Source organism: Sphingomonas faeni (genome assembly GCF_023195535.1).
GTDB classification, from domain to species: domain Bacteria; phylum Pseudomonadota; class Alphaproteobacteria; order Sphingomonadales; family Sphingomonadaceae; genus Sphingomonas; species Sphingomonas faeni_B.
In genome coordinates, this window is the sequence record NZ_JALPNF010000006.1 from 1 (window position 1) to 56748 (window position 56748).

51 protein-coding genes and 2 tRNA genes (1 of these 53 only partly in view) are annotated in these 56748 nt (G+C 66.5%); 39 read left to right on the top strand and 14 right to left on the bottom strand.

Features of this window, described 5'->3' with window-relative positions; all coding sequences use genetic code 11:
• Nucleotides 1-147 precede the first annotated feature (147 nt).
• Nucleotides 148-234, bottom strand: a tRNA-Leu gene (locus SPHN_RS12180).
• 112 nt (nucleotides 235-346) lie between these two features.
• Between SPHN_RS12180 and SPHN_RS12185 the strand changes: the two genes are divergently transcribed.
• From SPHN_RS12185 to SPHN_RS12210, 6 genes are all read left to right on the top strand, one after another.
• Complete coding sequence (locus tag SPHN_RS12185) at nucleotides 347-1300, top strand: complex I NDUFA9 subunit family protein (protein WP_248523694.1); 954 nt, start codon at nucleotides 347-349, stop codon at nucleotides 1298-1300.
• Between the two features lie 50 nt (nucleotides 1301-1350).
• Nucleotides 1351-2160, top strand: coding sequence for an undecaprenyl-diphosphate phosphatase (locus tag SPHN_RS12190; RefSeq protein WP_248523696.1), 810 nt, complete (start codon nucleotides 1351-1353; stop codon nucleotides 2158-2160).
• A 151-nt stretch (nucleotides 2161-2311) separates the two neighbouring features.
• Nucleotides 2312-3754, top strand: a complete 1443-nt coding sequence (locus SPHN_RS12195) for an NAD(P)-dependent oxidoreductase (protein WP_248523698.1) — start codon at nucleotides 2312-2314, stop codon at nucleotides 3752-3754.
• A 20-nt stretch (nucleotides 3755-3774) separates the two neighbouring features.
• Nucleotides 3775-8277, top strand: coding sequence for a glutamate synthase large subunit (gene gltB, locus SPHN_RS12200; protein WP_248524024.1), 4503 nt, complete (start codon nucleotides 3775-3777; stop codon nucleotides 8275-8277).
• A 346-nt stretch (nucleotides 8278-8623) separates the two neighbouring features.
• The gene (locus tag SPHN_RS12205) at nucleotides 8624-9298 is read left to right on the top strand and encodes a glutathione S-transferase family protein (RefSeq protein ID WP_187504475.1); all 675 of its coding nucleotides are present in this window, start codon (nucleotides 8624-8626) and stop codon (nucleotides 9296-9298) included.
• Entirely contained in the window at nucleotides 9285-9632 is a 348-nt protein-coding gene (locus SPHN_RS12210) for a tRNA-binding protein (RefSeq protein ID WP_248523700.1), read from the top strand. Before SPHN_RS12205 ends, SPHN_RS12210 begins: the two co-directional genes overlap by 14 nt.
• 143 nt (nucleotides 9633-9775) lie before the next feature.
• Here SPHN_RS12210 and SPHN_RS12215 read toward each other — a convergent pair whose 3' ends face one another.
• A complete protein-coding gene (locus tag SPHN_RS12215; protein WP_187504477.1) occupies nucleotides 9776-10447 on the bottom strand; it encodes an OmpA family protein in 672 nt (223 codons plus the stop codon).
• 183 nt (nucleotides 10448-10630) lie between these two features.
• On the opposite strand from SPHN_RS12215, the gene SPHN_RS12225 reads away from it, so the two are divergent.
• Nucleotides 10631-11932 carry a hemolysin family protein gene (locus SPHN_RS12225; RefSeq protein ID WP_248523702.1) on the top strand — a complete coding sequence of 434 codons (1302 nt, stop codon included), beginning with the start codon at nucleotides 10631-10633 and terminating at the stop codon, nucleotides 11930-11932.
• Between the two features lie 331 nt (nucleotides 11933-12263).
• On the opposite strand, the gene SPHN_RS12230 is transcribed toward SPHN_RS12225, so the two are convergent.
• From SPHN_RS12230 to purD, 3 genes are all read right to left on the bottom strand, one after another.
• Nucleotides 12264-13499 carry an MlaA family lipoprotein gene (locus tag SPHN_RS12230; protein WP_248523704.1) on the bottom strand — a complete coding sequence of 412 codons (1236 nt, stop codon included), beginning with the start codon at nucleotides 13497-13499 and terminating at the stop codon, nucleotides 12264-12266.
• Nucleotides 13500-13644: 145 nt separating this feature from the next.
• Nucleotides 13645-14436: a hypothetical protein gene (locus SPHN_RS18440; protein ID WP_282580561.1), complete on the bottom strand. Its 792-nt coding sequence runs from the start codon at nucleotides 14434-14436 to the stop codon at nucleotides 13645-13647.
• A gap of 199 nt (nucleotides 14437-14635) precedes the next feature.
• Nucleotides 14636-15901 carry a phosphoribosylamine--glycine ligase gene (gene purD / locus SPHN_RS12240; protein ID WP_248523706.1) on the bottom strand — a complete coding sequence of 422 codons (1266 nt, stop codon included), beginning with the start codon at nucleotides 15899-15901 and terminating at the stop codon, nucleotides 14636-14638.
• On the opposite strand from purD, the gene xseA reads away from it, so the two are divergent.
• The 3 genes from xseA to SPHN_RS12255 are packed head-to-tail and all read left to right on the top strand — an operon-like array spanning nucleotide 15900 to nucleotide 18415.
• Complete coding sequence (xseA, locus tag SPHN_RS12245) at nucleotides 15900-17324, top strand: exodeoxyribonuclease VII large subunit (RefSeq protein ID WP_248523708.1); 1425 nt, start codon at nucleotides 15900-15902, stop codon at nucleotides 17322-17324. The genes purD and xseA overlap by 2 nt on opposite strands.
• Before the next feature lie 12 nt (nucleotides 17325-17336).
• Complete coding sequence (locus SPHN_RS12250; RefSeq protein ID WP_132897415.1) at nucleotides 17337-17537, top strand: DUF2093 domain-containing protein; 201 nt, start codon at nucleotides 17337-17339, stop codon at nucleotides 17535-17537.
• Nucleotides 17538-17551: 14 nt separating this feature from the next.
• Nucleotides 17552-18415 carry a M23 family metallopeptidase gene (locus SPHN_RS12255; protein WP_282580565.1) on the top strand — a complete coding sequence of 288 codons (864 nt, stop codon included), beginning with the start codon at nucleotides 17552-17554 and terminating at the stop codon, nucleotides 18413-18415.
• On the opposite strand, the gene SPHN_RS12260 is transcribed toward SPHN_RS12255, so the two are convergent.
• On the bottom strand, nucleotides 18389-18907 hold the full coding sequence (locus SPHN_RS12260; RefSeq protein ID WP_248523710.1) for a hypothetical protein: 519 nt from the start codon (nucleotides 18905-18907) through the stop codon (nucleotides 18389-18391). The genes SPHN_RS12255 and SPHN_RS12260 overlap by 27 nt on opposite strands.
• 268 nt (nucleotides 18908-19175) lie before the next feature.
• On the opposite strand from SPHN_RS12260, the gene SPHN_RS12265 reads away from it, so the two are divergent.
• On the top strand, nucleotides 19176-22115 hold the full coding sequence (locus SPHN_RS12265) for a TonB-dependent receptor domain-containing protein (protein ID WP_248523712.1): 2940 nt from the start codon (nucleotides 19176-19178) through the stop codon (nucleotides 22113-22115).
• A 126-nt stretch (nucleotides 22116-22241) separates the two neighbouring features.
• Entirely contained in the window at nucleotides 22242-22505 is a 264-nt protein-coding gene (locus SPHN_RS12270; RefSeq protein WP_248523714.1) for a hypothetical protein, read from the top strand.
• 226 nt (nucleotides 22506-22731) lie between these two features.
• Here SPHN_RS12270 and clpB read toward each other — a convergent pair whose 3' ends face one another.
• Together clpB and SPHN_RS12280 are read right to left on the bottom strand one after the other, a co-directional pair.
• On the bottom strand, nucleotides 22732-25308 hold the full coding sequence (gene clpB / locus SPHN_RS12275; protein ID WP_248523716.1) for an ATP-dependent chaperone ClpB: 2577 nt from the start codon (nucleotides 25306-25308) through the stop codon (nucleotides 22732-22734).
• Between the two features lie 279 nt (nucleotides 25309-25587).
• Nucleotides 25588-25662, bottom strand: a tRNA-Thr gene (locus tag SPHN_RS12280).
• Between the two features lie 89 nt (nucleotides 25663-25751).
• Between SPHN_RS12280 and SPHN_RS12285 the strand changes: the two genes are divergently transcribed.
• Nucleotides 25752-25889, top strand: a complete 138-nt coding sequence (locus SPHN_RS12285; RefSeq protein ID WP_248523718.1) for a hypothetical protein — start codon at nucleotides 25752-25754, stop codon at nucleotides 25887-25889.
• Here SPHN_RS12285 and SPHN_RS12290 read toward each other — a convergent pair.
• Nucleotides 25882-27681, bottom strand: coding sequence for an aminopeptidase P family protein (locus tag SPHN_RS12290; RefSeq protein ID WP_248523720.1), 1800 nt, complete (start codon nucleotides 27679-27681; stop codon nucleotides 25882-25884). The two genes, SPHN_RS12285 and SPHN_RS12290, sit on opposite strands and share 8 nt — an antisense overlap.
• 413 nt (nucleotides 27682-28094) lie before the next feature.
• Here SPHN_RS12290 and SPHN_RS12295 point away from each other — a divergent pair, with 413 nt between their 5' ends.
• Nucleotides 28095-30149, top strand: a complete 2055-nt coding sequence (locus SPHN_RS12295; protein WP_248523722.1) for a S9 family peptidase — start codon at nucleotides 28095-28097, stop codon at nucleotides 30147-30149.
• On the top strand, nucleotides 30146-30568 hold the full coding sequence (locus SPHN_RS12300) for an acyl-CoA thioesterase (RefSeq protein ID WP_248523724.1): 423 nt from the start codon (nucleotides 30146-30148) through the stop codon (nucleotides 30566-30568). The genes SPHN_RS12295 and SPHN_RS12300 overlap by 4 nt, the downstream gene beginning before the upstream one ends.
• Nucleotides 30569-30720: 152 nt before the next feature.
• On the opposite strand, the gene ppc is transcribed toward SPHN_RS12300, so the two are convergent.
• From ppc to SPHN_RS12315, 3 genes are all read right to left on the bottom strand, one after another.
• Entirely contained in the window at nucleotides 30721-33396 is a 2676-nt protein-coding gene (gene ppc / locus SPHN_RS12305) for a phosphoenolpyruvate carboxylase (RefSeq protein WP_248523726.1), read from the bottom strand.
• A gap of 259 nt (nucleotides 33397-33655) precedes the next feature.
• Nucleotides 33656-34030, bottom strand: coding sequence for a hypothetical protein (locus SPHN_RS12310; RefSeq protein WP_248523728.1), 375 nt, complete (start codon nucleotides 34028-34030; stop codon nucleotides 33656-33658).
• 26 nt (nucleotides 34031-34056) lie between these two features.
• Nucleotides 34057-34623, bottom strand: coding sequence for an HNH endonuclease (locus SPHN_RS12315; protein ID WP_187502579.1), 567 nt, complete (start codon nucleotides 34621-34623; stop codon nucleotides 34057-34059).
• 92 nt (nucleotides 34624-34715) lie between these two features.
• Here SPHN_RS12315 and gluQRS point away from each other — a divergent pair, with 92 nt between their 5' ends.
• Nucleotides 34716-35564 carry a tRNA glutamyl-Q(34) synthetase GluQRS gene (gluQRS, locus tag SPHN_RS12320; RefSeq protein WP_248523730.1) on the top strand — a complete coding sequence of 283 codons (849 nt, stop codon included), beginning with the start codon at nucleotides 34716-34718 and terminating at the stop codon, nucleotides 35562-35564.
• 268 nt (nucleotides 35565-35832) lie between these two features.
• Here gluQRS and SPHN_RS12325 read toward each other — a convergent pair whose 3' ends face one another.
• Nucleotides 35833-36183, bottom strand: a complete 351-nt coding sequence (locus tag SPHN_RS12325) for a DUF3147 family protein (RefSeq protein WP_248523732.1) — start codon at nucleotides 36181-36183, stop codon at nucleotides 35833-35835.
• A 116-nt stretch (nucleotides 36184-36299) separates the two neighbouring features.
• Between SPHN_RS12325 and SPHN_RS12330 the strand changes: the two genes are divergently transcribed.
• The 4 genes from SPHN_RS12330 to egtD all read left to right on the top strand — a co-directional run bounded on the left by SPHN_RS12330 (nucleotide 36300) and on the right by egtD (nucleotide 39660).
• Complete coding sequence (locus SPHN_RS12330) at nucleotides 36300-36530, top strand: twin transmembrane helix small protein (protein WP_248523734.1); 231 nt, start codon at nucleotides 36300-36302, stop codon at nucleotides 36528-36530.
• A 214-nt stretch (nucleotides 36531-36744) separates the two neighbouring features.
• Nucleotides 36745-37338, top strand: a complete 594-nt coding sequence (locus SPHN_RS12335) for a cob(I)yrinic acid a,c-diamide adenosyltransferase (protein ID WP_248523736.1) — start codon at nucleotides 36745-36747, stop codon at nucleotides 37336-37338.
• A gap of 61 nt (nucleotides 37339-37399) precedes the next feature.
• Nucleotides 37400-38683, top strand: a complete 1284-nt coding sequence (gene egtB, locus SPHN_RS12340; RefSeq protein WP_248523738.1) for an ergothioneine biosynthesis protein EgtB — start codon at nucleotides 37400-37402, stop codon at nucleotides 38681-38683.
• Nucleotides 38683-39660, top strand: a complete 978-nt coding sequence (gene egtD, locus SPHN_RS12345) for an L-histidine N(alpha)-methyltransferase (protein WP_248523740.1) — start codon at nucleotides 38683-38685, stop codon at nucleotides 39658-39660. The genes egtB and egtD overlap by 1 nt, the downstream gene beginning before the upstream one ends.
• A gap of 28 nt (nucleotides 39661-39688) precedes the next feature.
• Here the strand turns inward: egtD and SPHN_RS12350 are convergent, their stop codons facing one another.
• Nucleotides 39689-40777, bottom strand: coding sequence for a DUF1176 domain-containing protein (locus tag SPHN_RS12350; RefSeq protein WP_248523742.1), 1089 nt, complete (start codon nucleotides 40775-40777; stop codon nucleotides 39689-39691).
• 125 nt (nucleotides 40778-40902) lie between these two features.
• On the opposite strand from SPHN_RS12350, the gene SPHN_RS12355 reads away from it, so the two are divergent.
• From SPHN_RS12355 to SPHN_RS12445, 19 genes are all read left to right on the top strand, one after another.
• Nucleotides 40903-41772, top strand: coding sequence for a 3-hydroxyacyl-CoA dehydrogenase NAD-binding domain-containing protein (locus tag SPHN_RS12355; protein WP_248523744.1), 870 nt, complete (start codon nucleotides 40903-40905; stop codon nucleotides 41770-41772).
• 134 nt (nucleotides 41773-41906) lie between these two features.
• Nucleotides 41907-43037: an ImmA/IrrE family metallo-endopeptidase gene (locus SPHN_RS12360; RefSeq protein ID WP_248523747.1), complete on the top strand. Its 1131-nt coding sequence runs from the start codon at nucleotides 41907-41909 to the stop codon at nucleotides 43035-43037.
• On the top strand, nucleotides 43034-43528 hold the full coding sequence (locus tag SPHN_RS12365) for a DUF4411 family protein (RefSeq protein ID WP_248523749.1): 495 nt from the start codon (nucleotides 43034-43036) through the stop codon (nucleotides 43526-43528). The genes SPHN_RS12360 and SPHN_RS12365 overlap by 4 nt, the downstream gene beginning before the upstream one ends.
• A 263-nt stretch (nucleotides 43529-43791) precedes the next feature.
• Nucleotides 43792-44595, top strand: a complete 804-nt coding sequence (locus SPHN_RS12370; RefSeq protein WP_248523751.1) for a hypothetical protein — start codon at nucleotides 43792-43794, stop codon at nucleotides 44593-44595.
• Nucleotides 44592-45977 (top strand): DNA-packaging protein, encoded by a 1386-nt coding sequence (locus tag SPHN_RS12375; protein ID WP_248523752.1) that lies wholly within the window; start codon nucleotides 44592-44594, stop codon nucleotides 45975-45977. Before SPHN_RS12370 ends, SPHN_RS12375 begins: the two co-directional genes overlap by 4 nt.
• Nucleotides 45978-46126: 149 nt before the next feature.
• Nucleotides 46127-47248 (top strand): phage portal protein, encoded by a 1122-nt coding sequence (locus SPHN_RS12380; protein WP_248523754.1) that lies wholly within the window; start codon nucleotides 46127-46129, stop codon nucleotides 47246-47248.
• The gene (locus tag SPHN_RS12385; protein ID WP_183129183.1) at nucleotides 47248-47553 is read left to right on the top strand and encodes a DUF6127 family protein; all 306 of its coding nucleotides are present in this window, start codon (nucleotides 47248-47250) and stop codon (nucleotides 47551-47553) included. The genes SPHN_RS12380 and SPHN_RS12385 overlap by 1 nt, the downstream gene beginning before the upstream one ends.
• On the top strand, nucleotides 47541-47921 hold the full coding sequence (locus tag SPHN_RS12390; RefSeq protein ID WP_349238505.1) for an HK97 family phage prohead protease: 381 nt from the start codon (nucleotides 47541-47543) through the stop codon (nucleotides 47919-47921). Before SPHN_RS12385 ends, SPHN_RS12390 begins: the two co-directional genes overlap by 13 nt.
• A gap of 127 nt (nucleotides 47922-48048) precedes the next feature.
• Nucleotides 48049-49050 (top strand): phage major capsid protein, encoded by a 1002-nt coding sequence (locus SPHN_RS12395; protein WP_248523756.1) that lies wholly within the window; start codon nucleotides 48049-48051, stop codon nucleotides 49048-49050.
• A gap of 123 nt (nucleotides 49051-49173) precedes the next feature.
• Nucleotides 49174-49722: a head-tail connector protein gene (locus SPHN_RS12400; protein WP_248523758.1), complete on the top strand. Its 549-nt coding sequence runs from the start codon at nucleotides 49174-49176 to the stop codon at nucleotides 49720-49722.
• Nucleotides 49719-50102 carry a DUF3168 domain-containing protein gene (locus SPHN_RS12405; protein ID WP_248523760.1) on the top strand — a complete coding sequence of 128 codons (384 nt, stop codon included), beginning with the start codon at nucleotides 49719-49721 and terminating at the stop codon, nucleotides 50100-50102. The genes SPHN_RS12400 and SPHN_RS12405 overlap by 4 nt, the downstream gene beginning before the upstream one ends.
• A gap of 95 nt (nucleotides 50103-50197) precedes the next feature.
• Nucleotides 50198-50605: a phage major tail protein, TP901-1 family gene (locus SPHN_RS12410; protein ID WP_131587279.1), complete on the top strand. Its 408-nt coding sequence runs from the start codon at nucleotides 50198-50200 to the stop codon at nucleotides 50603-50605.
• Between the two features lie 174 nt (nucleotides 50606-50779).
• Complete coding sequence (locus tag SPHN_RS12415) at nucleotides 50780-51094, top strand: gene transfer agent family protein (protein ID WP_248523762.1); 315 nt, start codon at nucleotides 50780-50782, stop codon at nucleotides 51092-51094.
• Between the two features lie 65 nt (nucleotides 51095-51159).
• Nucleotides 51160-51282: a hypothetical protein gene (locus SPHN_RS18600; RefSeq protein WP_432715092.1), complete on the top strand. Its 123-nt coding sequence runs from the start codon at nucleotides 51160-51162 to the stop codon at nucleotides 51280-51282.
• Nucleotides 51272-51820 (top strand): tail tape measure protein, encoded by a 549-nt coding sequence (locus SPHN_RS12425; protein ID WP_248524029.1) that lies wholly within the window; start codon nucleotides 51272-51274, stop codon nucleotides 51818-51820. Before SPHN_RS18600 ends, SPHN_RS12425 begins: the two co-directional genes overlap by 11 nt.
• 236 nt (nucleotides 51821-52056) lie before the next feature.
• Complete coding sequence (locus SPHN_RS12430) at nucleotides 52057-54330, top strand: DUF2460 domain-containing protein (RefSeq protein WP_248523766.1); 2274 nt, start codon at nucleotides 52057-52059, stop codon at nucleotides 54328-54330.
• 154 nt (nucleotides 54331-54484) lie between these two features.
• Complete coding sequence (locus SPHN_RS12435; RefSeq protein ID WP_432715093.1) at nucleotides 54485-55303, top strand: DUF2163 domain-containing protein; 819 nt, start codon at nucleotides 54485-54487, stop codon at nucleotides 55301-55303.
• Complete coding sequence (locus SPHN_RS12440) at nucleotides 55300-55671, top strand: C40 family peptidase (protein ID WP_248523769.1); 372 nt, start codon at nucleotides 55300-55302, stop codon at nucleotides 55669-55671. Before SPHN_RS12435 ends, SPHN_RS12440 begins: the two co-directional genes overlap by 4 nt.
• Nucleotide 55672: 1 nt before the next feature.
• Nucleotides 55673-56748, top strand: the 5' portion of a protein-coding gene (locus tag SPHN_RS12445; protein WP_248523771.1) for a phage tail protein. Its footprint extends 1066 nt past the window's final position; the window shows 1076 of its 2142 coding nt (coding positions 1-1076); the start codon lies at nucleotides 55673-55675; its stop codon lies off the right edge, out of view.

Below are 56748 nucleotides of genomic sequence, written 5' to 3' on the forward strand. Positions count from 1 at the left end.
AGCAAGAATGGCCCTCCACACGGACGGTTTTGCGGGATTTTTGACCTGACGATGGGTCATTTTCCCGTAGCAATTTGGGGTAGCAGATGCTCTCTGGGGACCGTTTTGTGGACGATCCCCGAGAGATTTCAAGCACTTGAGGAGTGCTGGTGCCCGGAAGAGGACTCGAACCTCCACGACCTTGCGATCGCCAGCACCTGAAGCTGGTGCGTCTACCAATTCCGCCATCCGGGCACGGGGTAGGAGGGCGCCTCTAGTGGAGGGTCGCGATGCTTGTCAACACGCCTCTTGCTGGGGCAAGGGGTTATTCGCGAATGGGCAGGCAAAACAAAGTGGACGGACGGCGATGAACGACAAACTGGTGACGCTGATCGGGGGCGGCGGTTTCGTCGGCCGCTATGTCGCGCAGGCGCTGCTGGCGTCGGGCGCACGTGTCCGCATCGCGCAGCGCGATCCGCGGCAGGCGTTCTTCCTGAAACCGCTCGGCGGGCTCGGCCAGACGCAGTTCGTCGGCGCCGACGTCACCAAGCCCGAGACGATCGCGCATGCGATCCACGGCTCGGATGTAGTGGTGAATTTGGTCGGCGTGCTCGCGGGCGATTTCCAGCGGATCCAGGCGCTCGGCGCGCAGACGGTCGCAAAGGCTGCGGCCGAGGCCGGTGTCGGTGCGCTGGTGCATGTCTCGGCGATCGGTGCGGATCCGGAGTCCGCCTCGGCCTACGGCAAGTCGAAGGGGCAGGGCGAGGCGGCCGTGCTCGCGGCGTTCCCGACCGCGACGATCCTGCGGCCGTCGATCGTGTTCGGCCAGGAAGACCAGTTCGTGAATCGCTTTGCCGGCATGATCGCCAAGGCGCCGGTGGTGCCTGTGCTGCGCGCCGGGGCGAAGTTCCAGCCGGTTTTCGTTGGCAATGTCGCCGATGCGATCGTCGCGGCGGCGTCGACGCCCGAGACGTTCGGCGGGCAGACGCTGGAACTCGGCGGGCCCGACATCATCACGATGGGGAATCTGATCCGCTGGATCGCAAAGACGATCGGCCGTAATCCGTCGATTGTGGAGCTTCCGGACTTTGCCGGTGCGCTGATCGCGAGAGCCGGTTTCCTGCCGGGGGCGCCGATCACCAAGGACCAGTGGACGATGCTGCAGAGCGACAATGTCGTCACCGGCGCCGACGGACTGGCGGCGTTCGGGATCGAAGCGACGCCGTTGTCGACGGTCGCGCCGGGCTGGCTGGTGCGTTTTCGCAAGGCCGGACGGTTCGGTCGGCGCGCCGAAACGCGCGCGGAAGTCCACCCAAGCTGAACCCGCCCGTGCTACGTCTTTCCTAACACCCGCGACGCCGGAGCGCCTGCTTGACCGAACTTCTTACCGTCATCCTCCTCGGCATCGTCGAGGGGATCACCGAATTCCTGCCTGTCTCGTCGACCGGGCATCTGATCCTGGCGACGCGGCTGCTGGGTTATGATGCGGGGCGCTGGGAGGTGTTCAACGTCGTCATTCAGCTCGGCGCGATCCTCGCGATCGTCGTGCTGTACTGGCGGACGTTCTGGGCGGTCGGCATGGGGCTGATGAAGCGCGAGCCCAAGTCGTGGCTGTTCCTGCGCAACCTGGTCGTGGCCTTTATTCCGGCGGCGGTGATCGGGTTGGCGTTGCATAAGTATATCGAGGCGCTGCTCGGCAATGCCGAGGTCGTCGCGATTGCGCTGATCGTGGGCGGCTTCGCGATCCTCGCGGTCGAGCGGTTCGCGCCGCGCAGCGACATTAGCGGCGTCGCGGACATCCCGCTGAAGACCGTGATCGGGATCGGCTTCCTCCAGTGTCTTGCGATGATCCCGGGCGTCAGCCGGTCGGGCGCGACCATCCTCGGCGCGCTGGCGCTGGGCGTCGAGCGGCGCACTGCGGCGGAGTTCAGCTTCTTTCTCGCGATCCCGACGATGCTGGGCGCGAGTGCGCTCGAACTGCTGAAGAACCGCGAGGCGATCGCGAGCGGTGGCGGCGTCGGGCTGGGCGCGATCGCGATCGGTGCCGCGGTGTCGTTCGTCGTTGCGCTGCTGGTGGTAAAGTGGTTCGTCGGGATCGTCACGAAGCACGGGTTCGTGCCGTTCGCCTTGTACCGGGTGGTGGCGGGTTCGGCAGCGCTAATCTGGCTGCTCAGCAAGTAGGTCCGCTTCGGTATCAATAAGACTTGTTGAGACCGTCTATCAGAAAAACCTGGTAATTATTAAGTTTTATCAGGCAGTATAACTTACCTAAATGCTGTTTTAGCCGTGACAAGCATCCGATCGCGCAATAACGCGGCTGTCGGAGGCTATCATGGCGAACGATTCGATGCTCAAATTTGTCGGCCGGGAGCAATCCTATCCCGCCAAGCGCACTGCGGAAGAGCGGACCGACGATTTCCGTGAAATCGCGCAACGCTATGCGGCCGAACCCGCTGAAGAGCAGGCCGGGCGCTGTTCGCAGTGCGGCGTACCGTATTGCTCGGTCCATTGCCCGCTGCACAACCACATTCCCGATTGGCTCCGGTTGACCGCGGAAGGGCGCCTCCGCGAGGCGTACGAACTCAGCAACGCGACCTCAACGATGCCCGAGATCTGCGGCCGGATCTGCCCGCAGGACCGGTTGTGCGAAGGCAATTGCGTCATCGAGTTCACCGGACACGGCGCCGTTACGATCGGCTCGGTCGAGAAGTTCATCACCGACACCGCCTGGGAAAATGGCTGGGTCGAGCCGCTGGTCCCCGGCAAATCGCGCGGCCAGTCGGTCGGCGTGATCGGCGCGGGGCCGGCTGGCCTGACCGCAGCGGAATATCTGCGTGGGCACGGCTATGACGTTCATGTCTACGATCGCTACGATCGCGCCGGCGGATTGCTCACCTACGGCATCCCAGGCTTCAAGCTCGAAAAGCCGATCGTCATGCGCCGCGTCGAGCGGCTCAAGGCGGCGGGCATCGTCTTCCACGAGGACTTCGCGGTCGGTCACGATGCGAGCCTCGACGATCTCCGCCAGCGCCACGACGCGATCCTGATCGCGACCGGCGTGTACAAGGCGCGTGCGATGGACCTGCCGGGTGGCGGGTCGAACGGCGTGGTCCCAGCGCTCGACTTCCTCGTCGCCTCGAACCGCAAGGGCTTTGGCGACGCGGTCCCTGCATTTGACGACGGCAGCCTCAATGCCGAGGGCAAGGACGTCGTCGTGATCGGCGGCGGCGACACCGCGATGGACTGCGTCCGCACGGCGATCCGCCAGGGCGCCAAGTCGGTGAAATGCCTTTACCGCCGCGACCGCGCGAACATGCCCGGCTCGCAGCGGGAGGTGGCCAACGCCGAGGAGGAGGGCGTCGAGTTCGTCTGGCTGTCGGGGCCGCAGAGCTTCGATGGCGGTGACGTGGTGTCGAGCGTGAAGGTACGGAAAATGCGTCTCGGTGCGCCTGACGCGAGCGGCCGCCGCGCGCCCGAACCCGATCCCGCGGGCGATTATTCGGTGAACGCCGATCTCGTCATCAAGGCGCTCGGCTTCGACGCCGAGGACCTGCCAAGCTTGTTTGCGACCCCTGAGCTGGGCGTTAGCCGCTGGGGTACCGTCCTTGTCGACGGCAAGACGCTGATGACCTCGCTCGACGGCGTGTTCGCGGCGGGGGACATCGTCCGCGGCGCGAGCCTGGTGGTGTGGGCGATCCGCGACGGCCGCGATGTGGCGGCGACGATGCACAAATGGCTGAAGACCAAGGCGGCGAACGCGAAGGTGGCGGCATGAGCAACGAACAGGGTTCCCCGATGATCGATCAACGCGCCCGCTTGGCTGCTGAAGGCATGTACCGTCCCGAGTTCGAAGGCGATGCGTGCGGCGTGGGCCTCGTCGCCGCCACCGACGGGCGCGCGTCGCGCCGCGTCGTGCAGTCGGCGGTCGATGCGCTGAAGGCGGTGTGGCACCGCGGCGCTGTCGATGCGGACGGCAAGACGGGCGATGGTGCCGGGCTGCATATCGACCTGCCGCTGCGGTTCTTCGACGATGCGGTCGCGGCGTCGGGGCACAAGGTGCGTCCGAACCGGCTCGCGGTGGGGATGATCTTCCTCCCGCGTACCGATCTCGGCGCGCAGGAGGATTGCCGGACGATCGTCGAGAGCGCGATCATCGAGGCGGGCTATACCATCTATGGCTGGCGGCAGGTGCCGGTCGACGTGTCGGTAATCGGCCAGAAGGCGCAGGCGACGCGCCCCGAGATCGAGCAGATCATGATCGCCGGACCGCTGCCCGAAGAGCAGGACGCCGCCGAGTTCGAAAAGACGTTGTATCTGGTCCGCCGGCGGATCGAGAAGCGCGTGATCGCGGCGCAGATCCAGGGCTTCTACATCTGCTCGCTGTCGTGCCGGTCGATCATCTACAAGGGGCTGTTCCTCGCGGAATCGCTGTCGGTGTTCTACCCGGACCTGTGCGACCAGCGCTTCGAGAGCCGTGTCGCGATCTTCCATCAGCGCTATTCGACCAACACCTTTCCGCAATGGTGGCTGGCGCAACCGTTCCGCTGCCTCGCGCATAACGGCGAGATCAACACGATCCGCGGCAACAAGAACTGGATGCTCAGCCACGAGATTCGCATGGCTAGCCTCGCGTTCGGCGACAATTCGGAGGACATCAAGCCGGTGATCCCCGCCGGCGCGTCCGACACCGCCGCATTGGATGCCGTGTTCGAGGCGATCTGTCGCTCGGGCCGCGATGCGCCGACCGCCAAGCTGATGCTCGTCCCCGAAGCCGCTAGCCCGGATATGCCGCCCGAGCATACCGCGATGTACCAGTATCTCGCGTCCGTGATGGAGCCGTGGGACGGCCCCGCCGCGCTGGCAATGACCGATGGCCGCTGGGCGGTCGCGGGCATGGATCGCAACGCGCTGCGTCCGCTCCGCTATACGCTGACCTCCGACGGCCTGCTGATCGTCGGCTCCGAGAGCGGCATGGTCGTCGTTCCCGAATCAACGATCGTCGCGAAAGGCCGGCTTGGACCGGGCGAGATGATCGCGGTCGACCTCGACGAAGGTCGCCTGCTCCAGGACCGCGAAGTGAAGGATCGCATCTCGGGCGAGGCGGACTACGCCGCGATGATCGGCGAATTCCACACGCTCGCCGACTTGCCGTCGGTCGAGGATGCGGTCGTGCGCTATGAGCGCGCAGAACTCGCGCGGCGTCAGGTCGCCGCGGGGCAGACGATGGAGGACATGGAGCTGATCCTGTCGCCGATGGTCGAATCCGCCAAGGAAGCGATCGGCTCGATGGGCGACGACACGCCGCTCGCGGTCATCTCGGACAAGCCGCGCCTCATCAGCCAGTTCTTCCGCCAGAATTTCAGCCAGGTGACCAACCCGCCGATCGATCCGTTGCGCGAGCGCCACGTGATGTCGCTGAAGACGCGGTTCGGCAATCTTGCCAACATCCTCGACGTGCGCGACCAGCGCGAGCGCGTGCTGGTGCTCGATTCGCCGGTGCTGACGGGCGAGCATTGGGCGCGGCTGAAGGCGCATTTCGGGAGCGCGGTCGCCGAGATCGACTGCACGTTCGAGGTCGGCGGCGGGCCGGAGAAGCTGCGCGCGGCGATCCAGCGGATCCGCAACGAGGCCGAACAGGCGGTGCGGCAGGGCAAGAGCGAGATATTCCTCACCGACGAGGCGATTTCCGAGGACCGTGTCGGTATCGCCGGGGTGCTCGCGGTGGCGGCCGTCCATACGCATCTCGTGCGGCGGGGCCTGCGCTCCTACGCGTCGATCAACGTCCGTTCGGCTGAGTGCCTCGACACGCATTATTACGCCGTGCTGATCGGCGTCGGCGCGACCACCGTGAACGCGTATCTGGTCGAAGCCGCGATCGTTGATCGGCAGTCGCGCGGGCTGTTCGGCGATCTGGAGCTGGCCGAATGCCTCCGCCGCCACCGCGTCGCGGTTGAGGAGGGGTTGCTCAAGATCATGTCGAAGATGGGCATCGCGGTCATCTCGTCCTACCGCGGCGGGTATAATTTCGAAGCCGTCGGGCTGTCGCGCAGCCTGGTCAACGACCTGTTCCCCGGCATGCCCGCGAAGATCAGCGGCGAGGGCTATGCGTCGCTGCACGTCAACGCGACCGACCGTCACGAGGCAGCGTTCGATCCGGCGGTGGCGACGTTGCCGATCGGCGGCTTCTATCGCCAGCGTCACACCGGCGAGACGCACGCCTATTCCGCGCAACTGATGCATCTGCTCCAGACCGCGGTCGCGACCGACAGCTATACGAGCTATCTGCAATTCTCGCGCGGCGTGTCCGACCTGCCGCCGGTGTATTTGCGCGATCTGCTCCAGTTCAACTTCCCCGCGGAAGGGGTGCCGGTCGACCAGGTCGAGGCGATCACCGAGATCCGCAAGCGTTTCGTGACGCCGGGCATGTCGCTGGGGGCGCTGTCGCCCGAGGCACACGAGACGCTGGCGATCGCGATGAACCGGATCGGCGCCAAGGCCGTGTCGGGCGAGGGCGGCGAGGACAAGTCGCGCTTTGTGCCGTATGCGAACGGCGACAATGCGAACTCGACGATCAAGCAGATCGCGAGCGGGCGGTTCGGCGTGACCGCGGAATATCTGAACGCGTGCGAGGAGATCGAGGTCAAGGTCGCACAGGGCGCCAAACCCGGCGAGGGCGGGCAGCTGCCCGGCTTCAAGGTGACCGAGTTCATCGCCAAACTGCGTCATGCGACGCCCGGCGTGACGCTGATCTCGCCGCCGCCGCATCACGACATCTACTCGATCGAGGATCTCGCCCAGCTCATCTACGACCTGAAGCAGATCAATCCGCGCGCTCGCGTCTGCGTGAAGCTAGTCTCGTCGGCGGGCATCGGCACCGTGGCTGCGGGCGTCGCCAAGGCACATGCCGACGTGATCCTGATCGCCGGCCATGTCGGTGGGACAGGCGCTTCCCCACAGACGTCGATCAAATATGCCGGCACGCCGTGGGAAATGGGGCTGTCGGAGGTCAACCAGGTGCTGACGCTCAACGGCCTGCGCGGTCGCGTGCGGTTGCGCACTGATGGCGGGCTGAAGACCGGGCGCGACATCGTGATCGCCGCTATCCTGGGGGCGGAGGAGTACGGGATCGGGACGCTCTCGTTGGTGGCGATGGGCTGCATCATGGTGCGGCAGTGCCATTCGAACACGTGTCCGGTCGGGATCTGCACGCAGAACGACGCGCTGCGGCAGAAGTTCGTGGGGACGCCGGAGAAGGTGATCAACTTGATGACCTTCATCGCCGAGGAGGTGCGCGACATCCTCGCGCGGCTCGGCGTGAAGAGCCTCGACGATGTGATCGGCCGCACGGAACTCCTGCGGCAGGTCAGCCGCGGGGCTGAGCATCTCGACGATCTCGATCTCAACCCGATCCTGGCGAAGGTCGATGCCGACGATTCGCAGCGGCGGTTCTCGCTGTCGACGTTCCGCAACGAGGTGCCCGACAGCCTCGACGCGCAGATCATCAAGGATGCGGCGGCGGTGTTCTCGCGCGGGGAGAAGATGCAGCTGACCTATTCGGTGCGCAACACGCACCGCGCGGTGGGGACGCGATTGTCGAGCGAGATAACGCGCAAGTTCGGGATGTCGACGCTGGCGGACGATCACGTCACGATCCGGTTGCGGGGGTCGGCGGGGCAGTCGCTCGGTGCGTTCCTGTGCAAGGGGATCACGCTCGAGGTGTTCGGCGATTCGAACGACTATGTCGGCAAGGGGCTGTCGGGCGGCACGATCATCGTGCGGCCGGCGGTGAGTTCGCCGCTCGCGAGCCAGGACAACACGATCATCGGCAACACCGTGCTGTACGGCGCGACGTCGGGCCGGCTGTTCGCGGCGGGGCAGGCGGGTGAGCGCTTCGCGGTGCGCAATTCGGGCGCGAGCGTGGTCGTGGAGGGCTGTGGCGCGAACGGCTGCGAATACATGACCAACGGTATCGCTGTGGTGCTGGGCAAGGTCGGCGCGAACTTCGGCGCGGGCATGACCGGGGGGATGGCGTTCGTCTACGATCCCGACGGCACGTTCGAAAAGCGCGCCAACCCCGAGAACATCACCTGGGACCGCGTGAAATCGCTGCACTGGGCCGACGTCCTGCTCGACCTGGTCCGCGACCATGCCGACACCACTGACAGCAAATGGTCCAAGGGCCTGCTCGAGGACTGGGATCGCGTCGCGCCGCATTTCTGGCAGATCGTCCCGAAGGAAATGCTCACCCGCCTGAGCCATCCGCTCGACGACAGCGCGGAGTTGGTTGCGGCGGAGTAAGCGACGCCACACAAGCACCACCCCGACGAAGGCCGGGGCCCAGTTGGGGCACGTCGCAAACGAAGGACAGCGCTTCGTTACGGCGACCTTTCCAACTGGGCCCCGCCCTTCGCTGAAAGGGTGTAGTAAGCTGGTTTCGCGCAGAGGCGCAGAGGACGCCGAGGGGTTTCGCCCGGAACGGGCTGCTTGCATGCCGACGGACCTTGTTCACATGCGCGCTTCGCGACAAGCGCAACAACTCTGCGCTCTCTGCGCCTCTGCGCGAACAAAATCTTCTTGCCACAAACACAACGCCGACCAACCCGCGCTAGTGACACGGCCGCCCCCAACCGCCTAAACGAAGAGTATGTGGCAGCTTTATCAATTTCCCCTGTGTCCCTTTTCGCGAAAGGTGCGCCTGCTGCTGGGCGAGAAGGGAGTCGGCTACGAACTCGTCCGCGAATCGCCTTGGGATCGCCGCGACGAGTTCATGGACATGAACCCCGCCGGCCAGACCCCGGTGATGGTCGACGCGTCGCGCGGCGTGGCCCCGCTGATCGATTCGATGGCGATCTGCGAATTCTTCGAGGAAACCGTCGAGAAGGCGGCGATGATCAACGGCACCGCGACCAACCGCGCCGAGATTCGCCGTTTGGTCACGTGGTTCGATACGCATTTCTACCGCGACGTCACCGGCCCACTGCTCCACGAGCGCATGGTCAAACGCCTCGCGCACCGCGCCGCGCCCGACGCCAAGGGCCTGCGCGAGGCGATGAAGGCCGCGGTCGGGCATCTCGATTACATGGACTACCTGCTCGATCACCGGAACTGGCTCGGCGGCGCGACGATGAGTCTCGCCGATCTGGCCGCCGCCGCGCAGATTTCGGTCACCGATTATCTCGGCGGGATCGACTGGAAGGGCCATGACCAGACCGCCCGCTGGTACCGCGGCTTCAAGAGCCGCCCGAGCTTCCGCCCGCTGCTGTCCGAACGGATGGAGCTGATCTCACCCCCGGCGCACTACGACAATGTCGATTTCTGACCCGGTCGCGTTCGCAGACTTCGAGAAGGTCGACATCCGCGTCGGCACGATCGTCGAGGCCGAACCGTTCCCCGAAGCGCGCAAGCCCGCGTTCAAGCTCCGGATCGATTTCGGCGCCGAGATCGGCGTGAAGCGCTCGTCCGCGCAGATCACCGAACATTATACGCCGGAAACACTGGTCGGCCGCCAGGTTGCGGCGGTGGTCAACTTCCCGCCGCGCCAGATCGGCCCGATGATGTCGGAGGTTCTGACGCTTGGCTTCCCCGACGCGGATGGGAAGGTCGTGCTGATATCGCCGAGCCAAGACGTACCGAACGGCGGACGACTCTTCTGAAAAAGATCCTCCCCCGCCAGGGGGGAGGTGGCTGGCCTTTGCCAGACGGAGGGGAGGAAAGGGAAACCGCTGTTCCGTGTCCTCCCCCTCCGTCACCTTCGGCGACACCTCCCCCTGGCGGGGGAGGATCGCAAGGGCGCTTATTACCGCATGTCACTCTGCGTGATCGGGACGATCTTCACCTCGACGCGGCGGTTCGCAGCGCGACCCGCATCGGTATCGTTCGACGCGATCGGCTGCGTCTCGCCGTAACCGCGCGTGCCGATGCGGGCCGTCTGGACACCGTGCCCCGCCAGATAATCCGCGACCGAGCGCGCCCGGCGTTCCGACAGCGTCTGGTTGTACGCGTCGCTGCCGGTCGAATCGGTGTGGCCGTACACGTCGATATAGGTCTGGTTATACTGCGACAGCGTGTCCGCGACCTGATCGAGCGTACGCTGGAACTGCGGCTGCACCGTCGCGCTGTCATAGGCAAAGGTGATGCCCGACGGGATGTTGAGCACCAGGTCGTCGCCCTGGCGGATCACCTGCACGTCGGTTCCTGCGGTCCGCGCGCGCAGGTCGCGCTCCTGCTTGTCCATGTACGCGCCGATACCCGCACCCGCCAGGCCGCCGATGCCCGCGCCGAGCAGCTTCTCGGTACGGTCGCGACGACCGCCGACCACGTCGCCGAGCAAATAGCCGCCGAGTGCGCCGCCGATGCCGCCCAGGGCAGTCTTTGAAATCGTCTGGCGACCGGTCTCCGGATCGGTGGTGCAGCCGCTGGTGGCGATCAATGCGGCGATTGCGGCACCTGCGAACATCTTGGTTTTCATAGATAAACTCCCTGAGACATGATCGATGACGGCGTTATGCCCGATACGGCCGATAACCCGGTGTAGCGACGATTGTTCCGCCTGCGCACTGAACCGAGCCTGACCATCTTGGTGGCGTAATGTCGAGCATGTGCAAGGACGGTTGTGCGACGGGCCGTTGTCCTGCAAAGAGACGGCGAGCCAATGGCACCGCTTCCCCCCTTCCCCTGGATCGACGTCGCGATCATCCTCGCGCTGGTCGCGTTGAACGGTGTGTTCGCGATGAGCGAGCTCGCGATCGTCTCCGCGCGGAAAGCGCGGCTCGAGGCGATGGCGCGCCAAGGCAAGAAGGGCGCGCGCGCCGCGCTGGTGCTCGCGGCCGACCCGGGCAAGTTCCTGTCGACGGTCCAGATCGGGATCACGCTGATCGGCATCCTGGCCGGTGCCTATTCGGGCTCCAGCCTCGGCATGCCGACCGCCGCGCGGCTGCAGGCCTGGGGGCTGTCCGCCTCGACCGCCGAGACCGTCGGGTTCGCGATCGTCATCGGCCTGACCACCTATGCGTCGCTGATCATCGGCGAGCTGGTCCCCAAGCAGTTCGCGCTCCGGGCGCCAGAGGCGATCGCCTCGTTCATGGCGCCGGTGATGCGCTGGCTCGCGATCGGCACCGCGCCGATCGTGCTGGTGCTCGATTCGACCAGCGCGCTGATCTTCAAGCTGCTTCGGCTCAACCGCGAATCGGAAGAACACGTTACCGCCGAAGAGCTCCACATGATCGTCGCCGAGGCGTCGAAGTCGGGGATCATCGAGGAGCATGAGCGTTCGATCATCTCGGGCGTCGTCCGCCTCGCCGACCGCCCGGTCCGCGAAGTGATGACGCCGCGCACCGAGATCGACTGGCTCGACTGCGACTGGGGCCCCGACGAGATCCGCGAAACTTTGCTCGCGTCGCAGCACACCCGCCTGCCGGTCGGCGAAGGCTCGATCGACGCGGTCAAGGGCGTGGTCCAGGCGCGCGACATCGCCGCGGCGCTGTTCCGCGGCGAACCGATCGACCTGCGCGCGCTGATGCGCAAGGCGCCGGTCGTGATCGACCAGATCGACGCGATGGACGCGCTGCTGGCGCTGCGTGAGGCCGAGGTGCCGATGGCGCTGATCCACGACGAATACGGCCATTTCGAAGGCATCGTCACGCCGGCCGACCTGCTCGCGGCGATCGCCGGCGAGTTCAAGTCGGACTCGGATCCGGACGACGCGCCCTCGGTGGTGGTCCGCGACGACGGCTCGCTGCTGGTGGCGGGGACGATGGCGGCGGATTCGCTGGCCGATCGCCTCGGTATAGACCTGCCCGAGGACCGCGACTACGCGACGGTTGCCGGGCTGGCGCTGTCGGTGTTCCGCCATCTGCCGGGGGAGGGCGAGAGCTTCGTCGAGCAGGGGTGGAAGTTCGAGATCGTCGATCTGGATGGGCGGCGCATCGACAAGCTGCTGGTGAGTGAAGTCTGAGGGGAAGGTTCTCCTGCGTTGCCAGGAGAACTCACGGTGCATGGGCGAGCCTGCCGCCTCCAAATCCCGTCATCCCAGCGGAAGCTGGGATATCCCCGTTTGATGCGCGATCTATCCTAATCAGGAGACCCCAGCGTACGCTGGGGTGACGAGCGTTGGGGCGCCCCTCCGTTCGTCTTGAGTGGCTGCTGAGCTTGTCGAAGCGGCGTATCGAAGGACAGGTTGGCGCGCGGAACCTGTGCTTCGATACGAGCCCTCGATACGCTCCTGACGGAGCTACTCGGTCTCTACTCAGCACGAACGGAGAGGGGGGGTAAGGCACCTCCTTCGTTCAGGGACGAGCTTCGGATCCGCTAGTCGCGTCGCCACCGGGAGCAGCAGTCGCGGGCGCCGCCGCAGGTACACCAACGCCGGGAGCCGCCACCGCGGGCGCCGCCGCCGGCACATCGACGGCAGGCGCACCGCTGGAACTCTCGCCCGGCACCGCCGAGACCGTCCCCGAATCGGCCGCGGCGCCCGGCTCCAGATACTTCGGCACGAACGGCACCACGCTCGGCGGCGGCCCCGACATGCCCGCCGGATCGCCCTCGACGCGCCCGTGGAGATGGTCGATCTCCGCCTGGCGCCGGTTGAGATAAAAGGCCCGCGTCGCCGCGTACGGATCGGGCGAATTGTTGTGCAGGTCCTTGAGCGTCTGATCGAACTCCGACCGGTGATCGAGCGCACCGAGGATACCCGCGGGAATCGTGTAGGTCGCGCTGGTGAACGGCTTGCCGACGCCGACCGGCAGGATCAGGCGATCGACCGCGCCGCCGAGAAGGTCGCGCACCGTCGTCGGTCCGACCAGCGGCAGGAACAGGAACGGGCCGTTCTTCACGCCGTAATAGCCGAGCGTGTTGGCGAACCCGTTCGAGCGCCTGGGCAGGCGGAACGGCTTGCGCTTGGCCATGTCGATCACGCCGACCGCGCCGATCGTCGAGTTTATCGCGAACCGCCCGACCGTCTCCGCCGCCTTGCCCGGCTTGAGCTGCAGCAGGAAATTCAGGAAGACGATCGGCTCGCGCAGATTGTAGAGGAAATTGTGGATGCCGCGCCGGATCGGGCTCGGCACGGTCTTCTTGTAGGTCCGCGCGACCGGGCCGATCACCGCGTCGTCGACTTTCTGCGTCACCGCGAACGACTCGGCGTTGGCCGCGCGCAGCGGATCGCTCGCGCTCTCCTTGCGGCCGGTGACGATGATGTCGGTCTGCGTGCCACGCTCGGTCGCCGGCGTGCGCAAGGGTGGCGCGCGCAACGGTGGCGGGCCGACCGGAGGAATCGCCTGCGTGGGAAGCCCCTGCGGCGAAAACTCGACGGCTGGAAGCGAGCCGATCAGGGCCAAAGGGGACGTTGCCATCGATATCGGCAACGATACGGGAATTGTTACGGGGATCGACGCCGGTACGGGGAAATCGCCGGCGAACGGCGATGGCGTCGCGCCGGGCACAGCGACCGGTCCGGCGACCGGTCCGGTCGTCGGAAGCACCGGCGCGGTGGTCAGCAGCATCGCACTCATCATTGCCAGCATGTGCACTCATCGCCCTGTCTAATACCGCCCTCATACTTCGAGGTACGACACCGCGTGACATGCCCGTCGCCGCCCGCGCGGCATAGAGCCAATCGACATCCGCCGCGTGCGCGTGTCGTGCTGCCGGTCGATCGACCGACGCGGGTTACAGCTTGCCGAACACCGCCTCGAAGCCTGCCTTGTCGCCGGCCGCCAGCAACCGCGCCTGTTCGATCCAGCGATCGCGCCCCATCCGTCCGGTGAAATTGCCGAGCTGTGCGTCGATCGACTGCGCCTCGCTCTCCGACAGCGCGGCCATCTGGCCGACCGTCGTGACGCCGAGCGCGCCGAGCTGCGTCGCGACCTTGGGCCCGAGTCCCTTCAACTGCGTCACCGGACCATCGGCATAGGATTGCGCCGACACGGGAGGGGCGATCGGGGCGGATTCGGCTGGGGCCGGCACCGCTGGCTCGGGAGCCGGGCTGGGCGCCAACTGCGTGGGGGCGGGGGCCGGTTCGTCGATGATCGGCGGCTGCGGCGCGGCGGGCGCGGCCGTGCGCTCGATCGTGGGCGATGGCGATGGCGATGGCGCGGGCGAGGGCGATGGCGATGGTGCCGGGGTAGGAGCGACCGTCCGCGTTTGCGTCTGGGACTGCTCGGCCCTGCGCGGCTCGGCCCCGTGCGGCGGGGCTGGAGCCAGCGCGACGGGTGCCGGCTCGGGAGCTGGCGCGCGCGGCGACTCGACCGGTACCGGAGCAACGCCGGCTTCCTTGGCATTCGCGATCACGTCGCGCGACGCCTTCACGCGGCTGCGTTTCGCCTTGATGCCCCAGATCAGGCCGATCACGACGAGCATCGCCACCACGGCGATGATCGTGAAGTGGATCGCGGTCAGCGTGGCGATGCCGTCGGGCAGCAGGCTCATGCCCGAGGCGGAGGTCGCGGAAGTTTCGTTCATGCTCATACTCGTAGCGCCACGCGAGGGAGGCGGCGAGAGGTAATTGGGTTAGGTAGCCATGTCTGATCCTCCCCCGCCAGGGGGAGGTGTCGCCGAAGGTGACGGAGGGGGAGGACGCGGAACAGGGGTTACCCTTTCCTCCCCCTCCGTCTGGCAAGCGCCAGCCACCTCCCCCTGGCGGGGGAGGATCAGACGTGCATCAAGCCTCGCGCGCGATCTCGCGCCAGCCGATGTCGCGGCGGTAGAAGCCTTCCGCGAAATCGATCGCCTCGACCGCGCGATAGGCGTTCGCCTGCGCCGTCGCGACGTCGTCGCCGGTCGCCGTCACCGCGAGGACTCGCCCGCCCGACGCGACCAGCCCGCCGTCCTCGAGCCGCGTGCCCGCATGGAACACCGTGCCGCCAGCCGCCCGCGCCGAATCCAGCCCGACGATCGCGCCGCCCGCCTTGGGCGTCCCCGGATAGCCCTCAGCCGCCATCACCACCGTCAGCGCAGTCTCGTCGCTGAACTTCGCCGCCGGCATATCGCCGAGCCGTCCTTCCGCCACCGCCAGCATCGTCGCGAGCAGGTCGCCCTGGAAGCGCATCATCAGCACCTGCGTCTCGGGATCCCCGAACCGCGCATTATATTCGATCAGCTTCGGCCCCTGCGGCGTCAGCATCAGCCCCGCATACAGCACGCCGCTGAAGGGCATGCCTTCCGCTGCCATCGCCGCGACGGTCGGCGCGACGATCTCGTCGATCGCGCGCTTTTCCAGCGCAGGCGTCAGCACGAGCGCTGGGCTGTATGCGCCCATCCCGCCGGTGTTCGGCCCGGTATCGCCCTCGCCAACGCGCTTGTGATCCTGCGCGGAGCCGAACGGCATCAGCGCCACGCCGTCGGTCAGCACGAAAAGGCTCGCCTCCTCGCCCTCCAGGAATTCCTCGATCACCGCCTCGGCTTCCCCGTCGGCGAACAGCGCGTCGAGCGCGGCATCTGCCTCGGCGGCGCTGAACGCGATGACCACGCCTTTGCCCGCAGCGAGGCCGTCCGCCTTGATGACGACCGGCAGCGAGAAGGTGCGGGCGAGCGCGGCATCCGCCTCTGCGCGGGTCTTCACGCGGACATAGCCCGCGGTCGGAATGCCGGCGCGCAGGCACAGGTCCTTGGTGAAGCCCTTCGACCCCTCGAGCTGCGCCGCCGCCTTCGACGGCCCGAACACCGGAATGTCCGCCGCGCGGCAAGTGTCCGCCAGCCCGTCGACCAGCGGCGCTTCCGGCCCGATCACGACCAGCCCGACCTCATGCTCGCGCACGAACGCGACGACCGCGGCATGATCCGTCGCATCCAGCGGCACGAGCGTCGCAATGCGCGCGATCCCGGGGTTGCCCGGCGCGGCATACAGCGTATCGAGGCCGCGAGATTGCACCAGCTTCCACGCGAGCGCATGTTCGCGACCCCCCGAGCCCAGCAGCAGGACGTTCATGCCCGATCCCTTTTCCGATGAATTGTCCAGCGACATGGGGCGGCTGGTAGCCGAGCAAGTCCCCGGCGACAACGCACTGGCGATGTCGGTCGGCGAACTCTCCTTCAAGCTGAAGCGTATGGTCGAGGGCGAGTTCGGCCATGTCCGGCTGCGCGGCGAGATCTCGGGCTGGAAGCGCGTCGCGTCGGGGCATTGCTATATGTCGCTCAAGGACGACCAGGCGGTGATCGACGGCGTCATCTGGAAGGGCAATGCGTCGAGCCTCGCCTTCGTGCCGCAGGACGGCATCGAGGTGATCGCGACCGGCAAGCTCACCACCTATCCCGGCCGCTCCAAATACCAGATCGTCATCGAGCGGATGGAGCTGGCAGGCGCGGGCGCGCTGATGGCGCTGCTCGAAAAGCTGAAGGCGAAGCTGGCGGGCGAGGGGCTGTTCGACGGTACGCGGAAGAAGGCGCTGCCGTTCATGCCGAAGGTGATCGGCGTCGTCACCTCGGGGACGGGCGCCGTCATCCGCGACATCCTCCACCGGCTCGAGGATCGCTGCCCGACGCACGTCATCGTCTGGCCGGTCAAGGTGCAGGGCGAGGGTTCCGCCGCCGAGATCGCCGCCGCCGTCCGCGGGTTCGACGCGCTGGTCCCCGGCGGTCCGGTACCGCGGCCCGATCTCGTGATCGTCGCGCGCGGCGGTGGCTCGGTCGAGGATCTGTGGTCGTTCAACGAGGAGGTCGTCGTGCGTGCTGTGGCGGCGTGCACGATCCCGATCATCTCCGCCGTGGGCCACGAGACCGACACGACCTTGTGCGATTTCGCCGCCGACCTCCGCGCGCCGACGCCGACCGCGGCGGCCGAGATCGCGGTGCCGGTGCTCGCCGACCTGCGGCTGACGATCGACAGCCACCGCAACCGCACCGAACGCTGCGCCCGCCGTCATGTCGAGCGCGGTCGCGAGCGCCTCGACGCGCTGGCGCGGCTGCTGCCGAAGCGCGACCAGTTGCTCGGGCCGCAACGCCAGCGTGCGGACGATTTCGGCCAGCGTCTGGATCGTGGGCTGGAGCGTCGCCTGACCTTGGCGCGCGGCAGTCTCGACCGCTCGGGCGCCGCACTCCGGCCCGCCACGCTCGAGCGTAAACTCGAAGCCAAACGCGCGCAGCTCGACGCGACCTGGCGCCTCGTCCAGTCGCTCAACCCCGACGCGATCCTCGACCGCGGCTATGCCCGCGTCACCGCGCGTCCCGGCGGCGAGACGCTCGCCTCCGCCAAATCGGCGCGCGACGCGGGGACGCTGACGCTCCACTTCCGCGACGGTGTGGTCGACGCGGTCACGGACACCGGCCTTGAGCGCCCCGCCGCCAAAACCTATGCTGCCCCCAAGGCGAAGGCCGCGCCCGATCCGGCGCCACGCCAGCCCACCCTGCTGTAGAGAAGACCCGCAATGCTGATGTCCAACTCCGACCGCGCCGCGCGGCTGCATTATATGGCCAACGGATTCCGCGTGCTCAGCCCGGGCGACCACGTCCCCTGCGCCGCCACCGGCCACCGCATTGCGCTGGAGGATCTGCGCTACTGGAGCGTCGCCCGCCAGGAAGCCTATTCGACTGCAGCGGCAGCCAGCGAAGCGATGGCGCCCCGGTGATCCAAGTGGCGATGATGCGGGCGGCGTTGCTCGTCCTGCTGGCCGCGACCAGCGCCACCGCCCAGCAACCGCCGCCCCCGACTACCGCAAGCCAATCCGCCTTCCGCTGGACCGGCACGCTCAGCCAGGGCGGCCTGATCCTGGGCACCGCTCCCGCCGGTACGCGCTCGGTCGCGCTCGACGGCAAGCCGATCGCGCTATCCCCGGACGGTCGCTTCCTCGCCGGTTTCGACCGCGACGCCGGCCCGCAAGCCTCGCTGACCGCGACGCTCGCGGACGGTCGCAGTGTTACGCAAAGTCTCACGATCGCGCCGCGCGCCTGGCGGATCGAGCGCCTCGACACGCTTCCGAAATTCCCCGCACCCGACCCGGTGTTCGCGAAACTCCGCCCGCCCGAACTCGCGCAGATCGTCGCCGCCCGCGCTCGCACCACGGATGCACAGGGCTGGCGCCAGTCCTTCGCCTGGCCTGCCACCGGCCGCATATCCGGCCTGTTCGGTTCGCAACGCGTCTACAAGGGCGAGCCCGGCAGCTATCACTCGGGCACCGACATCGCCAAACCAACCGGCGCGATCGTCACCGCCCCCGCCGGCGGCGTCGTGATCCTCGCCGCCGACCGCCCCTTCACGCTGGAGGGCAACCTCCTGATGCTCGACCACGGCATGGGCCTCAACAGCGCGTTCCTGCACTTGTCCCGCATCGACGTGAAACCCGGCGACTACGTGCGCCAAGGCCAACCGATCGGCGCCGTCGGCATGACCGGCAGGGCGACGGGCCCGCACCTCCATTGGAGTCTCAAATGGGGTGATGCGAAACTGGACCCGATGCTGGCGGCGGGGGCGATGCCGGGCTCAGCGCAATCGCTTCACGAGAACTGAGCGTCCCTTGCCGATTGTCGCGCGATAACCGCCGAGCGAGGCCTGTTTTACCAAGATCGCGGTGCCAGGCCTGGGCGGGGCGGGGATCGCATCGATGGTCTGCCATTCGGTGCCGTCCGCCAGGCGTAAATTCCAGCGGCCGGTACTGGCGGCGGCTATGGCCGATCGGATCGTCGAATCGAGCTGGTCGACTTTGGTCGCCTTGTCCGCGGCACCTCCCCCGAAAAGATCGGTTGGACGACTAGGCAGGCCGAACCCCGCCCGCTTGTCCGCGACCACCTGCTTGCGGTCGATCACGAGGATATCGCCGGATCGCTCGGCGATGCTCGCCGATGCCGCCGCCGCGTCAAAGCACGCAAGACGTTCGGCGTCGGCCTGGATTGCCCGGCAGCGTACGATTCCCGTCAGCGGATTGGCTAACCGGCCATCCTGCGCAACGGCGGTAACGGAGAACAGAAGGCCGGCGAGCCCGAGCGGTCTTAAGAAACCCATGTCGTTGCATCCGCTGTGCGTGAAGATCGATGTCTGTCGACTTTGCCGATCGAAGTCGAGCGTCCTCTCCACATCCCCCGAGACCCCGGGTGTTGCGAACCCGTATGAGTGTGACACAAATGGTACAATCGATCAAAAATAGGCGGAATGGAACCGATCGACGTTGTGCAATCGCGGTAATGTACGCAATCTTCGGTCATCCGCGGCATGCCGCCGGTGCGATTGTTCGGCCCGAACCCTAACAGGGCGGCCAAATAAAGGGGTTTATATGACGAACATTTTCCGGGGGCGCTTGCTCGCCTCGAGCCTTTTGGTGGGTATTGCGTTGGTTGCGAGCACCTCTGCGCACGCGCAGGACGCTGGCCAGATCTCCACGCCCAACGGCGCTGCGCCCGCCGAGGGCCAAGATGCGGCTGCGAATGGCGGTGACATCGTCGTTACCGGTACGCTGGTTCGTAATCCAAACCTGGTTCAGTCGTCGCCGATCAATTCGGTGACCTCGGAGGAGCTGCAGCTTCGCCAGACCAACGTCGCCGAACAGTTCCTGCGCGAACTGCCCGGTGTCGTCCCTTCGATCGGCAGCGCCGTGAACAACGGCAACGGCGGCGCATCGTTCGTCGATCTTCGTGGCCTTGGTACGAACCGCAACCTCGTCCTTCTCGATGGTCGGCGTATCGCGCCGTCGGGTCTGGCCGGCGTGGTCGATCTAAACAACATCCCCCTCGCGTTGGTCGAGCGTACGGACATTCTGACCGGTGGTGCGTCCACCACCTACGGTGCAGACGCAGTGGCCGGCGTCGTCAACTTCGTGACCAAGCGCGATTTCTCGGGCGTCGAAGCAAACATCAGCAATCAGATCACCGAGCGCGGTGATGGCAATGTGTTCCGCGCAGACCTGACCATCGGTGCGAACTTCGGCGATGGGCGCGGCAACGCGGTGTTCAGTGTCGGCTATCAGCAAGCGGATCCCGTCACGCAGGGCAAGCGCGACTTTTCCGTCAACAACATCGATTCGTACACCGGCTTGGCAGGTGGGTCGGGCACGACCGTTCCTGGACGCTTCACCGGCCTGGGCCTGGGTACGAACCAGCAGATCGATCCAGCTACCGGCCGGCTGGTCCCAACCTTTGCTCTGTTCAATTTCAACCCGCAGAACATCTTCCAGACGCCGTTCACGCGCTACAACATGTTCGGCGCGGCGCATTATGAAGTAACGCCAGGCATCGAGATTTATAACCGTGGCCTCTTCTCGCGCAACACGGTGCAGACCGTCATCGCGTCGTCCGGCACGTTCGGCAACTCGCTGACGATGAACTACTCGAATCCCTATTTGCCTGCCGCAGCGCGTGGCCAGATCTGTTCAGCAAACGGTCTGACCGTGGCACAGTGCAACGCAGCGGCGTCCGCCGCCCCCGGCAGCGCGGACTATCGCACCTTCACGACCGTTGCTTCACGGCGCTTCGTCGAAGCCGGGCCGCGCCTGTCGACCTACACCACGACGGTGTTCGACTATCAGGCAGGTATCCGCGGCGACATCACCGACACGATCGGCTTCGATTTTGGCGGTAACTACGGCGAGAGCGAGAATGTTCAGCGCCAGACCGGAAACGGCACGCTGACCCGTTTGCGTCAGGCCTCGCTGGCGACTAGCACCACCGCGTGCGTCGATCCGTCGAATGGCTGCGTGCCGATCAATCTGTTCGGTGAAGCCGGAACGATCACTCCCGATCAGCTCGGCTATCTTCTGGGTGTCACGAACAGCACGCTGACCCGCACGACGATCGCGCAGGTTCACGGCGTTGTGAATGGCGATTTCGGCGTGGCCAGCCCGTTCGCAACGCAGGCGATTTCGTTCGCGCTCGGTGCCGAGTACCGCAAGTACACCGCGGCGGTGATCTCCGACGAACTGACGCAGCGCCCGAACGAAGTGCTGGGCAACGGCGCGGCATCGCCCGACGTCGCCGGCCAGTACAACGTCAAGGAAGCGTTCGGCGAGTTGATCATGCCGCTCGTCGAGGACAAGCCGTTCTTCCACAGCCTGACGCTGGAAGCCGGTGGCCGTGTTTCCGACTATTCGACAGCCGGAACCAACTGGACTTGGAAGGTAGGCGGCTCCTGGGAGCCCGTCACCAGCCTGAAGATCCGCGGTAACTACCAGAAGGCGGCGCGTGCGCCGAATATCGGCGAGCTGTTCTCGCCACTGGTCACCGGTCTCGACAATTCGGCCCTAGATCCCTGCGCGGGTGCGGGTGTAACCGCCGGCAGCGCCTTGGGTGGCGTTTGCGCCGCCCAGATCGTTGCTGGTGGTGCCACGCAGGCTCAGGCCAATGCTCTCGTGGGCAACATTCCTTTGCCGTCGGCCGGGCAGGTTAACATCAGGCAGGGCGGCAACGCCGCTCTGGGTGTGGAAACGGCCAACACTTGGACGGTCGGCGCCGTGTTCCAGCCCGAATTCGTGCGCGGCTTCAATATCAGCGTCGATTACTTCAACATCAAGGTTCGCGATGCGATCACCTCTCCGACGGTCGGCGATGTGCTTGGTGCCTGCTACACGCCGCTTCAGGCAGCAACCTCGCTCGGCTGCCAGGCGATATCGCGTAATCCGCTCGACGGCAGCCTGAACGGCAGCGCCGATGGCTTGTCGGTGCCGCTTTCGAACCTGGGTCGCCTCACGACCGACGGTATCGATGTGGCGGCGAACTACCGCAGCGATCTGGGCTTCGGTAGCCTGGCACTGTCGTTCATCGGCACCTGGACAAACAGCAGGAAGTTCCAGGCGACTCCGACGTCCATCAACCGCGAATGCGTCGGCTACTACAGCGTGAACTGCGGCTCGATCCAGCCGGAGTTCAGCTTCAACCAGCGGACCACGCTGACCATCGGTGCGGCAGACGTCTCGCTGTTGTGGCGCTATGTCGATGCGGTGAAGTACGAGCCGCTCGCACTCGCAGACGACATTGCTGCGGGCGGTGGTCCGTTGGATCGGTTCCAGCGCATCGGTGCGGAGCATTATTTCGATCTGACGACCCGGTTCGGCGTCACCGACAATTTCGACCTGACGCTGTCGGCAATGAACCTGCTCGACAACAAGCCGAAGGTTGTTGGTTCGACGCTCGGCGCGACGGCCTATAACAGCGGCAACGTCTATCCCTCGACGTACGACGCCCTGGGTCGCCGTTTCGCAGCAAGTGCCCGCCTTCGGTTCTGATCTGAGGCGGATCTGACTAACCAACTATATGACGGAGGTGGGCCAGTCCTGCCTCCGTTTTTGTTTGAGCGTGGCGATCGGCGTTGATAGTCTTCGATGTCAGATGGCGTAATCGAAGGAATAGCGATGACGATCAGCATTATCCTGTTGGCGTTGACTGTGGCCGGCGCGCCGCCAGCGCTCCAAAGCAATGCATCGGCCAATGAACCGGCAGCACAAGCGGCTAAAGACGAGCCAAAACCGATCTGCCGTCGCTATGCGCAAGTCGGATCGAACATCGCGCGGCGTAAGGTTTGCATGAGCAAGGCCGAGTGGGACCAGGCGGCCCGCTCCAGCCAGGAGTTGGGACGAAGCATGCTGCCCACCCTGACGGCTCCCGGCGCTCAGTAAAGGGCACATGCCGTTGCTCCGTCCGATTTCCTAGGAGGCGGGGCGCAAGATAGGCAAACGGCAAGTCGGTGCGCTGCGACGACCATGGGACCGTGGTGAACCTAACCTTGTCGGTTCTTCACCACGGTCCTTTAGCAGGTTTCCCGCTAACGACGCGGTGATGGTGCATCCGCGTCGTCAGCGACGGCCGCGTCTGCCCGGATTGCCGCGGACATCGCGGCCTGCCTCAAACCACCAAAACCAGCTTCCCGTCGCCCTCATCGATGTGCACCGTCGAACCGTCCTTCACCTCGCCGCGCAGGATCATGTCAGCGAGCGGGTCCTGCAGATAGCGCTGGACCGCACGCTTCAACGGCCGCGCGCCGTACACCGGATCGTACCCTACACGCCCCAACCAGGCCCGCGCGGCGTCCGTGAGGTCGAGGACGATCTTGCGATCCGCCAACAGCTTGTCGACGCGTGATACCTGGATGTCGACGATCGGCGCCATGTGCGACTGGCCGAGGCGGTGGAACAGGATAACTTCGTCGAGCCGGTTGAGGAACTCCGGCCGGAAGTGCGCGCGGACGATCTCCATCACCTGCGGTTCGACCGACGACACGTCGTCGCCCTCTGCCATGTTCGCCAGATACTGGCTGCCGAGGTTCGACGTCAGGATGATCAGCGTGTTGCTGAAATCCACCGTGCGCCCCTGGCCATCGGTCAGCCGCCCGTCGTCGAGCACCTGCAACAGCACGTTGAACACGTCGCCATGTGCCTTCTCGACCTCGTCGAACAGGATCACCTGGTATGGCCGACGGCGCACCGCTTCGGTCAGCACGCCGCCTTCCTCATAGCCGACATAGCCGGGAGGTGCGCCGATCAGTCGCGCGACCGCGTGCTTCTCCATGAACTCGCTCATGTCGATGCGGACCATCGCGCTGGGGTCGTCGAACAGGAACTCCGCCAGCGCCTTGGTCAGCTCGGTCTTGCCGACGCCGGTCGGTCCGAGGAACAGGAACGACCCCAGCGGCCGGTTAGGATCCTGCAATCCCGCGCGCGCACGGCGGACCGCAGTCGAGACCGCCTTCACCGCGTGCGCCTGGCCGATCACGCGCTTGCCGATCGTCGACTCCATCGCCAGCAGCTTGTCGCGCTCGCCTTGGAGCATCCGTTCGACCGGAATGCCGGTCCAGCGGCTGACCACGCCGGCAATGTCGTCCGCGGTCACTTCCTCGCGTAGCATCGCGCCCTTGGTTGCGCCCGCCGCCTCGTCGAGCTGGCGCTGCAACCCCGGGATAGTGCCGTAGGAAAGCTCGCCCGCCTTGGCGAGGTCGCCCGACCGCTGCGCCTGCTCCAGCTCGAGCCGCGCGGCATCGAGCTGTTCCTTCAGTCGCGCCTCGGCGTTGATCTTGTCCTTCTCGCCCTTCCAGCGCGTCGTCAGCTCGGCGGATTGCTCCTCCAGGTTGACGAGTTCGCCCTCCAGCGTGTCGAGCCGGTCGACCGACGCGTCGTCGGTTTCGCGCTTCAACGCCTCGCGTTCGATCTTGAGCTGGATGATCCGCCGGTCGAGGTTCTCGATCGCCTCGGGCTTCGATTCGACCTCCATGCGGATGCGCGACGCGGCCTCGTCCATCAGGTCGATCGCCTTGTCGGGGAGGAATCGATCGGTGATGTAGCGGTTCGACAGCGTCGAGGCGGCGACGATCGCGCCATCGGTGATCCGCACACCGTGATGGAGCTCGTACTTCTCCTTCAGCCCGCGCAGGATCGAGATCGTGTCCTCGACGGTCGGTTCGCCGACCATCACCGGCTGGAAGCGCCGCTGCAACGCCGGGTCCTTTTCGACGTACTTGCGATACTCGTCGAGCGTGGTCGCACCGACGCAGTGGAGTTCGCCGCGAGCGAGGGCCGGCTTGAGCAGATTGCCCGCGTCCATCGCGCCCTCGGATTTACCCGCGCCGATCAGCTGGTGCATCTCGTCGATGAACAGGATGATGTCGCCCTCGGCGGCCTTCACCTCGTCGAGCACGCCTTTCAAACGCTCCTCGAACTCGCCGCGATATTTCGCACCCGCGATCAGCGAGCCGAGGTCGAGCGACATCAGCCGGCGATCCTTCAGCGTATCGGGCACGTCGCCATTGGCGATCCGCAGGGCTAGCCCTTCCGCGATCGCGGTCTTGCCGACGCCGGGTTCGCCGATCAGCGCGGGGTTGTTCTTGGTCCGGCGCGCGAGGATCTGGATCGTGCGGCGGATTTCCTCGTCGCGGCCGATGACGGGATCGAGCTTGCCGTCGCGCGCCGCCTGGGTGAGGTCGCGCGCGAACTTTTTCAGTGCGTCGTAACGATCCTCGGCGCCCGCGGTGTCGGCGGTGCGCCCTTGACGGACGCTGTTGATCGCGGTGTTCAGACCTTCGGGCGTCACGCCGCCGGCCTTCAGCGCCTTGCCTGCCGCGGTGTTGAGCGACAGTGCGAGCGCGACCAGCAGGCGCTCGACGGTGACGAAGCTGTCGCCCGCCTTGCTTGCGATCTGCTCGGCCTGGTCGAGTACGCGCACCGCGTCGTTGTCGATTCCCGGCGTGGTCTGCGCGCCGGAGCCCGACACGACTGGGATCTTTGCGAGCGCGAGATCGGTTTCCGAGGTCGCGCGCTTGGCGTCGCCACCCGCGGCCGCGATCAGCCCGGCGGCCATGCCCTGCTCATCCTCCAGCAGCGCCTTCAGCAGATGCTCGGGCGCGATCCGCTGATGGTTCATGCGGATCGCCACGGTTTGCGCGGACTGCAGGAAGCCTTTCGCGCGGTCGGTGAATTTGTCGATGTTCATGACGAATTCCTGTGGGTCTTGGTGTCAGTGTCTGGCACTGAAATGGTGTTGTATTTAAGCAACACAAGAGGCAGTGCCGATGCTAGCACCGGACGCGTAGACTGGAATCATAAATCGGACGCGGCGTACGTCGGCCGGACACCGTCGATCCACCATCGGCGCTGTGACTACAGTCTGCCCGAAGCAGGCGCCCGAGGAATACCAGGGTTCGAGATGATTTGTCGGCGCATCCGCATCGTGCTTGTCGAAGCAAACGATGCGGGGCAACAATCAGAAAACTGGTGCTGCCGGTGAGGATTGAACTCACGACCTCAGCCTTACCAAGGATGCGCTCTACCACTGAGCTACGGCAGCACTCGCTGGCATCGCTGCCGGCGGAGTGGGGCTAAGAGACGAGGGCGGGGCGATTGTCAAGCGGTCCCGCCAAGATGTAGGGCGTATTTATGGATGATCGGGATCGAAAGGCGGCGGAGAAGGCCGAGCGCATGGCCGCGGCGCTGCGCGAGAACCTGCGGCGGCGCAAGGCGCAGGCGCGTGCCGTCGGGGCTGCGCCTGCGCCTGGGGACGAGCCTTCTAGCTGAGAGGCGCGCACTTTGCCGCGAGCCACGCGCGATCGTTTGCGTCGGTCATTTCCGGGGTAAGGACCGCCAATACCCTGGCGTGATAGTCGTCGACCCATTGGCGCTCCTGCGGCGTCAGCAGCGCGGGCTCGATCAGCGTGCGCTCGATCGGGCAGAAGGTGAGCGTTTCGAAACCGAGCATCTCGCGGTCGGCGCCGGGGATGGTGCGCGGCTCGATCAGAATCAGGTTCTCGATACGGATGCCGTATTCGCCGGCCTTGTAATAGCCGGGCTCGTTGGAGAGCATCATGCCGGCGCGCAGGGGCTCCATCGCTGCGCCACCGGGGTAGTTGGGTGCGGCGATGCGTTGCGGACCCTCGTGGACCGCGAGATAGGCGCCGATGCCGTGGCCGGTGCCGTGGCCGAAATCCAGGCCTGCTTCCCAGAGCGGACGGCGGGCGAAGGCATCGATCTGGCCGCCCATGGTGCCGTCGGGGAAGACCGCGGTGGCGATGCCGATATGGCCCTTCAGGACGCGGGTGAAGCGGTTGCACATTTCGGGGGTGGGTTCGCCGATCGGCATGACGCGGGTCACGTCGGTGGTGCCATCCGAATATTGGCCGCCGGAGTCGATCAGATAGAGCTGGCCGGGCTCGATCGGGGCGCTTGATTCCTTAGTGACGTGGTAGTGCGGGATAGCACCGTGGGGGCCGGTCGCGGAAATCGTGTCGAACGAGGTGTCCTTCAGGACGCCGGTCTGTTCGCGAAAGGCGAGCAGCTTGGCGGCGGCGCTGAGTTCGGTCTGGCCGCCCTTCACGCATTCGATCTCGACCCAGCGCAGGAAGCGCGCGAGTGCGGCGCCGTCGCGCGCGGAGGCGGCGCGGTGGCCGGCGATCTCGACGGGGTTCTTGATGGCTTTGGCGAGGACGACGGGGTCGCGGAGCGGGAGGATCTTGGCGCCGCCGGCTTGGAGGGCTTGCGTGATCGCGGCGACGGCGCGCTCGGGATCGGCGGCGACGCGCTTGCCGGCGTAGGTGGCGAGGGCGGCGGCGAAGGCGGTGCGGTCGTGGAGGCGGACGGCGTTGCCGAGATGCTGGCGGACGGTGTCGTCGAGTTTGTCGGGGGCGACGAACAGGTCAGTGGTGCCGTCTGCGCCGACGATCGCATAGGAGAGTGCGACGGGGGTGTGGTCGACGTCGCCGCCGCGGATGTTGAGCGCCCAGGCGATCGAATCGAGTGCACTGAGGATGACCGCGTCGGCCTTGTGATCGGCCAGCCAGTCGGCGATTGCGGCGCGCTTTTCGGCGGAGGAGGCGCCGGTGAACTGGTCGGGCTGGACGGTCAGTTTTGCGGGGGAGGGGGCGGGGCGATCGGTCCAGATCGCGTCGATGGGATTGGCGTCCACCGCTATGAGTGTGGCGCCGCGCTCGGCGAGGGCGGTGGTGGCGTCGGCGACCCAGGTTCCGGTGTGGAGCCATGCGTCGTAGCCGATCCGGCCGCCTTCGGGGGCGTGCTTGGCGAGCCAGGCGGCGGGGCTGGTCTGGGGCACGGGTTCGTACGCCCATTGGGTGCCGTCGACCTGCTCGCGAACCTGGATCGTGTAGCGGCCGTCGGTGAAGATCGCGGCGCGGTCGGCGAGGACCACGGCAGTGCCGGCCGAGCCGCCGAAGCCGGTGAGCCAGCCGAGGCGCTGCGCGTAGCCGCCGACATATTCGCTCATGTGCTCGTCGGTTAGGGGGATGACGAAGCCGTTGAGGCCTTCGGCGGCGAGCTGGGTGCGGAGGGCGGCTAGGCGGTCGGTGTGGGTCGGCATGTTGGGGTCTCTCGTCGGTCGATGTCGGGTGATGCGGGGGTTCTGCCAGAAAGGGGCACGGCAGGACAGCGTGGGGAGGGGCGGGACACTTCCCAAGGGGCGAGGAGAGCGCAATCGAACGGTGCTCTTCCTTAGTTCTCCCGCGAAGGCGGGAGCCCAGTCTAGGTCCCCGCCTTCGCGGGGAAACACGGTTGGTGCACCGTCACTCACACCAACCGCCACCACCCCGGTGAAGGCCGGGGCCCAATTGGGGGACGGTCGTGACGAAGGACTGCGCGCCGTTACTGCAACCTTTCCAACTGGGCCCCGGCCTTCGCCGGGGTGGTGCATGGGGCGTGGCTGGCACTCTTCCTCAGCCGCTCCCCAACGCTACAGCGTTTGGCTTCCACCCGCGGCCCCGCTAACACCGCTGCATGACCACGCCCCCCATCGCCGAACAGCGCCCGCACAGCTTCACCACGCACGGCGTGACGATCGAGGATCCGTATGCGTGGTTGAAAGATCCGAACTATCCGGAGGTCGATGACGCCGACGTGCTCGCATATCTGGAGGCCGAGAACGCGTATTTCGAGGCGCAGATGGCGCCGCATACCGCGCTGGTCGATACGATCTACGAAGAGATGAAGGCGCGCATCAAGGAGGATGAATCCTCGGTGCCGCAGAAGGATGGCGATTGGCTGTACTGGACCGCGTACGAGACCGGCGGGCAGTATAAGAAATGGTGGCGCAAGCCCGTCGCAGGCGGTGACGACGAGTTGTTGCTCGACGAGCCGGCGCTGGCGGAGGGGCACGAGTATTTTCGGCTCGGCGCGTTCTCGGTCAGCAATGACGGGCGCTATCTCGCCTATGCGATCGACGACAATGGCAGCGAGCGTTTCGAGGTTCGGGTCAAGGATCTGGACACCGGCGAGCACCTGCCCGACGTGATCCCTGGGATGCTCAGCGAGATTGTCTGGACTGCGGACGATGCGGGCTTTCTCTACGGACTGGCTAACGAGCAGTGGCGGACGGACAATGCGCGGTTCCACCGGTTGGGGACGCCGATTTCCGAGGACGTGGTGCTGTTCCACGAGGAGGACGAGGGCTTTCGCGTCGGCGTCGGCGAGACGAGTTCGCGCAAGTGGATCGTGATTGCGACGAGCGATCATGTGACGAGCGAACTGTATCTGCTGCCTGCGCACGAGCCGCTGGCGGTGCCGATCCTCGTTTCGGCGCGGAAGGTCGGTCGCGAATATGACGTGGACGAGCATGACGGGACGCTGTTCATCCATACCAACGACGTCGATCCGAATTTCCGGCTGTGCACCGCGCTGGTCGAGGAGCCGGACGCGTGGAGCGAGCTGATTCCGGCCTCGCCGCATTTCTATATGACGGGCGTGGAGTGTTATCAGGACTTCTTCGTGGTCGACGGGCGCGAGGATGGCCTCGATCAGATCGCGATCCACCGGTACGAGACGCCGACCGAGGGCAAGCGGATCGACTTCCCCGAGGCGAGCTATGTCGCAGGGCTGGGGGATAATCCCGAGTACGACATGACGGTGCTGCGGCTTGGGTATGAGTCGATGGTCACGCCTGGCACCGTGTACGACTATGACGTCGATACCGGTGAGCGGACGATGCTCAAGGTGCAGGAGATCCCGAGCGGGTATGACGCGGCGAAATATGCGACCGAGCGGCTCAAGATCGTCGCGCGGGACGGGACGGAGATCCCGGTCTCGATCGTGTATCCGGCCGGGTTCGTTCGCGATGGGTCGGCGCCTTTGTTCCTCTATGCGTATGGCGCGTACGGCTATGCGATCCCGCCGGGCTTCTCGACGGGGCGGATGAGCCTGCTCGATCGCGGGTTCGCCTATGTGATCGCGCATATCCGGGGTGGCGACGATCTGGGTCAGCAATGGTATCTGGATGGCAAGCTGGAGAAGCGCGCGAATACGTTCAACGATTTCGTCGATGTGGCGAAGGCGCTGGTCGACGCGAAGTGGACGTCGGCGGGGAAGATCGCGATCGCGGGGCGGTCGGCTGGCGGCGAGCTGATGGGGGCGGTGGTCAATTCCGATCCCGAGCTGTGGGGCGCGGTGATCGCGGACGTGCCGTTCGTCGACGTGCTGAACACGATGCTCGACGAGAGCCTGCCGCTGACGCCGGGCGAGTGGCCGGAGTGGGGCAATCCGATCGAGGACGAGGCTGCGTTCAAGCTGATCCGGTCGTATTCGCCGTACGACAACGTGAAGGCGCAGGCTTATCCGCCGATGTTCATCAGCGGCGGGCTGAACGATCCGCGCGTGACCTATTGGGAGCCGGCGAAGTGGGCGGCGAAGCTACGGTTGATGAAGACCGACGACAATGTGCTGCTGCTCAAGACCAACATGGGCGCGGGGCATGGCGGCAAGTCGGGGCGGTTCGAATCGCTGCGGGAGGGCGCCGAGGAACACGCGTTCGTGCTGTGGCAGCTGGGCGTCGCGGGGTGAGCCGGTTCACGCTCTCGATCACGGCGCAGGACGCGGATATCGACGAGCTTGGGCATGTGAACAATGCGGTCTGGGTGCAGTGGATCCAGGCCATCGCGACTGCGCATTGGGAGGCGGTGGCGCCTGCCGAGCATAAGCTGGCGTATGTGTGGGTCGTGACGCGGCATGAGATCGATTACCGCGGGAGTGTCGTCGCGGGGGAGACGGTCGTTGGCGAGACTTGGGTCGAGGGGGCGCCTAAGGGGGCTCGGTTCGATCGGCATGTTCGGTTTTTGGGCGGTGATGGGAAGGTGAAGCTTGAGGCGGTGACGACCTGGGCTTTGCTGGATCGGGGGACTGGGCGGTTGATGCGGGTGCGTGAGGATGTCGCTGCGCCGTTTTATCCTCGCCGGAACGGGGAGGGGGACCGCGACGCGTAGCGGCGGGGTGGAGGGGGAGCGCCGCGGGCGTTACGGCTGTGTCGGAGTGATTATGGGCGCTGCGCTTGGATAAGGCGAGTCTCACGGCTGGTATTTTTGCCGCACGCCCCCTCCACCAGCTTCGCTGGTCCCCCTCCCCGTTCCGGGGAGGATTAGCCGCTGTTTCTTAGGGCGGTGGCGATGGCGTTGATCGAGAGGAGGATGCCTTCGCCGATCCTCGGGTCGTCCTCGCCTGCTCGGCGGCGTTTTATCAGTTCGATCTGGAGGAGGTTCAGCGGCTCGATATAGGGCAGGCGGAGGCGGATCGAGGCGTCTAGGGCGGGGTGCTTTTCCAGGAGGCGGGACTGGCCTGTTACCTGCAAAAGCCCGTCGTGAGTCTGGTGCCAGCCGTCGCGGATCTTGGTGAAGATCTCGCGGAGTTTGTCGTCCTCGACGAGTCCGGCATAGCGTTCGGCGATGCCGATGTCGGACTTGGCAAGGACCATTTCGAGATTGGCCAACGCGGAGGCGAACAGCGGCCAGCCTTGCGCCATGTCCTTCAACAGCGCCTTGTCCTCGAAATCGGCGATCGCGCGGCCGACTCCGTACCAGCCGGGGAGCATGACTCGCGCCTGTGCCCAGCTGAACACCCAGGGGATGGCGCGGAGGTCTTCGATGCGGTCGGACTTGGTGCGGCTGGCGGGGCGGCTGCCGATCTTGAGGCCGGCAATCTCGGCGATCGGGGTCATCTGGCGGAAGAAGGTGCGGAAGCCTTCGGTGCCGTAGACGAGGTCGCGGTAGCTGTGGAACGCAGTGTCGCTGAGCGTGTCCATCGCTGCGGAGAAGCTGGCGTTGTCGGCGTTGGAGAGGCGTTCGGGCTCGAGGCTGGCGAGCAGCGTGGCCGACGCGATCGCCTCGAGGTTGGTCATCGCGGCATCGCGCGTGCCGTATTTGGCGGCGATGACTTCGCCCTGCTCGGTGATGCGGATGCGGCCCTGCACGGTGCCCGGGGGCTGCGCGCGGATAGCACGGAAGGCCGAACCGCCGCCGCGTCCTACCGCGCCGCCGCGACCGTGGAACAGCTGCATGCCGACGCCCGCCGCGGCGAACACGGGTTTCAATGCGGTCGAGGCTTTCGATAGCTGCCAGGTGGAGGTGAGATACCCGCCGTCCTTGTTGCTGTCGGAATAGCCGATCATCACTTCCTGATGGCCGCGCGCCTTGGAAATGGTGGCGATCTCGGGGAGCGCGAACCAGGCGGACATGACGCCGGGGGCGGCTTCGAGATCGCCGATCGTCTCGAACAGGGGCACCGCCATTATCGCGGCGGTCGGCGTGTCTCCGGGACGGTAGAGGCCGACTTCCTTCAGGAGCAGGTTCACCTCGAGCAGGTCGCTGACCGACTGCGCCATCGAGACGATGTAGTTGGTGATGCACGCGGGGCCATAGGCAGCATGCGCGTCGGCGGCGGCCTGGACGATCGCCAGTTCGCCTGCGGTCTCGTCGGTGTAGTCGGCGAAGCGCGAGGTGAGCGGGCGGGCGTTGGCCAGTTCGCGCCTGAGGAGGTCGACGCGTTGGTCTTCGTCGAACGACATATAGTCTGCTTCGACGCCGGCCACGTTCAGCAGTTCGGCGACTACGCGTTCGTGGACGGCGCTGTTCTGGCGGAGGTCCAATGTGGCGAGGTGGAAGCCGAACGTCTCGACCGCGCGGATCAGCCGGCCGAGTGCGCCGCCGGTCTTCAGCGCGATGCCGAGGCCGTGTGCGAGCGTGACGAGGTCGGCACGGAAGTCGGCGGGGCTCGCATAGGGTTCGCCGGTTAGGCGACCGGGGCGCGGGGCGTGCTTGCCGGTGAGCGCGTCGTGTGTAGCGGACAGGCGGGCGTAGATGCCGGAGAGCGCGCGGCGATAGGGCTCGTCGCTGCGGCTGGCGGCATCGTCGCCGCTGGCGTCGGCGAGCGCCTGCACCGCAGCGTCGGCGGGGGCGTGTTCGGTGGAGATCGAGAGCTCGGCGCCGAGCGCGTGCACCGCGTCGCAATAATAGCCGAGCACCGCTTCGCTCGCCTTCGACAGTGCGGTCTTCAGCGAGCCGGCGGTGACGTACGGGTTGCCGTCGCGGTCGCCGCCGATCCAGCTGCCGGGGCGCAGGAAGCTAGGCGTGCGTTCGCCGAGTGCGCGGTCCCAGCGCTGGTAGAGTGCGGGGAGCGCGGGGAGGAACACATCGCGCAGATAGCTGAGCGCATTGTCGACCTCGTCGGTGACGTAGAGGCGGTCGCGTCGGAGGACGCGGGTTTGCCAGAGCAAAGCGATCTGGCGGAGGATCGCGTCGTCGACGCTGTCGCCATCCGGCGTGGTGTCGCGGCCGAGATCGCGCAACGCCATCAGCTCGGCGATGCGGTTGCGGTGGTCGATCATGCTTTTCCGCCGGACTTCGGTCGGGTGCGCGGTGAGAACGGGGGCGATCAGCGCGTGGTCGAGCAGCTTGCGGATCTGGGTGCGGTCGATGCCTTCGGATTCGAGCTGGGCGATCGCGGAGGCGAGGTCGGCGCCGTCTTCTGCGGCGATGCCCTGGCGGTCCTCGGCGAGGTTGGCGAGCATCGAGAACAGCATGAAGCCGCGGACGAAATCGAGCGTCTCATCGAGGCTGAGCTTTTCGAGGCTGAGATCGACCGCGCGATCGTCGCCGGGCTTGCCTTCGGAGGCGTCGCGGTGGCGCTCGACAGACGCCTTGCGGATCGTCTCAGTGGCCTCGAACAGACGCTCGCCGCCATAGGCGCGGATGACGTCGCCGAGCAGTTTGCCGAGGAAGCGGATGTCGGAATTGTTCGCGATTGCGGGGAGGCTAGCCATGATCCCCTGCTGCGCTGCGGCAGAGTTCAGGTCAACCGGGAATGGAAGGCTTGAGGCGTGAAATCGAATGCATTGCGCGGGCGATGCGTAATATTATTGTCTATGGGTGCCCTGGGCGTCGGCCTTAAGTTTCTCCCAGATACTCCGCCATCCTAACCCCACTCCGTCATCCCAGCGAAAGCTGGGATCTCCGCGTGTGGCAGGTGCCGCGAACCCCGACAGATACCCCAGCGTTCGCTGGGGTGACGGGTGTTTGGGTTCAGCGCTTACGCGATTCCGCGCGTTCTTCGGACGTCACCGTGCCGTCGCGGTTGAGGTCCATCCTGTCGAACCAGGCGAGCGTGCCTTCGCTCCACTCGATCGCGGTGATGATGCCGTCCTTGTTACGGTCGAACGCCTTGATGCGCGCGTTCGGTGCGGGGAGTTCGTCCTTGGTTATGCGGTCGTCGGCGTTGCGGTCTAGCGTGCGGAAACGGCGTTCCATGCTGGCGCCGAAGTCCAGGCGCGAGGTTACCGAGGGGGGCACGAAGCCTACCGCGTTGGCGTCGGCCTGTGCGCGCTGCTCGTCCTTGTCGCCGCATGCGGACATGAAAAGTCCCGTCGCGGCGAGCGCCGCCACCAGTTTCACCTGCATAGTATCTCCCGTCGTCTCGAAAGCCGTTACGCTTCCAGTTCAACGTCCCAATACAGCCAGTCGTGCCATGTGTCGTGCAGGTAGTTGGGCGGAAAGCTGCGGCCGTGTTCCTGCAGATGCCAGTTGGTCGGACGGATCGGCTCGAGGTGGAGCGGCATCGCCGCCTGTTTCGGCGTGCGCCCGCCTTTCTTGAGGTTGCAGGGCGAGCAGGCGGTGACGACGTTCTCCCACGTGGTACGACCGCCTTGCGCGCGCGGCACGACATGGTCGAAGGTGAGATCGCGCAGCTTGCCGCAATATTGGCAGGTGAACTTGTCGCGCAGGAACAGGTTGAAACGGGTGAAGGCGGGAAATTGCGACGGTCGGACGAACTGCTTCAGCGCGATCACCGAGGGCAGTTTCAGCGCGAAATTGGCGCTGCGGACTTCGCGTTCATAGGTGGCGACGATGTCGACACGATCGAGGAAAACAGCCTTGACCGCAGTTTGCCACGGCCAGACGCTGAGCGGATAGTAGGAAAGCGGCGTATAATCGGCATTCAGCACGAGCGCCGGACAACCATCCGGGTGGCGTATCAGGTCGGGGTGAAACACGGCTCCTCCCACTCAGGCTTCGCAGAGCGCCCTATGGACGACAGCGATGACAAGGACATGACAGCACGGCGCGTATCGTCAGGTCAAGCGCGGTGAGCGGCGAGACGGTTATTACGCGGTTCGCGCCGAGCCCGACCGGACGGTTGCATCTCGGGCATGCGGTATCGGCGATCCGCGCGCATGATTTTGCGCGGGAGCGCGGCGGGCGGTTCGTGCTGCGGATCGAGGATATCGACGGGACGCGGAGCCGGCCCGAGTTCGTCGCGGGGATCCTCGAGGATCTGGCGTGGCTCGGGTTGCGGTGGGATCTGCTCGTGTTCCAGTCGGAGCGGCTGGCGAAATATCAGGCTGCGCTGGAGACTTTGAAGGCGCGCGGGCTGGTCTATCCGTGTTTCTGTACGCGGGCGGAGATCGCGGCGAGTGCGTCCGCACCGCAGGGGGATGCTGCGCCGGTCTATCCGGGGATCTGTCGGGGTCTGACCGCGCAGGAGATGACCGCACGCGCGCATCTAGCGCATTGCTGGCGGCTCGATATGGCGAAGGCGGTGGCGATTACCGGCGCGCTGGCGTGGCATGATGCGATTGCCGGGACGGTGGTGGCCGATCCTCTGGCGCAGGGGGATGTGGTGCTGGCGCGCAAGGATGCGCCGGCGAGCTATCATCTGGCGGTGACGCTGGACGATGCCGCGCAGGGCGTGACCGACGTGGTGCGCGGGGTAGACCTGTTCGCGGCGACGGACGTGCACCGGCTGCTGCAGGCTTTGCTGGGGTTGCCGGTGCCTTCGTATCATCATCATCCGCTGGTGGTGGACGCGGCGGGGCGGCGGTTGGCGAAGCGGGACGGGGCGGTGTCGCTGGCGGAGATGCGGGCGGGTGGGGAGGATGGGGCGGCGTTGGCGGCCCGGTTGCGAGGTGGGGATCGGCTCGCGACTTCCAGGTGAGGACCTGAGCTAAGGTGGTGCGAATATCCTCCCGTCATGGTGGCCTTATAACGGCTGGCAATCTGCACTTCCTTGTTCTCCCGCGAAGGCGGGAGCCCAGACTGGGTCCCCGCCTTCGCGGGGAAACAGGGGGAAGGTGCGGCGGCTCTAATGTTGTACCACCCCGGCAGAGGCCGGGGCCCAATTGGGGGACGGTGCTGGCGAAGGCATCGCTCCGTTACCTCTGCTTTCCCAATTGGGCCCCGGCCTCCGCCGGGGTGGTGTTTTTTTACAGCTCGATCCCCAGTCTCGGCGCTGCCCAGGTCATCGCCGCGTACAGCGCGATCGTCAGTACGCAGCCCGCCATCAGCGAAACCCAGAAGGGTACACCATGTCGCAACAGCGCGGGGATCAGCAGGAACATCGGCAGCGACGGTAGCACGTACCAGAAGGTCGCGCCGGCGTGCGCGGCCATCGTCCGCGGATCGGGTTTGTCGTGCCAGAGCCAGATCATGCCGAGCACCGAAACCAAAGGCAGCGACGCCACGAGCGCACCGAAACCGGGATAGCGCTTCGCCAGTTCCGACGCGGCGGCAATCAGGATACCGGAAATCAGGGCCTTGAGCGCAAGATAGAGCATGCGCCATGTGCGCTACCCACGCGGCAGTCCGCAACATTGCTTATCGGCAACATGGGTCATTTTCCGGCTTCGGGTACGCCATTGCTACCCCGCCGGTGCGCGCTTACATTCGGGTCATGAACACATTCCTCGTCATCCTCCTGATCGCGGCGATGATCGCGACCGTCGTGGCCCTGGTGCGGGGCGTCGTGTCGTTCCTGCAGGAGGGCAGCGCGCAGGTCCGCGATGGGAACGGGCCGAGTACCGCGTCGCTGAAATCGAATCGGATGATGCAGCAGCGAGTCTTCTTTCAAGCGCTGGCGATCCTGATCGTCGTCGTGATCCTGTTCGCGGCGGGGCGGACGTAAGCGGCTTTGCATTTTGGGCTATTTTGCCTTCAACTTGCGTCGTCCCAGCGGATGCTGGGATCTCACCGTTTGGCGGATGTCACGAGCCACGAGGGATACCCCAGCTTTCGCTGGGGTGACGGGATTTGGTTGCCAGGGCGGCGGGATTTGGTCGCTGGGGCGGGGTTTATTGGCACGGCGACGGGGCTTTGATGCGCTTTAATCTGGAACATTCATGGTCAAGCTGAACAAGATTTACACGCGCACCGGCGACGACGGCACGACCGGGCTGGTCGACGGATCGCGCGTGTCGAAGTCGAGCGCGCTGATGCAGGCGATCGGCGATGTCGACGAGGCGAACTCGGCGATCGGCCTCGCGGTGATCGCGCTCGGCGATCAGCCGATGGCGGCGGCGCTGACGCGGATTCAGAACGACCTGTTCGATCTCGGCGCGGACCTGGCCACGCCCGCGGGCGCGGACGAAGCCGGCGCGGACGATTTTACGCCGTCGGAGATGGTGTTGCGGATCGTGCCCTCGCAGGTCGAGCGGCTGGAGCGCGAGATCGACGCGATGAACGCGCACCTCGCCCCGTTGCGGAGTTTCATCCTGCCGGGCGGCTCCGCCGAAGCCGCCGCGCTGCATCTGGCGCGGGCGATCAGCCGACGGGCGGAGCGATCCGCAGTCGGCGCGAGCGAGACGCAGCGGCTTAATCCGGCCGCATTAGCGTATGTTAACCGGTTATCGGATTTCCTGTTCGTGGCGTCGCGGGCGGTGAACCAAAACGGGGCCGGCGACGTTCTATGGCGACCGGGGGCTACGCGCGTCTAGGCGCGTATCGTCGCTCGCGTTCCAACGTCGCATCGGTCGACGTAGAACTGAGGAGAGATCGATGCCGAGTCCCGTCCGTCCCGATCGCGCCACGGCGCCGGAGACCTCCCCTCTAGCCCAGCGGTTTGCCGCGGTTCGCGATCTGACGCTCGCACTCGCCGCTCCCCTCTCGGATGCCGATGCGACGGTGCAGTCGATGGCCGACGCATCGCCGACCAAATGGCACATGGCGCACACGACGTGGTTCTTCGAAACGTTCGTCCTGCGCGATCATGTCGTAGGCTATGCGCTGCACGACGAGCGGTTCCCGTTCCTGTTCAACAGCTATTACGAGGCCGAAGGGCGTCGCCATGCGCGCGATCGGCGCGGGATGGTGACGCGGCCGTCGCTCGACGAAGTGCGGGCGTATCGCGCGCATGTCGATGCGGCGCTGATCGACGCGCTGCCGACCTTGTCCGAGGATGCGCAGGCGCTGGTGGCGCTCGGCTGTCATCACGAGGAACAACACCAGGAATTGCTGGTGACCGATATCCTCCACATGTTTTCGGAGAACCCGCTCGAGCCGGCGATGTGGCCGGCGGCGCGCAAAATTCCGGTGGCGATGCCGGGTACGATCGGCTGGATCGAGCGTGGCAGCGAGATCGTCGAGATCGGCCATGACGGCGAAGGGTTTTCGTTCGATTGCGAAGGGCCGCGTCATGCTGCGTTGCTGTCGCCGCACGCGATCGCCGACCGGACCGTGACCAATGGCGAATGGGCCGCCTTCATCGCCGATGGCGGTTACCGCGATGCCCGGCACTGGCTGGCCGATGGCTGGGCGTGGGTGAAGGCGGAGGGGATCGTCGCGCCTTTGTATTGGGAAGAGCGGGATGGCGAGTCTGGGAGCGGCTGGACCCGGTTCGGGCTCGACGGTCGCCGCGCGATCGATCCGGCCGCCCCGGTGACGCATGTCAGCTTCTTTGAAGCGGATGCCTATGCGAGCTGGGCCGGTGCGCGATTGCCGACCGAATTCGAATGGGAGGCGGCCGCGGCTTCGTATGACGCCTCCGGTGGCAACCAGATGGACGTCGCGGGCCCGGTCGAACCGCGGCCTTCGCCAGGCGGCCCGGCGTTCTTCGGCGATGTCTGGGAATGGACCGGCAGCGCGTATCGCCCCTATCCGAAGTTCGCGAAGGTCGACGGCGCGGTCGGCGAATATAACGGCAAGTTCATGAGTTCGCAGTTCATCCTGCGTGGCGGGAGCTGCGCGACGCCGCGCGGTCACGTCCGGGCGAGCTACCGCAATTTCTTCTATCCGCACCAACGGTGGCAGTTCACCGGCGTGCGCCTCGCGAAAGATATCTGATGTTGAAGCCTGAGATCGAGGACGGCCAGCAGACGCTCGCCGACCCGCAATTCCGCGCCGATGTGCTGGACGGGCTCGCGCGGGTGCCGCGGGCGATCCCGGCGCGGTGGTTCTACGACCGGCGCGGCTCGGAACTGTTCGAGAAGATCACCGACTTGCCCGAATATTACCCGACGCGGACCGAGCGCTCGATCCTGGAGACCGTGTGTCCGGAGGTCGCCAGGATCGTCGGCGAGGGCCGTGCGGTGGTCGAGTTCGGCTCCGGCTCGTCGACCAAGACGCCGATCCTGCTCGATGCGGTCGCGCCGTCGGTGTACGTGCCGATCGATATCTCGGGTGATTTCCTGCGGGAATCGTCGAACGTGTTGGGCGAGCAGTTCCCCGACCTGCTGGTGCTGCCGTTCGAGGCGGATTTCATGCGGCCGCTGAGCTTGCCGAAGACGATCGCGGATACGCCGAAACTGGGGTTTTTTCCGGGATCGACGATCGGCAACATGATCCCGCTGATGGCGGTCGACCTGTTGCGCGCGATGCGGGCGTCGCTCGGCGTGGGCGCGATGCTGTTGATCGGGATGGACCGGATCAAAAGCGAGGACGTGCTGGTGCCGGCGTATGACGATGCGCAGGGCGTGACGGCGGCGTTCAACCTGAACCTGCTCGAGCGGATCAATCGGGAGCTGGGCGGCGATATTCCGGTCGAGGCGTTTCGGCACAAGGCGGTGTGGAACGACGATCGTGCGCGGGTCGAGATGCATCTCGAGGCGACGCGCGACGTTGCGTTTAGCGTGGACGGGCGGACATTCGAAATGTCTGCGGGTGAGACGATTCACACGGAAAACTCGCATAAATATGGCGAGCGGGATGCGCGGATCCTGTTGCGGTCGGGGGGGTGGACGCCGGTGGCGGCGTGGACCGACCCCGAGGGGCTGTTCGGGGTGTATCTCGCCGAGGCTCAGGTGGAACGGCCGGCGCCCTGAGTGGCGGGGGGGGGGGGGGGGGCGGGGGTTAGCGCACCACCTTGGCGCGCCACGTCGTGATGTAGTCGATGTTGCCGCGGCATTCGCCCATTTCGGATTGTTCGGACAGGCGCAGGCGGGTGCCGTCCCAGACGAAGCTCTGGATCACGCCGCAATCGCCGAGTCCGCGGCCCTTGGCGTAGCTGGTCAGGACGCCGTTCTTGAAAGTGCCGTTGACGACGCTCTTGACCGGCGTGGCGGAGTCGGCGCCGGTTTCCTCGAAGCCGGAGGGGGCGTCGGTCTGGGCCGGGGTGATCGTCGCGCCGTCGATGATGAAGAGCGCGCCGATCATGTTGTACGCGCCGGTCGAGCAGGGGAGCATGACAAGCGTCTTGCCACCGCCGAGCACGTGCGTCTCCGGGTCGAAGATCGCAGCGTTGGCGCCGGTCGGGAAATTCTCGAGCGAGCACGACCCGCGTTTGCGCATCGTCGCGATCTGCGCGGCGGTGAGCTTGGCGGCGGTACCTGACGGCGCGACCGCGGCGATGACGGGGAGGGCGGGCGTCGGTGCGCGCGAGGCGGCGGGGCCTCTGGCGACGATCGCGTCGACGGTGCCCGCCCGGCCTTGTTGCGCGTCGATGTAGCGGAGCGCGGCGGCGGCGCCCTTCAGCGAGAGCGTGGCGAGCGTGCCGCCGTTCGCGTCGAGGATTTTCAGCGACTGGGCGTTGGCGATCGCGGTGGCGAGCGCGGTTGCGTCGCGCAGGGCGATCGGCTTGCCGTCGACCGCGAAGCTGGCGGGTGGGCGCTTGGTGGCGGCCTGGTCGTTGCGGGTTTCGATCGCCAGCGAGATGTTGCCGCCGCCGGTCGCGACCGCGCCGGGCTCTCGCGTGAGGTTGAGCGTGATCGTGTCCTGGCCGATGCTCGCGTCGGGGAGGAGCGAGCCGAGCGTGCAGCGAAGCGCGTTGTCGCAGCCTACGGTCCAGTCGGTGAAGGTCTTCGTGGCGCCGGGCTTGGGTGGCGCGTGCGTGTCGGTCTGCTGCGGTGCCGTCGGGGTTGCGGGAGCGGGCTCGGTCTTGGCCTCGGGCGCGGAGTCAGGCTTGGGCTGCGGCGCGGGCTGGCTCGGCGAACAGGCCGTCATCAGCGGGAGCGTTAGGAGGGGCGCGAGGGCGGAAAAGATCGGTTTGCACAGCATTGTTGCAGCCTAGCGCGCTGGCAGCGCGGGGAAAAGCGGCTAGGGAGGGGGCAACAAATCAGGAGAGCGATGTGCAGACGATCGGCGTGATTGGTGCAGGGCAGATGGGCGCGGGAATCGCGCAGGTGTCGGCGCAGGCGGGGTACCGCGTGCTGCTGGCCGACGTGTCGCTGGAGGCGGCGAGCAAGGGCAAGGCGGGGATCGCCAAGGCGCTCGGCCGGCTGGTCGAGAAGGAGAAGATCGCGGGTGAGGCACGCGATGCGGCGCTGGCGCTGATCGAGCCGGTCTCGAGTGTGGCGGAGATGGGCGACTGTGCGATCGTGGTCGAGGCGGCGACCGAGCGTGAGGCGGTGAAGCGGCAGATCTTCGCCGAGGTCGGCAAGGTGCTGGGGCCGGATGCGATCCTGGCGTCGAACACGTCGTCGATCCCGATCACGCGGCTGGCGCAGGCGGCGCCCGATGCGGCGCGGTTCATGGGGGTGCATTTCTTCAATCCGGTGCCGGTGATGCGGCCGATCGAGCTGATCCGGGGCCTTGCGACGTCGGACGCGACGGTGGCGGCGGTCGAGGCGTTTGCGGAGAAGCTCGGGAAGCAGGTGGTGCATGCGAACGACGCGCCGGGCTTCATCGTCAACCGCGTGCTGATGCCGATGATCAACGAGGCGTGCTTCGCCCTGGGCGAAGGCGTGGCGAGCGTGCGCGACATCGATCTCGCGTGCCAGCTCGGGCTGAACCATCCGATGGGGCCGCTGACGCTGGCGGATTTCATCGGGCTGGATACGTGCCTGGAGATCACGCGCGTGCTGTTCGAGGGGACGGGCGATCCCAAGTTCCGGCCGGCGCCGGTGCTGGTGAAGTATGTCGAGGCCGGGTGGTTCGGGCGGAAGACTGGCCGCGGGTTTTATGATTATTCGGGGGCGGAGCCTGTGCCTACTCGGTGAGGGGGGCTTGGTAAAAGGTAAGGTGCCGAAAATTGTTGAGGGTAGCGCGTTAACTCCACCCCGTGCATTGTAACCAAGTGCCGAACGTGAACCCAATAATTTTGAAGTGGGCGAGAGAGACCGCGGGTCTTGACTTGGATTCGGCTGCGCGCAAGATTGGTCTCGGCGCTGCACGTGGAGTGGCGGCCGCCGACCGGTTGGCTGCTATCGAGGCTGGCGAAGGAGAATTATCCGCGGCGCTGTTGAAGCGCATGGTGCAGCAGTACCATCGCCCTTTGCTAACCTTCTACTTGTCGGCCCCACCCGCCGTTGCAGATATCGGTCAGGATTTCCGCACGCTTCCAGACCAAAGCGATCCGTCGAATGTGCTGTTGGCAACTCTTCTGCGGGATGTAACGGCGCGTCAGGCTCTCGCGCGGGATGCACTAGAGGAAGAGGAAGACGTGGTCCCGGTGCCGTTCGTGGGCTCGGAAAGAGCTACGCGCGATCCCGAGCGCCTATCTGCGGCTATTGTTGAGGCTATCGGATTTAGCAGAGCCGAATTTCGCGCATGCCGCACGGCGGAGGAGGCCTTTACTTATCTTCGCGGGCTCGTGGAAGCGAGAGGCGTTTTCGTGCTACTCGCCGGCGATTGTGGGCACCACACCACCGCTATCGACGTGAAGGTCTTCCGCGGTTTTGCCGTTGCCGATCCCATAGCGCCCTTTATTGTCGTCAACGATCAGGACGCAAAGTCGGCGTGGTCGTTCACACTGCTTCACGAACTCTCGCATCTCCTATTAGGCGCGGGCGGCGTCAGCGGCGGTCGGCCTAGCGCCGGTGTTGAACGGCTTTGCAACGATACTGCCGCTGCGACGCTCATTTCGCCTGCCGAAATTGACGATTTGCCAGCATCCGGTGATGCTGTGGAAGTTGAAGGCATTAACGCGTTAGCGGACAGGATTAACGTCAGCCGTACGATGATCGCATATCAACTGTTTGCTGCTGGGCGCGTGTCTGAAGTGCGCTGGATAAGTTTGCGCGACCAATTTCGTGCGGAGTGGCTAGCAGCCAAGGATAAAAACCGAGAGCGTAGCCGGGGGCGTCCTGGACCAAGCTGGTACGTCGTTCGGCAACACCGCCTTGGTTCCGCCCTGCTGAGTCTAGCACGGCGAGGTATTGCTGACGGATCGCTTACTCCAAGCCGGGCCGCGAGGATGCTGGGGGTCAAGCCGATGAATGTTTACCCGCTACTTGCTGAGCCTAGGCGGATGAATGCCGGATGATCTACCTGCTAGACGCCAACGCCCTCATCAACTCTCACAAAACGTGGTATGCGCTGCACCGAGTGCCCGAGTTTTGGCGATGGCTCGTCTATCATGCGGAAGCGGGGTCGATTAAAATGCCGTCCGAAATCTACGGCGAAATCGAGGGCGGCAACGATGCGCTAACCGAGTGGGTCAAAGAGGAAACGCATAAAAAGGCGCTGCTGCTTGTCGAGGAGAGCGACCTCGGCAAAGTCCAGGCGGTACTTAGTCATTATAGCGCCATCCTTAGCGATGCTGACGTTATCAAAATCGGTCAGGACCCCTTCCTCGTTGCCGCAGCGATGGGGCACAGCGATCGCGTAGTCGTAACTGCGGAGACTTGGGACTCGAAGAAGCAGGGTGCGAATAAGAAGGTCCCAAACATCTGTGAAGCTTGCGGGGTCACTTGGCGTACGCCGATCCAGTTAATCAACGAACTGGATTTCACGACAGCTTGGGACTTGCTCTAGCCGCTAGGCGACGTTGAGCGACCGCTGACGAACAGCCGCTAGGATCATTTTCTCTCCCTCGCAGTCAATCTCAATTACCCGAGATGCGAACCAGATCGGTTAAGCCGCTTGACATCGTCACGCTCGTTTGGTACATAACGGGAACGCTGAAGAATTGCGGGTCGGGCTGGTGGCTCGGGCGGAGAGAGGCCGGGACGGTCGGGGTGGGAGCCTCGGGTGTCGCCGGCCTTTTCGCGTTCTGGCGTCCTATCGGGAGAGCGGGGATGGTGCGGTTGGTGGCGGCGGATAATCGGATCGTGCAGTGCGCCGCGGTGCGCAAGGATGGGTGGACCAAGGCGCGGCGTGAGGGATTTTTCGCGATGCTGAGCGCGACGTGCAACGTGCGGGCTTCGGCGGCGGCGATGGGGATGACGGATTGTGGCGCCTATTATGTGCGGCGGCGCGATCCGGTGTTTGCAGGCCAGTGGCAGGAGGCGCTGGCGGAGGGCTATGGGCGGCTCGAACAGGCGCTGATGGCGCTGGCGCTTGAGGGGATCGATCCGGCGCCCGCGATCGAGGCGGGGATCGAACAGGCGCGGGCGGCGACGTGCGGCGAGGCGAAGACCGAAGGCTTCGGGGCCGAGCGGCGGCGGGTGGACGCGGCGGCTTGGGCTGCGGACGGGGGCGGGGATGCGGTGGTTCCCGGTGCCGGGCGCGGAGCCGGGGGGGCAGCGCATGCGGGTGTTGGCGATGGAGTGATCGTGGGATCGCTGGACGGTACGCCGGGGATCAAGCCGGCAATAACGAGCGTCGATCTGGCTCTGCGGTTGCTGGCGCGGAATGCGGACCGGGTTGCTGGGACCGCTGGCGGGCGGGGGCGCAAGGCTCGGGCTTCGGCGGAGGAGACCGATGCGGCGCTGATCAAGCAGCTCGATGCGCTAGCGCGGCGGATCGCGGTGTCGGAGGCCAAGCGGGTCGGGGACAAGTTGGTCGAACATGGGGTCGTCGGGCATGTCGCTATCGAGCATGGCGCCATCGAGCAGGGTGGCGCTGAGCAGGGCGTCGCGTCCGAAGCGCTGCCGGAATGAGCGGGGACGAGGCGGCGCCGGCGCGCGATCCGGTGGCGGAGCTGGCGATGTTGCCGCGGACGCGGGCGGACTGGGTGCTGGGCATGCTGACTTCGGCACAGCGGCGGGAATTGCATGATCGGTGGGAGGTGTGGGCGCATCCTGGGCAGCATCTGAAGATCGGTGCAGGTGCGGGTGCGGGTGCGGGTGCGGCGGGTTCGGGAGCGGCGGCGGATGACTGGCGGATCTGGGTGATCCTGGCGGGGCGCGGGTTTGGCAAGACGCGCGCGGGGGCGGAGTGGGTCAGTCAGGTGGCGCGGGACAACCCTGGTGCCCGCATCGCGCTGGTCGGAGCGACCATCGAGGACGTGCGGCGGGTGATGATCGAGGGGGAGAGCGGGCTGCTCGCCGTCGCGCGCGATGACGAGGATCTGGTGTGGCGGGCTGGCTCGGGCGAGCTGCGGTTTGCGAATGGAGCGTTGGCGTTCGCCTATTCGGCGGAGGCGCCCGAGGCTTTGCGCGGGCCGGAGCATCTGGCGGCGTGGTGCGACGAGGTGGCCAAGTGGCGCAACGGCGATGCGACGTGGGATAACCTGATGATGGGGCTGCGGCTGGGCGATCTGCCGCGGATCGTGGTGACGACGACGCCGCGGCCGGTGGCGTTGCTGCGGCGGATATTGGCGCTGCCGGGGGTGGTGCGGTCGCAGGGGCGGACGCGGGATAATGTGCATCTGCCGGCGAGTTTCGTCGAGGCGGTGACCGCGACCTATGCGGGGACGCGGTTGGGGCGGCAGGAGCTCGATGGCGAGCTGATCGAGGATGTCGCGGGGGCTTTGTGGACGCGGGAACTGGTGGAGTCTCGGCGGGTGGCGTTTGCGCCGGCGGTGACGCGGGTCGTGGTGGGGGTGGATCCGCCGGCCGGGAGTGTGTCCGGGGGGCCGGGGGATGCTTGCGGGATCGTTGCGGTGGCGCTGGGGAGTGATGGGTTTGGGTATGTGCTGGAGGATGCGAGCGTTTGCGGGGCCAGTCCGGAGGGGTGGGCTCGGGCGGTGGCCGAGTGTGCCGCGCGGCATGGCGCGGACCGGGTGATCGCGGAGGCGAACCAGGGGGGGAAGATGGTGGGGAGCGTGCTGGCCGGCGCGGACCGGGCGATGCCGGTGAAGCTGGTCCATGCGTCGCTTGGGAAGGTGGCGCGGGCGGAGCCGGTGGCGGCTTTGTATGAGGCTGGGCGGGCCTGGCATGTGGGGGCGTTTCCGGACCTGGAGGACGAGCTTTGCGGGCTGATCGCGGGCGGCGGGTATGAGGGGCCGGGGCGGTCGCCGGATCGGGCTGATGCTCTGGTTTGGGCGATGACCGAGGTGATGTTGGGGCCTCGGGCGCGGGTTTCGGTTCGGGTGCTTTAGGTTTGTCCTGATCCTCCCCTGGCAGGGGAGGTGGCAGCCCTTGGGCTGACGGAGGGGTGTCGCGCTATCGAGGGGGTGTCACCCCTCCGTCTGGCAAGCGCCAGCCACCTCCCCTTGCACGGGAGGATCAAGCGTATGGGAGATCGTCCATGAAATTGTTCGGGTGGAAATCCGGGCGCGATGAGTCGCGGCCGGTGTTGTCGCGGGCGTTGAGTGCGCCGGGGTTTCAGGGGGCTTTTGGGGATGTGCCGTACTCTTATGAGGCGCAGGTGCGGGCGGGGTATCTGGGGAATGCGATCGTTCAGCGGGCGGTGAAGCTGGTCGTGGAGTGCGTTGGGTCGGCGCCTTTGATGGCTTCGGATCCGGCTCTGGTTGCGCTGGTGACGGCGCGGTCGGGGGGGCAGTCGCTGGTCGAGACGGTGGCGGCGCAGATGCTGTTGCATGGGAATGCGTATGTGCAGGTGTTGCGCGACGTCGATGGGGGCGCTGCGGAGTTGTTTGCGCTTCGGCCCGAGCGGGTGGCCGTTGAAGCGGATGCCAGCGGGTGGCCGGCCGCGTATCGGTATCGGGTCGGGGAGCGGGTTACTCGGCTGCACGCGGATGCGGTGCGGCCGGAGGTGATCCACCTGAAGAGCTTCAATCCGGTCGACGACCATTATGGGTTGGGGTGCCTGGGGGCGGCTTCGGGCGCGGTGGCGATCCACAATGCGGCGGCGCGGTGGAACAAGGCTTTGCTGGATAACGCGGCGCGGCCTTCGGGGGCGCTGATGTATGATCCGAAGGACGGGGCGGTGCTGTCGACCGAGCAGTTCGAGCGGTTGCGGGGGGAGCTGGAGGCTTCGTTCTCGGGGGCGGGGAATGCCGGGCGGCCGATGCTTCTTGAAGGTGGCTTGCGGTGGCAGGCGTTGAGCTTGTCGCCCGCCGACATGGATTTCGTGGGGACGAAGGCGGCGGCGGCGCGGGAGATCGCGCTGGCGTTCGGGGTGCCGCCGATGCTGCTCGGGCTGCCGGGGGATAATTCCTATGCGAACTACCGGGAGGCTAACCGGGCGCTTTGGCGGCTGGGGGTTTTGCCGTTGGCGTCTTCGGTGCTGACGGGGATCGCTCAGGGGTTGAGCGGGTGGTTCGAGGGGGCGGCGATCTCGGTCGATCTCGACCGGGTGCCGGCGCTGGTCGAGGATCGGGAGCGGCTTTGGGGGATGGTTTCGGGAGCTTCGTTTCTTAGCGATGCGGAGAAGCGGGCGATGCTCGATATTCAGGAGGTGGTCTGATGGATGGGGCGGTTTTGGCGCAGCTGATGCGGCAGGGGGCTGAGCGGGGGGTGGACCTCGTTACGCTGCGGGCGATCGTGGAGGAGGCGGGGGAGTTGGGGGCGGCTCGGGCTTTGGCGCGGGTGGCTTTGAGCGACGAGCGGGCTCGGGAGGATGTGGCGGAGTTGCGCGAGCTGTTGGCGGCTTGGCGGGATGCGAAGCGGTCGGTTTGGAAGGCTGTGGTGGGGTGGATCGCGCGGTTGGCGATGGCGCTGATGCTGGCGGGGCTGGCGGTGAAATTGGGGTTTGCCGCGTGGTTGAAGTGAGCTCGGTGGCGTTCGCGGGGTATGCGGCGGTGTTCGATGTTGTGGACCGCGCGGGCGATGTGATGCGGCGGGGGGCTTTTGCCGGGGCCGGTGTGGTGCCTTTGTTGTGGCAGCATCGGGGTTTGGCGGTTGGTTTGCTCGCGTCGGTTCGAGAGGATGCGCGGGGGTTGCGGGTCGAGGGGGTGGTTGCGGATCTGGCGCTGGCTCGGCTGGTGCGGGGTGGGGCGGTGGCTGGGCTGTCTGTCGGGTATCGGGCGACCTCCGTTCGGCAGGGGGTTCGGCGGGAGTTGCTTTCGGTCGACCTGGTGGAGGTTAGTCTGGTGGCGGTGCCGATGCAGGCTTTGGCGCGGGTTGAGGTGGTGCCTTAGCGGCGTGCCCTCACCCTCCCACGACTTCGTCGCGGGGCCCTCCCTCTCCCCTGACGGGAGAGGGGTTTTTGAGTTTCATTGGGCGTCCTGCGGGGCGCCTTTTTTCGTTTCGGGTGAGGAGATGGGCATGAGTGTTGTTGACCGGCCGGTTTTGGAGGGGGCGGCTCCTCTCGGGGTGAGTGCGGCGTTTGCGGGGTTCGTTCGGACCGGCGCGACGCTGGAGATGAAGGCGTTTACGGGGGTGACGGGCGACGCGGGCGGGTTCGCGGTGCCGCGGGAGATCGATGCTCAGATCGATACGCTGCTGAAGGCGGTGTCGCCGATCCGGTCGATCGCCAATGTGGTGAAGGTGGGGTCGGCGGGGTATCGCAAGCTGGTGACGACTGGGGGTACGCCGTCCGGGTGGGCGGCGGAGAATGCGGCGCGGCCGGAGACGGCTTCGCCGGTGTTCGTCGAGATCGCGCCGCCTACCGGGGAGCTGTATGCCAATCCTTCGGCTAGCCAGGCGATGCTCGACGATGCGGCGTTCGATGTCGAGGAATGGCTGGCGGGCGAGATCGCGATGGAGTTTGCGAAGGCCGAGGGGGCGGCTTTCGTGTCCGGATCGGGCGTGTCGCGGCCTAAGGGGTTTTTGACGTCTGCTACCGCGGCGACGGCGGATGGGGTTCGGGCTTTCGGGACTTTGCAGTATCTCGCGAGCGGGACGGCTGGCGACTTTTCGGCAAGTCCGCAGGAGCGGTTGATCGATCTGGTTCAGTCTCTGCGCGGGCCTTATCGGCAGGGTGCGAGCTTCGTCATGAATGCCGCCACGTTGGCGCGGATCCGGAAGTTCAAGACGAGCGATGGGGCGTTCGTCTGGGCACCGTCGCTGGCGGCGGGGGTGCCGGCGACGTTGCTCGGCTATCCGGTGGTGGAGGCGGAGGACATGCCCGATATCGCGGTGAATGCGCTGGCGATCGCGTTCGGCAACTTCAAGGCGGGGTATATCGTCGCCGAGCGGACCGAGACGGGCATCCTGCGCGACCCGTATTCGAACAAGCCGTTCGTGAACTTCTACGCGACCAAGCGGGTCGGCGGGTGCGTGACGAATTCCGAGGCGATCAAGGTGCTCAAGTTCTCGGTGGCTTGATCGACGGAGGAGGAGGGGTTTGGGGCGGGGGTTGCTCGTCCCAACTCCCCTCTCCCTCCCACGCGCAAGGGCACGCGGGCCCCTCCCTCTCCCCGGAGGGGCGAGGGACATAGGAGAAGTTCGATGGGTGGGTCGGCGATTTCTGCCGGGGTGATCGCTGAGGTGGTCGTCGCGGCTAGGGCTTTGTTGCGGGTGGAGAGTGGGGAGGACGTCGTGCTGGCGCGGTTGGCGCAGACCGCGTTGCTGCTGGCGGAGGCGTTTCTGGGGGCGGCGGTGATCGGGCGGCCGTTCGAGGATGTCGTGACCAGTGCGGCGGGGTGGCGGCGGCTGGTGGTTGCGCCGGTGAGCGCGATTGCCGGGTTTACCGGGTTGCCCGCTGACGGCGCGCCGTTCGTGTTGGCGGTCGGGGCGTATGCGGTCGATATCGATGCGGATGGGGTGGGATGGGTGCGCGTCCTGGCCGCGGGATCGGCCGGGCGGGTGGCTGTGGCGTATTCGGCTGGGATCGCGCTGAGCTTCGAGGCGGTGCCGGCCCCGATCGCGCAGGGGGTGGCGATGCTGGTCGCGCATCTGTTCGATCACCGCGAGAGCGATGTGGCGCCGCCGGCGGCGGTGGCGGCGTTGTGGCGTCCTTATCGGCGGATGCGGCTTGGTTTGGCGGTGCATTCGTGAGTGGGCGGGTGGTTTTGCAGGCGGCTGTCGTCGCTCGGCTGAACGCGGTGCTGGACGTCAGCGTGTTCGATGCGCCGCCGGTGCGGGGTGGGCTGCCTTATGCGGTCGTCGACGAGCCGGTGTTGTCGGACTGGAGCACGAAGACCTGGGTTGGGCGGGAGGGGCGCGTTCTTTTGACTCTGTTCGATGGGGGGGAGCGGCCGGTTCGGGTGCGGGCTTTGCTGGCTGCTGCCGAGGAGGGGTTGGAGGCGCTGCCGCCTGATCTTGGCGAGGGGTGGCGGGTGGTTCGACTGGCGCTCGTGCGGTCTCGGGTGCTGCGGGTCGGGGATCGGTGGCGGGGGACGGCTGAGTTTCTGGTGCGGATGTACCGGGAGAGTTGAGGGTTTCGGGAACTGGGCAAGATTGTTCTCCCGCGGAGGCGAGAGTCCAGACTGGGCCACCGCCTTCGCGGGAAACGTCTTTGGGGGAGATCGACATGGCGGTGGAGAAGGGGAGTGCGTTCCTGCTGAAGGTGGGGAACGGGGCGGCGCCGGTGGTTTACGCGACCGTGGCCGGGCTGCGGACGACGCAGATGTCGGTGAATGGGGAGGCTATCGTTGTCACCACCAAGGACTCCGGGGGGTGGCGGCAGTTGCTGTCCGGGGCTGGGGTTCGGAGTGTGTCTGTGTCGGGGGCGGGGGTTTTTACCGGGTCTGTCGCCGAGTTGCGGGTGAAGGCTAGCGCGCTGACCGGGGTGCTCGACGATTATCGGCTGGCGTTCGAGGGGGGCGATACGATGACCGGGAAGTTCCTGGTGTCTCGGCTGGACTATGCCGGGGATTTCAATGGGGAGCGGTCTTATACGCTTAGCCTGGAGAGTTCCGGGGCTGTTGTTGTGGGTTAGCGGCCTTCCCTCGCCCCTTCGGGGAGAGGGAAGGAGGAGCCGCTTGGCGACGGGAGGGTGAGGGGTGGTTGGGATTTCGGTCCTTAGCCTCACTCCCCTCTCCCTCCCACGCGCAAGGGCGCGCGGGCCCCTCCCTCTCCCCAGAGGGGCGAGGGAATTTTTGGAGACATCTTTATGACGCATCTGGCGAATTCGGTTCGGGGGGAGGCTGCCCTCCGGGTCGGGGGAGAGACCCTTGTCTTGCGGCCTAGCTTTGCGGCTTTGGTCGCGGCCGAGGGGGAGTTGGGGCCTCTGTTCGCGCTGGTAGAGCGCGCCGCCGACGGGAAGCTTGGACTCGGCGAGATGGTGGGGCTGTTCTGGCATTGCCTTCGCGAGTGTCCGGAGGGGGTTACTCGGGAGCGACTTGGCGAGGCTGTGGTCGAGGCGGGGCTGGCGGCGGTGACGCCGGTGCTGCGGATGCTGTTGCGGCAGGTTCTGGCAGGAAAGTGACGTTTTCCGACAGCGCCGGGCGATTGGCTGGCTTTGCGGGCGCGGTGTTGGGGTGGGGGCCGGAGGTGTTCTGGCGCGCTACGCCGGCGGAATTGGCGGGGGGGGGGGGGGCTTTGGTGGGCGACGTTGCGGCGCCGCCGGATGCCTTGACGATCGCGCGGTTGAGGGGGGCTTTTCCTGATGGATGATCTTGATGCGGCTTTGGTGAGCGTTCGGGCGGATACGGCCGGGTTTTCGCGTGATGTCGAGGCGATGCGGGGGGAGTTGGAGGGCGTTCTCGGAAGCGGGGCGGAGCGGGCTGCGCTTCGGTTGGAGGTGGGGCTGTTGCGCGCAGTGCGGTCGGGGAAGCTGGGGTTCGAGGAGCTGAAGGGGGTGGCTCTGTCGGCGCTGGATGCGATTGCTTCGGCGGCTTTGAAGGCTGGGGTGCAGTCGGTGTTGAGTGCTGGGGGTTTGAGTGGGGCGTTGGCCGGGTTGGTCGGTGGGTTGCCTGGGCGGGCGACCGGCGGGCCGGTGTCTCCGGGGCGGGCTTATGTTGTTGGCGAGCGGGGGGCGGAGGTCTTCGTGCCTACCTCGAGCGGGCAGGTCGTTGCGACTGGCGGCGGCGGGGCTCGGGAGGTGCGGGTGGCGATCACCGTCAATGCTGCTGGGGGCAGTGCGCCCGGGGTGTTGGCGCAGTCTAGTCGGCAGGTGGCGCGGGCGGTGAAGGCGGCTTTGGCGGTGGAATAGAGCCGCGGCCCCGTCATGCCGGGCCCTTCGGCTACGCTCAGGAGAGCCTTGTTCCGGCATCCACCGTTGGGCTTGATTATCGGCCGTTGTTTCGCGGAGCCGTGGACCCCGGAACAAGTCCGGGGTGACGGAGTGGGTGGGAGAGCGCGCGGGCCTCACGCCCCTCTCCCTCCCACGCGCAAGGGCGCGCGGGCCCCTCCCTCTCCCCGTAGGGGAGAGGGAATTAGGAGGATATTATGGCGCATTGGCTTTGCTCGGGGCGGACTGTGCAGGTCGAGGGGCTTGTTTCTCGGTTCGATCCTCGGTTTTGGACGGTGGATTTTCCTCGGCCGATGATGGCTTCGGTTGTGACGACCGGCCCCGCGTCGCTGCGGATGGATGCGGTGTTTTATAAGGCGGACGATCTGGCGGGGGTGATCTGGGAGGCGGTCGACCGCTTCGATCATCCTTTGTTGCAGTATGAGACGTCTCGGGATTTTCGGGACTGTCGGCTGCGGTTTCGGTGGCGGTCTTCGGGGGTGATGGCGCTGGACGCTATCAATGGCCCTACCTTGACGATCGAGGGGCGGGATGCGGCGGGGGTGGCTCGGTCCTGGTATGTGCGGTTGTGGAATTATGCGGTGGGGACGCCGGAGGATGCGGTGGTCTCGCTCGATTTCGCGGCGATGGTTGGCGGGTTCGAACTGCCCGAGGATAGCGATCCGGTGTGGGCGGGGGATATCGACCGGATGTTCGTGTCGGTGGTGCCGCCTGAGTATTCTGGGGTGGACGTGGCCCTGGCTGCGCCGCGCGAAGGGTGGGTCGAGTGGACCGATCTCGTCTGCGAGGGGCCGGGGGCGGTGCTGGCGATCGGCGATGCCGTCGTGCCCGAGCATGGGGTGCGGATCGCTGGCGGGTATGACGATAGTTATAACCTGACGCCGGCAAGGGTGCTGCGGAATGCGCTGCATCTCGGGTATCGGGGGAGCATCACGCAGTATGTCGGGATGAGCCATTATTTCCGGCTCGAGGGGGCTGGGGGCGGGTTTTACGTTTCGCTGGCCGGGGGCGTGCTGAACGCGGCGTGTGCGGCGTGGCATCGGGATTTTGCGGGGCGGGCGAAGGCGCTTGGCTATGACGTGATCTGGTCGCTGAGTTACGAGCTGTTCGACGCGCACTGCTGGAACGACTGGAAGCAGCGCGCCGCCGATGGGGCGCCGGCGCTGACCGGATGGGAGCCGCCGTCGACGTTGCTGTCGCCGGCGCATGGCGGGGCGATGGGGTATCTGCAGGCAGTGGCGCGGGCTTTCCTGGGGATCGCGGTGGCGGCGGGGCTGGCGGCGAAGTTCCAGGTCGGCGAGCCCTGGTGGTGGGTGATGCCGGACGGCCGACCCTGCCTGTACGATGCGAGCGCGGTGGCGGCGTTCGTGCCGGTGGCGATGGCTAGCATTCGGGGGACGAAGACGGTGGCGCAGCGGGCGACGCTGGAGGCCGCGGGCGCGTGTCTGGCGGCGTCGACTGCTGCGCTGGTGGCTGCCGCCAGATCGGAAGCACCGGGCTGCGTGTCGCATCTGCTGACGTATCTGCCGACCGTGCTGGATGCAGCCGCGCCCGAGGCGAAGCGCGCGAACATGCCGGTGGGGTGGGCCAGCCCGGCGTTCGATGTGCTGCAGCTGGAGGATTACGACTGGGTGACGGCAGGGGATACCGCGTCGTCCGCGGACGGCGTGGCGGTGGCGTTGGCGCGGCTGGGGTATCCGGTCGAACGGCAGCATTATCTTTCGGGGTTCGTGTTGCGACCCGACCAGGCTGTGCAGTGGGGGCTGATCGAGGCTGCGGCCGAAGTGGCTCGGGGGCGGGGGGTGGCGGAGACGTTCCTCTGGGCTCTGCCGCAGGTGATGCGGGACGGGTTCGTGCATTTCGATACCGAACAGGAGGATGCCGTGGATGCGTTCGATGACGTGCTGTTCCCGCTGGCGCTGGGGCGCGAGGCGGAAGTGGCGCCGGGGTTCTCCACCGCGATCCTGACCAGCGCGGGCGGGCGGGAGGCGCGCAACGCGGCGTGGGCCGAGGCTCGGACGTCGTATGATGTCGGGCCGGGGTTGCGGAGCGAGGCGGATATCGGGGTGCTGCTCGCGTTCTTTCGGGCGCGGATGGGGGCGGCTCGGGGGTTTCGGTTGCGGGATCCTTTCGACTTCGACGCTGTCGGGGAGGCTGTTGGGGTCGGCGATGGGGTGGCTCGGCGGTTTGCCCTGGTGAAGTCTTACGGGGCGGCGGCGCGGCGGATTACTCGGCCGGTTGCTGGGAGCGTTTCGGTGGCTTTGGGGGGCGTTGGAACTGCGGCGTTTTCCGTGGAGGCTGGGGGGTGGGTGGTGCTGGATGTGGCGCCGGCTCTTGGGGCTGTGGTGACTGCGGGTTTTGCGTTCGATGTGCCGGTGCGGTTTGCCGAGGATCGGTTGAGCGTGGCGAGAGCTACGTTTCTGGCTGGGGTGGCGGCGAGTGTGCCTTTGGTCGAGGTGCGGGAGGCGTGATTTTCCCTCTCCCCGTTGGGGAGAGGGAGGGAGGAGCCTCTTGGCGACGGGAGGGTGAGGGGTGGTTGGGATTCTGGTCCTGAGCCTCACGCCCCTCACCCTCCCACGCACAAAGGGCGCGCGGGCCCCTCCCTATCCCCGGAGGGGAGAGGATATCCTTTCAGAGGAGGCGCTCATGTTTCTGGATGCTGAGCTGGCGACGATCGCGCTGTGTTGGCGGATCGAGCGGCGGGATGGGGTGGCGGTCGGCTTGACCGCGCATGACCGGGATCTGGTGGTGGACGGGCTGGTGCACCGGGCGGCGCCGGGGATGACGCCGTCGGCGATCCAGCGGGCCGATGGGCTGGAGGCGGATACCATGGATGTGGCGGGGGCTTTGACGAGCGCCGCGATTGGGGAGCGGGATTTGTTGGCGGGGCGCTGGGATGGCGCCCGGGTGGTGCTGTTTGCGGTGGACTGGACCGATCCGGCTTTTCGGGTGGAGTTGGGTGAGGGCGTGATCGGGGCGGTCGAGCTGGGGGATGACGGGTTCACCGCGGAATTGCGGGGGGCGAGTGCGGCGCTGGACCGGCCGGTGGTCGAGGAGACGTCGCCGGAATGTCGCGCGGAGCTGGGGGATCGGCGGTGTCGGGTGGCGATGGCGGGGCGGCGGCGGTTTGCCCGGGTGGTCGCTTGCTTGGGGGCTGTGGTGACGCTGGATTCCAGCGCGGAGGGACTGGGGGGCGGGCTGTTGCGCTGGTTCGGGGGTGCGAATTGTGGGTTGGAGAGTGCTGTGGCGCGGGGTGTCGGGGTGGCGGTTACGTTGCGCGCGGTGCCGGCGTTCGTGGTCGAGGCGGGGGTGCTGGTCGAGGTCGTCGAGGGGTGCGACAAGAGCCTCGCCACCTGTGCGGGGCGGTTCGGGAATACGGTGAATTTTCGGGGGGAGCCGTTTTTGCCGGGGATCGATCTGCTTACCCGGTATCCCGGGGCTTGAGCCGGATTGCGGAGGCTGCCCTGGCCGCGGTTGGGACGCGGTTTCGGTTGCATGGGCGGGGGGCGGACGGGCTCGATTGTGTCGGGGTGGTCGCGCTGGCCTTGCGGGCCGGGGGTTATCTTGGCGAGGTTCCGAGCGGGTATTCGCTGCGGGGTGGCGATTGGGGCTTGCTCGATCGGGTGCTGGTGCGGGTCGCCGAGGCCGAGCCGGGCGACGTGCTGCTGATGGCGGTGGGGCCGGGGCAGATTCATCTGGGGATCAGGACCGCGGGCGGGTTCGTGCATGCGGATGCGGGTCTGCGGCGCGTGGTGGAGCGGCCGGGGATGCCGCCTTGGCCGCTGATCGGTGTTTGGCGGGTGGGGGTGTGACATGGCGACCTTGGTATTGACCGCGGTGGGGACTGCCGTGGGCGGGCCGATTGGCGGCGCGATCGGCGCGCTGATCGGGCAGTCGGTGGATCATACGCTCTTCGGCACGCGGAAGGAGGGGCCGCGGCTGGTCGAGCTGGCGGTGCAGACGTCGTCTTACGGGGCGCAGATTCCGAAGCTGTTCGGGACGATGCGCGTGGCGGGGACGGTGATCTGGGCGACCGACCTGATCGAGAGTCGCTCGACGTCGCGCGGCGGCAAGGGGCAGCCGAGCACCTCGACCTACTCCTATGCGGCGTCGTTCGCGGTGCTGTTGTCGGCGCGCGCCGTGCTCGGCGTGGGGCGGATCTGGGCGGAGGGGAAGCTGCTGCGCGGGGCGGCGGGTGACTTCAAGACGGCGACCGGGTTTCGGTTGCATCTGGGGGGCGAGGATCAGGCGGTGGATCCCTTGATCGCGTCCGCCGAAGGGGCGTCGCCGGCATATCGCGGGTGCGCCTACGCGGTGTTCGAGATGTTGCAGCTGGCGGATTTCGGGAATCGGATCCCTTCGCTGACGTTCGAGGTGATTGCGGACGAGGGCGTGGTGCTGGTGTCGACGATCGCGAAGGCGCTGGCGGTGGAGGTCTCGGGGGCCGCCTCGCTGGCGGTGGGCGGGTTTGCGGCATCGGGCGGGAGCGTTCGGGCGGTGCTCGAGATGTTGGGGCAGGCTGGCGGGGCCTGGTTTGCGCCTGCTGGGGCGGGGCTGTTGATGCGGGACGCGGCGGGGGCGACCGTCGCCGTGGCCGATGAGGGGTTTGCGGTTTCGGGGAAGGGCGTGCGGCGGGCTCGGGCTGTGGCGGCGATCGAGACCGTGCCGCGGACGGTGACGGTCGGCTATTATGACGCGGCGCGGGATTACCAGGCGGGGGTGCAGCGGGCGCGGCGGCCGGGAGCCGGCGTGCGCGACCTGTCGGTCGAGGTGCCGGCGGTGCTGGAGGCTGGGGCGGCGAAGACGGTGGCGGAGGCGATGCTCGCTCGGGCCGAGGCTGGGCGGGTGCGTCGGACCGTAGCGGCGGGGTTTGGGGCGATGGCGATTGC

What these genes read in the sequence shown, in the direction of transcription:
- SPHN_RS12250 (WP_132897415.1), top strand. Translation starts at nt 17,337, where the DNA reads ATGCTGATGTCCAACTCCGACCGCGCCGCGCGGCTGCATTATATGGCC.
- SPHN_RS12375 (WP_248523752.1), top strand. Translation starts at nt 44,592, where the DNA reads ATGAGCGGGGACGAGGCGGCGCCGGCGCGCGATCCGGTGGCGGAGCTG.
- SPHN_RS12330 (WP_248523734.1), top strand. Translation starts at nt 36,300, where the DNA reads ATGAACACATTCCTCGTCATCCTCCTGATCGCGGCGATGATCGCGACC.
- SPHN_RS12260 (WP_248523710.1), bottom strand. Translation starts at nt 18,907, where the DNA reads ATGGGTTTCTTAAGACCGCTCGGGCTCGCCGGCCTTCTGTTCTCCGTT.
- SPHN_RS12310 (WP_248523728.1), bottom strand. Translation starts at nt 34,030, where the DNA reads ATGCAGGTGAAACTGGTGGCGGCGCTCGCCGCGACGGGACTTTTCATG.
- egtD (WP_248523740.1), top strand. Translation starts at nt 38,683, where the DNA reads ATGTTGAAGCCTGAGATCGAGGACGGCCAGCAGACGCTCGCCGACCCG.
- SPHN_RS12255 (WP_282580565.1), top strand. Translation starts at nt 17,552, where the DNA reads ATGCGGGCGGCGTTGCTCGTCCTGCTGGCCGCGACCAGCGCCACCGCC.
- SPHN_RS18440 (WP_282580561.1), bottom strand. Translation starts at nt 14,436, where the DNA reads ATGAACGAAACTTCCGCGACCTCCGCCTCGGGCATGAGCCTGCTGCCC.
- SPHN_RS12350 (WP_248523742.1), bottom strand. Translation starts at nt 40,777, where the DNA reads ATGACGGCCTGTTCGCCGAGCCAGCCCGCGCCGCAGCCCAAGCCTGAC.
- SPHN_RS12205 (WP_187504475.1), top strand. Translation starts at nt 8,624, where the DNA reads ATGTGGCAGCTTTATCAATTTCCCCTGTGTCCCTTTTCGCGAAAGGTG.
- SPHN_RS12430 (WP_248523766.1), top strand. Translation starts at nt 52,057, where the DNA reads ATGGCGCATTGGCTTTGCTCGGGGCGGACTGTGCAGGTCGAGGGGCTT.
- SPHN_RS12400 (WP_248523758.1), top strand. Translation starts at nt 49,174, where the DNA reads ATGGGTGGGTCGGCGATTTCTGCCGGGGTGATCGCTGAGGTGGTCGTC.
- SPHN_RS12290 (WP_248523720.1), bottom strand. Translation starts at nt 27,681, where the DNA reads ATGCCGACCCACACCGACCGCCTAGCCGCCCTCCGCACCCAGCTCGCC.
- SPHN_RS12415 (WP_248523762.1), top strand. Translation starts at nt 50,780, where the DNA reads ATGACGCATCTGGCGAATTCGGTTCGGGGGGAGGCTGCCCTCCGGGTC.
- SPHN_RS12395 (WP_248523756.1), top strand. Translation starts at nt 48,049, where the DNA reads ATGAGTGTTGTTGACCGGCCGGTTTTGGAGGGGGCGGCTCCTCTCGGG.
- SPHN_RS12385 (WP_183129183.1), top strand. Translation starts at nt 47,248, where the DNA reads ATGGATGGGGCGGTTTTGGCGCAGCTGATGCGGCAGGGGGCTGAGCGG.
- SPHN_RS12295 (WP_248523722.1), top strand. Translation starts at nt 28,095, where the DNA reads ATGACCACGCCCCCCATCGCCGAACAGCGCCCGCACAGCTTCACCACG.
- SPHN_RS12370 (WP_248523751.1), top strand. Translation starts at nt 43,792, where the DNA reads ATGGTGCGGTTGGTGGCGGCGGATAATCGGATCGTGCAGTGCGCCGCG.
- SPHN_RS12285 (WP_248523718.1), top strand. Translation starts at nt 25,752, where the DNA reads ATGGATGATCGGGATCGAAAGGCGGCGGAGAAGGCCGAGCGCATGGCC.
- SPHN_RS12230 (WP_248523704.1), bottom strand. Translation starts at nt 13,499, where the DNA reads ATGCTGGCAATGATGAGTGCGATGCTGCTGACCACCGCGCCGGTGCTT.
- SPHN_RS12325 (WP_248523732.1), bottom strand. Translation starts at nt 36,183, where the DNA reads ATGCTCTATCTTGCGCTCAAGGCCCTGATTTCCGGTATCCTGATTGCC.
- SPHN_RS12270 (WP_248523714.1), top strand. Translation starts at nt 22,242, where the DNA reads ATGACGATCAGCATTATCCTGTTGGCGTTGACTGTGGCCGGCGCGCCG.
- SPHN_RS12365 (WP_248523749.1), top strand. Translation starts at nt 43,034, where the DNA reads ATGATCTACCTGCTAGACGCCAACGCCCTCATCAACTCTCACAAAACG.
- egtB (WP_248523738.1), top strand. Translation starts at nt 37,400, where the DNA reads ATGCCGAGTCCCGTCCGTCCCGATCGCGCCACGGCGCCGGAGACCTCC.
- gltB (WP_248524024.1), top strand. Translation starts at nt 3,775, where the DNA reads ATGATCGATCAACGCGCCCGCTTGGCTGCTGAAGGCATGTACCGTCCC.
- SPHN_RS12215 (WP_187504477.1), bottom strand. Translation starts at nt 10,447, where the DNA reads ATGAAAACCAAGATGTTCGCAGGTGCCGCAATCGCCGCATTGATCGCC.
- xseA (WP_248523708.1), top strand. Translation starts at nt 15,900, where the DNA reads ATGCCCGATCCCTTTTCCGATGAATTGTCCAGCGACATGGGGCGGCTG.
- SPHN_RS12195 (WP_248523698.1), top strand. Translation starts at nt 2,312, where the DNA reads ATGGCGAACGATTCGATGCTCAAATTTGTCGGCCGGGAGCAATCCTAT.
- SPHN_RS12185 (WP_248523694.1), top strand. Translation starts at nt 347, where the DNA reads ATGAACGACAAACTGGTGACGCTGATCGGGGGCGGCGGTTTCGTCGGC.
- SPHN_RS12335 (WP_248523736.1), top strand. Translation starts at nt 36,745, where the DNA reads ATGGTCAAGCTGAACAAGATTTACACGCGCACCGGCGACGACGGCACG.
- SPHN_RS12265 (WP_248523712.1), top strand. Translation starts at nt 19,176, where the DNA reads ATGACGAACATTTTCCGGGGGCGCTTGCTCGCCTCGAGCCTTTTGGTG.
- SPHN_RS12225 (WP_248523702.1), top strand. Translation starts at nt 10,631, where the DNA reads ATGGCACCGCTTCCCCCCTTCCCCTGGATCGACGTCGCGATCATCCTC.
- clpB (WP_248523716.1), bottom strand. Translation starts at nt 25,308, where the DNA reads ATGAACATCGACAAATTCACCGACCGCGCGAAAGGCTTCCTGCAGTCC.
- SPHN_RS12210 (WP_248523700.1), top strand. Translation starts at nt 9,285, where the DNA reads ATGTCGATTTCTGACCCGGTCGCGTTCGCAGACTTCGAGAAGGTCGAC.
- ppc (WP_248523726.1), bottom strand. Translation starts at nt 33,396, where the DNA reads ATGGCTAGCCTCCCCGCAATCGCGAACAATTCCGACATCCGCTTCCTC.
- SPHN_RS12380 (WP_248523754.1), top strand. Translation starts at nt 46,127, where the DNA reads ATGAAATTGTTCGGGTGGAAATCCGGGCGCGATGAGTCGCGGCCGGTG.
- SPHN_RS12410 (WP_131587279.1), top strand. Translation starts at nt 50,198, where the DNA reads ATGGCGGTGGAGAAGGGGAGTGCGTTCCTGCTGAAGGTGGGGAACGGG.
- purD (WP_248523706.1), bottom strand. Translation starts at nt 15,901, where the DNA reads ATGAACGTCCTGCTGCTGGGCTCGGGGGGTCGCGAACATGCGCTCGCG.